We start from the raw sequence: 56,044 nt of genomic DNA, 5'->3' as shown, positions 1-56,044 counted from the left end.
CGGTGTGTGGAGCGCGCTACGCGTGGCCCGCGCATTGGGCTGCGACGAATCCAGTGCCCTGCCAGGGCCTCTCTCGCCGGCAACCGCAGTGCCTGAAGGGGTTCCGGCATGAGCGCCCTCTTGCATAGCCGAGTAGCCCGGGGCGAGCTGCGCCATCGGCGATTCACGCCGCGCGCGCATCACTTCACCTACCGCGTGTGGATGGCCTGGATCGACCTGGACGAGCTGCCCGAGCTCTTCGATCGGCTGCCAGGCTTCAGTGCACGACGTGCTGCGCTGGCGCGTTTTCGCCGCGAGGATTATCTGGGACCCACGCATCTGCCGCTCAAGACGGCGGTCCATCAGCGTTTGCGCCATGAGCTTGGCGAGGCGGCACCCACGGGGCCCGTTCGCATGCTGACCCAGTTGCGCCTATGTGGCGTGCTCTTCAATCCCATCACGCTGTATTACGCCTACGACCACGACGAACGCCTGTGCGCCATCCTCGGCGAGGTCACCAACACGCCGTGGCAAGAGCGCCACGTCTATGCCTACCCGGTGACGCCGACGCGCCATGTCCACGCTGCTCATTTCGACAAGGCGCTGCATGTCTCACCGTTCAATCCCATGGACATGCGCTATCGCTGGCGCTTCAACACACCGGGCGAGTACTTGCTGATGCACATGGAGGTATGGCGCGAGGCCACGCGCCATTTCGACGCCACGCTGAGCCTGCGTTTTGCGCCAGCGGGACGGCGCGCATGGGTTGTCGCCCTGGCGCGCGCCCCTTGGATGAGTCTCAAGACGCTGGCCGGCATTCATTTCGAGGCATTGCGCCTATGGTTGAAGCGCGTGCCGCTCTTTTCACATTCCCGTGGCGAGGAGACACGCCCGTGACGACGACTCGTTCCGCCACCCAGACGCCTGCCAGCACGCTGGATGCACGCATGGCACGCTGGCTCAAGCCACGCCTGCTGCGCCAGTTGGCCACCCTCGAGGGCGGCGTGCTGATCGTCGAAGAAGCCGGATGCACGCATCGACTCGGCCGGGGCGGTCCACTGACGGTACACCTGCACGTACACAACGAGCGCCTATGGCGGCGCATCGCGCTGGGGGGCAGTGTCGCGGCCGGAGAAACGTACATGGACGGTGACTGGCACTGCGACGACCTGGTGGCGCTGATTCGCTTGCTGGCGCGCAACCTGGAACACGTCAACGAGCGCCTGGAGAAAGGCCCCGCACGACTCGCGCACGGCGTGCTCAGTACGCTTCATGCCCTGCAACGCAATACCACCGGGCGTGCCCGACGCCATGTCGCCGCGCATTACGACCTCGGCAATGCCCTCTTCGAGACATTCCTCGATCGCGAGCACTGGCTGTACTCCAGCGCCATCTTTCCACGCCCGGACGCCAGCCTGGAAGACGCCTCGACCTACAAGCTGGAGCTCATTCTCGACAAGCTGGATATCGGCCCCGGGCATCACCTGCTGGAGATCGGTACCGGTTGGGGCGGGCTGGCACTTTACGCGGCGCGCACCCGGGGCTGCCACGTCACCACCACGACCATTTCAGAGGAGCAGTATGCACACACCGCGCGTCGCATTCGCGAAGCCGGTCTCGAGGAGCGCATCACCCTGCTCAAGCGCGATTATCGCGATCTCGAGGGGCGTTACGATCGCCTGGTGTCGGTGGAAATGATCGAAGCGGTGGGGCATCAGTACCTGGCCACTTATCTGGCCACCGTCGACCGCCTGCTCAGCGACGACGGGCTGGCGCTGATTCAAGCCATCACCATCCGCGATCAGCGTTATGAGGCGGCCAAGCGCGAGGTCGACTTCATCAAGCGCTATATCTTTCCTGGCGGCTTCTTACCTTCTCATCAGGCGATGCTGGAAAGCATCGCGCGGCGCACGCAGCTCAATGTGCTCGCTCTAGACGAGATCGGGGCGCATTACGCGCGCACGCTTCACGAGTGGCGCCAGCGCTTCGAGGCCAGCCTCGAGCATGTTCGTTCACTCGGCTACGACGAGCGTTTCATTCGCATGTGGCGTTATTATCTTTGCTACTGCGAAGGCGGCTTCCGCGAGCGCACCATTGGTACCTCGCAGTGGTTACTGGCCAAGCCAGGCAACCGCCGTGCACCACTCACCGGCGCGACCTGAGCCATGCTAGGCAAGATCGTCAACGCGCTCGCGTTTCAAGCCGGCTGGTTGGCCTGTGTGCTGGGTGGCACGCCTTGGGCGTTGCCCACGGTGACGGTCATCGTGACGTGTCACCTACTGTGGCTGGGCATACCCGGGGAGTGGCGTTGGCTGACAGGGTTCGCGTTGCTCGGCGCCCTCGTGGATGGCACGCTGACGCTACTCGGCGGTTTACGCTTTGCCGATAGTGCGGGACTGCCGCTATGGCTGTGGCTGCTCTGGCCGCTGTTCGCGACCACCATTCAACACTCACTCACCTGGTTATGGTCGCATCCTCGATTGGCGATGCTGGGCGGGGCACTCGGCGGGCCGAGCTCCTATCTGGGTGGTGCGCGCCTGGCCGATGTCGAACTGGCCCCCTGGGCCGTAGTGGTACAGGCCGTGGTATGGGGTGGTCTATGCGGATGGCTGGCGCTCAGGGCAGCGCCATCTCGACGTCACCCTTGAGCCGCTTCTCGACATCGGTGACCCGTTCGGGACGGGCATAGAGAAAGCCTTGCACCATGGCGCAGCCCTGATCACGCAAGTAATCCCGCTGCGCCTCGGTTTCCACCCCCTCGGCGATCACGTCCAACCCCAGGCCGCGCGCCATGGCAAGCACTGCCGACGTGATAGCGGCATCGGCACTATCGTCGGGCAGGGCACGCACGAAGGCACGATCGAGCTTGAGCTTATCCACCGGCAGTTCCTTGAGATAGGCCATCGACGAATAGCCAGTGCCGAAATCGTCGATGGCGATCGGGTGCCCCTTGTCACGCAGCGCGACGAGACGCTTCGAGATATCTCCGGCGCGCTCGTCGAGCAGCACCGACTCGGTCAGTTCCAGCCCCAGCATAGCCGAAGGCACGTTGTGCTTGGACAGACTGGCAGACAGCCGCGACTCGAGATCGCCCTGAATTAGCTGCACCGCCGAAATGTTGATCCACACCGGTACGAACGATAAGCCTTGCTGGCGCCAGGTCGACAACTGCGCGCAGGCGCTATCGATCACCCAATCGCCTAGCGACGCCATCAAACCGTGGCGTTCGGCCAGGGGGATGAACGTCCCCGGCGAGATCATGCCATGCGTGGGATGATACCAGCGCAGCAGGGCTTCCATGCCGGCCAGTCGTCCATCGTCAAGATAGTATTGTGTTTGATAGAAGAGTTCGAGTTGCGTGCCGTGTGCCAGGGCTTGGCGGAGTTCGTTGAGCAGCTCGAGCTGAGGATCCCCCTCGACTTCCAGTGAGGGGCGAAAACGTTGACTGTGGTTACGCCCATGGCGCTTGGCGGTGTAGAGCGCCGATTCCAGACGCTGGAACAAGACACCAGAATCGCGTCCATCGTCGGGGGCGCGACAGCTGCCGATGGTCAGCCCCAGGCGCAGGGGTTTATCGCCGATCTCGAACGGCTCGCTCAGATGCCCACGTAGCCCTTCCACCCATTGTTCGTGATCGTCATAGGTCGTGGTGCGAATGACCATGAACTCGTCACCGCCCAAGCGACCCACCACGCCACCGGCAACGAATGCCGCGAGTCGCTGCCCAAAACGCGATAGCAGACGATCTCCCTTGTCGACGCCCATGGCATCGTTGACCGCCTTGAAGCCATCGATGTCGATCAGCGCGATGTCCAGCCCCTCGCCGGCCCGCAGGTGCTGCAAGCGCGAAGCCAAAAGGTCATGCAAACGCCGACGGTTGGGCAAACCGGTCAACGGATCCTCGAAGCCGATGCGCTGCAGATCTTGCTCGCGTGCCTTGTGACGCGTGATATCGGTGAACAGCCCCACATAGTGGGTGACACGCCCCTTATCATCGGTGATCACCCGCACGCGCAGCCACTCGGGAAACTCATCGCCGTGCTTACGCTGATTCCAGACCTCCCCTTCCCACTGGCCGGTGGCGTTGAGGCTTTGCCAATAATGCTCATAGAAGGTCTTGTCGTGACGCCCGGAGGAGAGAACCGATGGATCGAGGCCGCGGATCTCCTCGTCGCTGTAGCCAGTGATCTGCGTAAAGGCCGGATTGACCGCCTCGATGCGATTGCGGGCGTTGGAAATCAGCACACCATCGGGAGAAAGCATGAGAGCGGCTTCGGTGAGTTGACGTCGCGTCGATTCCAAGCGAATTTGCCGCCAGGCATCCACGCCGCCAATGAGCACTATCACCAAGGCCGCCAGTCGCAACGTCAGCGTCGGCAAAAGGCTCATGGAGGCCATGGCAGCGATGCCCGCCCATACCAGGGGACGGTTAAGGGTAAAGACGGACCACATAGAGAATTAGCAGCTCAATCAATAGAGGTTCGTGAAAGTGGAGGCATCATGCCCCTTCTCTTGCGACGGGCGCAACCCGCACCCATCTGCGGATTGCACCCATAACGCGCGCCCGGTAGGCTGGCCCCGCGTGCATTCATTCGGCACTGCCAGTAAACTAGGGCGTCCGTGCTCTGCGACGCACCACAATTTCGACTCTCGGAAAGACTCAGTGACCAAGCAACATTCTTTCAGCTACGAAGAACTGCTGGCATGCAGCCAAGGCGAGCTGTTCGGCCCGGGCAACGCCCAACTGCCGGCCCCCAACATGCTGATGCTCGACCGCATCACGCAGATCCAGGAGGGCGGAGGCGAGTACGACAAGGGCGAACTGATCGCTGAACTGGATATCCATCCCGACCTGTGGTTCTTCGACTGCCACTTCCCCGGCGATCCGGTCATGCCCGGCTGTCTAGGTCTGGATGCCATGTGGCAACTGGTCGGCTTCTACCTCGGCTGGCTGGGCCATCCAGGCCGCGGACGCGCCTTGGGCTGCGGCGAGGTCAAGTTCTCGGGTCAGATCATGCCGAACGCCGACAAGGTCACCTACCGGATCAACCTCAAGCGGATCATTACCCGACGTTTGATACTGGGGATTGCCGACGGCACCGTTTCGGTCGACGGTCGCGATATCTATCAGGCCAACGATTTACGCGTTGGTTTGTTTACCTCCACCGCGAATTTCTGATCAGGAGGCTTCCATGCGACGAGTGGTAGTCACCGGCCAAGGCATCGTGTCTTGCCTCGGCAATGACCAGCACCAGGTACTAGACGCGCTACGCAGCGGACGCTCGGGTATTCGTTACAAGGACGAATACGCCGAACGTGGCTTCCGCAGCCACCTGGCGGGTGTCATCGATATCGATCTCGATACTTTAATCGACCGTAAGCTGCGTCGCTTCATGGGCGATGCAGCGGCATTCGCCTATGTCTCGATGGAACAAGCGATCCGCGATGCGGGCCTCGATGACAGCGATGTCTCCAACGAGCGTACCGGCTTGATCGCCGGCTCCGGCGGCGCGTCCAGCGCCAACCAGGTCGAAGCCGCCGATGTGCTGCGCGAGAAAGGCCTGCGTCGTGTCGGCCCCTACCGGGTCACGCGGACCATGGGCAGCACGGTCTCCGCCTGTCTCGCCACGCCGTTCAAGATCAAGGGCGTTAACTACTCCATCTCCTCGGCTTGCGCGACCTCGGCCCACTGCATCGGCAGTGCCGTCGAGCAGATCCAGCTCGGCAAGCAGGACGTGGTCTTTGCCGGTGGCGGCGAAGAGGAGCATTGGACGCTGTCCTGCCTGTTCGATGCCATGGGTGCGCTCTCGACTAGCTATAACGACGCGCCCGAAACCGCCTCGCGTCCCTATGACGCCTCGCGCGATGGTTTCATCATCGCCGGTGGGGGCGGCATGCTGGTGCTCGAAGAGCTGGAACACGCCAAGGCGCGTGGCGCCAAGATCTATGCCGAAATCGTCGGCTATGGCGCCACCTCCGATGGCTACGACATGGTCGCCCCCTCCGGCGAGGGCGCTGCACGCTGCATGCGGCAAGCCATGGCGACCGTGGACGGCCCGATCGACTATATCAATACCCACGGCACCTCCACTCCGGTGGGCGACATCGCCGAGCTGAAGGCGGTTCGCGAGGTCTTCGGCGATACCACACCGGCGATGAGCTCCACCAAGTCGCTGACCGGGCATTCGCTGGGCGCCACCGGCGTGCAGGAAACCATCTACTCGCTGTTGATGATGGAGCACTCCTTCATCGCCGCGTCGGCCAACATCGACGAGCTAGATGACGCCGCCCAGGGCTTCGATATCGTCAACCAACGGCGCGACAATGCGGCCATCGAGCGCGTGCTGTCCAATAGCTTCGGGTTCGGCGGCACCAACGCCTGCTTGGTGCTACAGCGCTACCGGGACTGATCGCACGATCTAGCGTCATGCGATCCCTGGTAATAAGTGGCCAGTAACACGAAAAGGGCGTCTCTCACGAGACGCCCTTTTTGCATGCTGACAACACCCACCGTCGACAGAGACTCAGGCCGGCACCTTGGCAGGCTCGCCCTCGACCTCAGGACGCGGCACGGCGGAGATCTCGCGAAGCTGCGCCTCTATCCACTCCTCGACCTCGGCCAAGACCTCGTTGGTGGAACGCCCCTGCGTAGCGATCGGCTTACCGACCACCACGTACAAATCTCCTGGCTTCTTGACCCAATGCCTCCCTGGCCAGTGTTCACCCGCATTGTGGGCCACGGGCAATACCGGGACGCCAGAACGACAGGCAATCACTACCCCGCTCTTGTTGTAGCGACGCCGCTGCCCCGGCGCCACCCGTGTACCCTCGGGAAAGATCAGCACCGATAGCCCCTCGGACAAGCGCTGTATGCCCTGATCAAGCACCATGCGAATGGCCCGCGACGGACGCGAGCGATCCAGCGCAATGGGCTTGATCAAGCGCAGCCCCCAGCCGAAGACCGGCAGATTGAGCAGTTCTCGCTTGAGTACGGTACACACCGGCACCTTGATCAGTTGCAGGAACAGGGTTTCCCACTCGCTCTGATGATTGGCGAGCACCACACATGGCCCTTCAGGCACGTTCTCGCGTCCGCTGACGTGATAACGTACCCCACAGGACACGGCGAACCAGCCCAAGATAAAGCGGTTATAAAGATTGAGTAGCCGAAAACGCGAAAACAAAGGTACAAACGGCGCCAGTGGTAGCAACACCAGACCGCTAATCAATAGCGCCAGAAAGTAGCCGGCATAAAATACGAGACTACGAAACACCTTCACGTCGCCGACTCCTTGCCATACAACAGGCACCAGTCATCCAACATGCGACTCAGCTCGAGTCGCCAGGGCTTCTGGTGGATACCGAAAACATCCAACACACGACGACAGTTAAGAACACGCCGTAGAGGATGGTCATGATGATGATGTAAGGCGTGCAACGTTCCCAGGGTCACGTCACTCTCCTGCCGCTCGAGATGCGTGGCAAGATAGGTGCGCACGACGGAGGCGAACGTATATGGGCTGATCGGCTCGGTACCCGCCAAATGGTAGGCGCCCCAAGCATCGGCGCCACAACCTTGTTGTTGCATCATGCCGATCAACGCCATGGCCACCGCATCCACCGAGGTTGGACACAAGACGACGTCTTGCGCGGCGCGCACTTCGTTACCTGCCAGCAACGTATCGAGCACTTCAGGTAACCAAGAATGCGCCCCGCCGAGCGCGAACAGCGGCCCCAGCCGCACAATGAGATGCTTAGGCAGACGCTCACGCACCCGGTCACCGGTGGCGATCAAGCGCTTCAGGCTGTCATCGCGTGGCGACGGAATGACATGCTCGTCGAGCAGCTCGTCGCCACCGTCCTCATAGAGCTCGTCGGACACGCACCAGATCAATGGCACATCATATTCACGGCACAGCTCGAGATTGGCGTCGATCGCCTCGACATGGGCCATGACCTCGGCGGGCGCCAGACGTGATGGCGCCGATAACGGCGGCACCACCAGCGCATCAGGCCGGGCTTCGGCCAAGGCCTCCGCCGTGACCTGCGTCTCCTCAACGATGGTTAGTTGGGTATCGCGACGTCGATTGGCCTCGCGCGCCAGCGCCAGGCTCAAGCAATGTCCCGCATCCGCCAGCAGCAGCTTCACGGCTTCTCCTTTCGCATGCTCGTCTCCTCGATTCGTCGGCCACCTCATCGGCAGGGGCACATACTCGCCCATCGCCGTATTATCTATCATCCGCCACAGGCGGCGCACGGAGACGACCTGTCACCGTGGTCGCGTGCAAGGCTGACATTCTACGCCAAGCAGACGACGGACTCAGCCCGAAATCCCGGGGTCTCCCGTCACCAGACCGCCCAGCACGCGCTCCATTTCCACAGTGGGCATGGGGCGGAAGAAATAGAACCCCTGGACTAAGTCACAGCGCATCTCCCGGATCAGCGCGAGTTGCTCACGATTCTCGACCCCTTCGGCCACGACCTCTAGGCCCAGGCGGTGGCCGATGAAGATCGCAGCCTCCATGATCGCGCGGTCCTTGGGCTGATCCGGGGCGTCCCGCACGAAGGTACGGTCGATCTTGAGTGCCGTGACCGGAAAGTGCTTGAGGTAGCTCAGCGACGAATAGCCGGTGCCGAAATCATCGATGGCGATACGAAAGCCCAGGTCATGAAGACGGCGCAATCCCCTCAGGATACGATCGTCAGCCTCGATAAGCACATTCTCGGTGAGTTCCAGCCCTATATCCTGCGGGCCCAGACCATGGCGCGCCAAGCAATCTTCGAAGCGCTGGAAGACGTCCGGCCGACTCATCTGTCGACCGGAGAAGTTGATATCGATGCGTCCGATGGCCAACCCGGCATCCCGCCACAGCACGCGCTGCTGACAGGCGGTTTCCATGACCCAATCACCGAGACGATGGATCAGGTCGGAGCGTTCGGCGAGAGGAATGAACTCGGCCGGTGAGATCGGCGGGCCCTCCGCCGGCTGCCAACGCAGCAGCGCCTCGAGATTGTCGATACGCCCGCTCGCGGCAGACACCTGCGGCTGGTAGTGCAGCGAGAGCTCTCCACTGTCCAGGGCATTCGCCAGCCGATCGACCAGCCGGTGCTGATGGAGCAGTTGGTCATGCAGCTGCTGATCGTAGAACCATACGCTACCAGGACCATCGAGCTTGGCCCGGTTCTTGGCCACGTCAGCATTGCGGATTAGTTCGCGAGCCGTTTCGCCGTTTTCCGGATAAAAGCTGATCCCCAGACAGGCCGTCACTTGGTGCCTAGAACCATCCACCAGGAAAGGAGAGTGAAGGGCCTGCTCGATCTTATGGATCAGTTGCAGGAGCACCTCCTTGCGACGGGACATAGGGAAGGCGATCACGAATTCGTCGCCGGAGAGCCGCGACATGATGTCTGACGCCCTTGTCACCTTATGCAACCGCCGCGTCAGCTCGATCAGCAACCGGTCGCCCTGTTCATAGCCGAGGGCATCATTGACTGCCACGAAATCGTCGATATCCAGATAGACCAGCACTATCCCCGCATCCTGTCTGCGACAATGAGCAATAGCCTCGTCCAGCTGTGCTTCGAAGGTCTGGCGATTGGGCAAACGCGTCAAGGCATCGAAGCGCGTGGCAAAATCCAGCTCGCGATACGCCTGCTTCTGATCCGAAAGATCCACGTCGACACAGAACATCAGGGGATTCTCGGTGTGCTCGCCGAGCATCACGTGATGGGAGAAAACCGGCACCGGCCCTCCACTCTTGTGCTGAAGCTCGAGCTCTTCCGCCGGAATTTCAATCCCTTTTCTCACCCAGGCCTGATGCGCCTGAACCACCGACTCACGCATGGACGCCGGGATAATCAGCTTTTCCAACGGTTGGCCCTGCGCCTCCGCAGCGCTATAACCGTAGAGCCGAGCGCTGGCCTCGTTCCAGTAGATCACGCAGCGCTCGCGATCATAGCCCTGGACCGCCACTCTGGGCAGGCTCTCCAGCAGAGCTCGGAAGCGCTGCTCGCTCTCCAGATACTGACGCCGCACGAGCTCGATATCGTCCCGAACGTTCCCGCTGTGAGTATCTGGCCATCGCGCCCTGAGCTGTTGCCACCGACGCACCAGCCAGCGTCGGAAAACGAAATCGTGACCGCTCATCCACTTTCCCATCATCGAAAGATGTTGTTGCTCGCATCATGAGACCAGCTGGCACCTTCGCACCATCTCACCTTAACGGCATACGCAAGAGTGCCTCTACACGTCACACCGGCTCCGCCTGCGTTGTCATCTGGCGACACGAATCGTGATCAACGTCAAAATAATATGACAGGTTTTGTACATTTTTTGACATTTCGCAGCAGATATTCTCCTTTCCGGGGTGCCCAGGCAATTTCCTGGCAATCTCACTCCCTGTAATGGAGAAAATCGCATGACACTCGACACTCTCAAGTATGGCTTCAATCCCGCCACCCTACCCGCCGATCCGGCTGCCGACTACTGGCCGCCGGCGGTCACCCACGACTTGCAACAGCAGGACTGGGCTCAAACCGAGGTGCGCTCGCGGATTGATCTCGAGGCCTGGCAGGCATTCACCGCCGACTTGCCCCGAGACCCCTATGTCAATCGCCGCTGGAAACGCATGTCCTGGCTGACGCTGGATGAACGTGACGAGGTCGTCGATATGGGCCATTGCCCAATGGCTCAAGGCGGCGCCTTCAATGACGCCGAGAGCATGGCGGACCGGCTGCGCTACTATGAGCCACTGACGCCGGCATTCATGGCCCGTCCGGATGTAAAAGCCTTCGTGCGTGCCTGGTCGCGGCTCTGGGATCTGAAGCCTAACGAGCCCATCCTGATGCAGATAACCGGCGTGCGTGGTGAAGGCATGATAGATCCCCTGCAGGGTCAGGGGATTCATGCCGACGGCTGCAAGGCGCTGAGCATCCTGGTGTTGAGTCGTCACAATGTCGCCGGGGGCGATAACCATCTCTATGCCGACAAGGCGGGCACTTCGCTCCTGGCCGACACGACTCTCGCCCCCGGCGATATTCTACACCTACGTGACGACCGCCTCTTCCACAGCGTGGACGGCATTCACCAGGAAGATGCCGGAGCGCCCTTCGAGCGCTTCATCATCATCATCAACAGCCGCTTCGTGGATGCGTTTCAGAACCAGATTCTGCGTCGGCACTTTCCCGAGGCAGTGCTCAACGAGACTTGCTGATCCTACACCAATATTGATCGGGCAAGCGCCGGGGTCGTCCCGACGCTCTTCATCCTTCCTTGAAAGCGACGCCCGCCAGGCGCCATGCCTGACACATCACGCAAAACGCCACGCCGGATGGCGTGGCGTTTTGCGTTTAGAACATCAGCCCCATGCCTCAGGCGATATCCGCCAACGGCTCGGCCGGCCCGAAGAACTCATGATGACGCCGTGCAGCCCAAGCTGTTGCGCGTGCTACAGGAAGGCAAGATTCAGCAACTGGGCCGCCACCGCACGCACGCTGCGGACGGATAGCGGCAACCTGCATCGCCTGGGCAAACGCCTGGGACTCAAGCCTTGAGCGGTACACTCAGCCTCTAACTATCGTTCGCCATTCTCACGATGCGGTGTCGATCTCATCTCGATATCGATGATATGACCCTCGGCATCATGATATAGCGTCGCCACACGCCCCTGCTGAAGCCGTGCCACCTGCGCCTCGTCCACCCCGAAGGAAGTCGCCAGGCGTTCAGTCGTCAGCGGGGATGGCGGGCGGCGGCGATCGGCATTCCGAAAGCGGCGATAATTATAGAAAGCCCATATCAGCAACGCCGCTCCCGCCAGCACGACGGTCACAGCATAGATCATCAGCGATGACCAACTGTGCTCGTGGCCGTCGATCACATAGGCCTGAAAACGTTCGCTACCGAAGGCCCATCCCAACAGAGTCGACAAGGGGAGGAACAAGTAGAGCCATATCAGCCAGCCCACGCCTGCCAACAATGCAAACAGGCCACGCTGACGACGCGACTGCAGGTCGGGACGATAAATGATGTTGGGCAGTTTTAACGCGCTATGCGTATCGGCGTTATCGTCCATCGATCATTCCTCCCTGCCGGCTTGGATGCCGCGATCCGGACTGCGCCACCGAGCACGCTGGCATCGCGCGCCACACAGCCCCTTGGGCACGGCGACCACCGCAGTGAGCGTCGATAGCGTCCAATACAGCAAGGGATACCAGATCACCCAGAAATAATGGCGCAGGAATCCCGTCCGCTCATAGCGTTGATCGATCACCAGGCTGACCAGGAACTGGAGCAGACACGTCGCGCCGAGCAGCAGACCATTCCACTGTGGCAGCAGCGTATGCACTTGCCACTCCTGCGGCAGAGATACGAATGGGCCCAAGCAAAACAACACGGCGATCGCCAGCATCACATAGGCCCAGATCAAGCTGGTGAAGTACTCGATCGCCACGCCCCAGAAACGCCGTTGCCGCCAGGCGAATAGGCTTCGGCCATAACGCATCATCACTTCGACACCGCCCTGGGCCCAACGCAGGCGTTGCTGCCAGAGCCCCTTGAGTGTTTCCGGCATATAGATGTAACAGAGCGCCTCGGGTTCGAAGCGAATATCCCAATGATCCATCTGCAAGCGCCACGAGATATCGATATCCTCCGTCACCATGTCAGCGTGCCAATAGCCCACACTATCCAACGCGGCGCGGTTGAATCCCGTCACCACCCCGGAGACGGTAAAAATACGGCCATAGGTGCGCTGGGCACGCTTTATCAGGCCGATGATAGAGGAAAATTCGCCGACCTGGATCTTGCCCAGCAGCGTCGAGCGATTGAGGATGCGGGGATTGCCGGTCACCGCGCCCACGCGAGGCCCACCGGTCAGATGGCGCATCATCCAGTAGACGGCATAGGGGTGCAACAAGGCATCGCCATCGATGGTCACCAGATAATCGCTGCGGGCCGCAAGCGTGCCGGCGCGCAATGCCACGGCCTTGCCTTGGTTGGCCGCGAAATGGATGACCCGCAGGCGTTCGTTGTCTGCCGCCAATCGATCGAGAATGGCACCCGTATCGTCTTGACTACCGTCATTGACGGCGATGACATCGAAGTGCGGATAACGCGTCGCCAACGCATAGGCAATCGTCTGTTCGACCTGGGCCGCTTCGTCGTGACAGGGAATAACGATGCTGACCGGTGGTGCATTCGCTCCCAACTCCTCGAGGCGCGGCGTCGTATCCTTCCCGCGTTCACGCCGCAGGTAGAACCAGAGTCCGCCGATGATCCACATCCAGGCCATGAAGATCGGGTAATAGAACGCAAAACCGAACATCGTGTCGCGCCAGTCGATGGTCAGTATCCAGGCAACGAGTGCATCGATCATGGCTGGCTCCGGCGGTGGGGAAACTCGTTGAGGCTCATGCCTTCGAACGTGGGCTGAAACGCCGGCTTGCCAGTGATGAAGTCATCCGGATAATACGCCAGATTGAGCGCACCACGACGCACGAGCTGATGCATCCAGTCACGCAGGCGCGTTGGCGCGATCCATTCATCGCGCTCCCAATCATAGGTCTGCAGCTCGAACACCGTTTTATCGAGACCGCGTGGGTAGCGCTGTACCCGGTCCACTAGCGTATCCAGCCACTCTTTCGCCGGCTTTTCGGTTCCATCCAGATAGGGCATCGCCATCAGAGCGACGTCGTCGTAATGCTCAAGAAAGGGCCCCAGCGCCTGGGAGAAACGCGCTTCCGCGCTTGGGTCGAGCACGACACGCGCATAGAGATTACGCGCCACGCGAAAGCGATTGCTCAGGTTGGCGTAGTGCCGCGCCCCGTCGAGCGCCTGCTCACCGAAGTCGATCAGCGCCTGGGTCTTGTCCCGCGCGCTCAGCTTGCAATCGGTAATCCGGCGACCACTATCCGGCCAACGAGCCTTGCGCCAGCAGGCCTGAGCGTCCTCGTCTGCGGCCAGATAGGCGTCGTCGTGGATCAAGATACCGTCGATACTCGGCGTGCTGCGGGCCAGATCCGCATAGATATCTTGTACAAGCGCCTGCGCCTCGGGACGAAACGGACTCAGGCGTCGATAGGCACGCTCGGCAACGCGACTTTCGCCATTGGCCTCGTGCACCCGAACCTGCAAGCGACGCTGCCGAGAGGCATCCGGCAGGTCGAAGGCCAGCAAGGGTAGCCAGGCATACACATCTACCCCGGCGCGCGTCTTGAGTTGCCAGGCGACGCGGTTGAACAGATCGGCGCGTACCGGCAGATGATCGTTGGGGAAATACAGCGATGAGGCGGTGCCATCGCCGTCCGGGTCGGCGAATGCCTGCAGATAGACCGTGCGCACCTGCATCGCCTTGATGCGATCGAGCAGCGCGCTCAGGTTGGCATGGACCTGGTCGGGATCGTCATCGTAGAGCATGTCGAGATCGACCTGCACGGCACGCTGGCTACGTGTCGGTGGGTCGAGCGTCTGCGCGACCTGTGCTTCGATATCCACCGGCGTGGGATTGTCCATGACCAGCATGCGCCCGAAGTCAGGCCCCGAGGCGGGGGTCGGCAGGCGCCGGTCACCTAGATTGAAGGTGAAATCAAAGCCGGCATCACGCGCGATCGCCTCGGTCTCGGCATTGGTAGCACCATACGGCCAGACCACGGTCCTCGGGCGCACGCCCGTGTTCGACGCGATCACATCGGCGCTCTGCACCAGGTCATCGTGAATGCGCTGGCGATACGCGGCCTCGTCTTCATACTCACCGCTCGCCGGATCGTAACGCCGCGCCAGCGCAGCCGGCTCGACGTTGCCCTGCGGGTTGGCGCGAATGCCACGGTGCAGATCATGGGTGTGAGTAGCAATCTCGACCAACCCCGAGGCCTGCATAGCACGCACCTGCTCCCAGGTGACGAAGCCTGCCTGGCCGCGCGTGGCACCGTTGTACTGGATTTCATCTCTGGCGGTACCGTCACGCGCGTCGCTCGCCGCGTTACCCAGATTTTCCGCCAGTTGAGCGGTATCGCGCGATGCCACGCTTTCGCCCTTGCGGACCCGCTCGAGCCATCCGGTCTCGACAGCGAAGAGCGCCGGATAGTCGTAGGCTTGTAGTAGCGGATACACGCGACGATAGAAGCTTTCCAGGCCATCGTCGAAACTCAGCAGGACGGCGTTCGAGGGCAGCGGCCGCTTGCCTTGGCGTGCCGCCTGAATGTCGTCTAACGACACCGGATGCCAGTCATGCGCCAGCATCCAATCGAACCACGCCGCCAGCCGCTGATGACTGATCGCATAGGGATCGCGCCCCACCGCTGGCTGAGCAGCCTCACGCACATCATGAAACCCGAGCGTCACGAAATGACCCTCGGGTATCTGCACATTGGCCGAGGCAGCGGGCTCGCTCGGGGACGGCGCAGTCGGCGTCTCGGCCACACTGGGGCAGGCTATCAGCAACCCCACGCCGAGCAGCAATATTGATACCAGCGACGGCATTACAGCACCCCCTCGAAACCGAACTGTCCATACCAGCGCTTCTCGCGCTCGCCTTCATAGGCATGGCTTTCCCAGCCGATGCCGTAATTGATCGACCAGGTCCGCGTTAATTGCCAGGTATGGCCATAGGAGGCCTCGTAACCCGGCGCACCGCCATAGCCGCTTTCCCATTCCGACGCCGCGCCCAGCGCGAGATTCTGGGTCAAGGAGCGCTCGTAGCGACGCCAGGTCAGCCAGTCGTGCTCAAGCGTAATACCTGCCGTGCGCTGGTTTTCGGGATTGTAATAATCGGCGTCGACATCGCGGTTGTGTTCAGCCGACAGCGAACCAATCAGCCGGGTCTGATGATGGGCACTGGCCTGAATGCGCTGGGTCAGGTCGGCCGAGATATCGCTGCGCAGGTTGCCATCGCTGATATCCAGTGCGCCCAACGTGAGCGTGGCTTCGCGGGATTCATTCTGGCGCCAGGTGACTTGCGTCTGATAGAGACGCCCGTCCAGATCGTCACGCTCGGCACGCAGCGGCGTTTCGGGCGATTGCGTCTGGGTGCGTAACTGGTATTGCCAATGATCGCCAAGCCATTGCGACCAGCCGAGATCGAGGCCAAGGTCATCATTGAGACGCTCACCGCTCAACGCCGCCCACCAGTGTCGACGCAGCCACTGGCGTTCTACCCCCAGACCCTGGCGACCATGGCGTTCGGCGCCCTCATCGTATTCGCCCCATTGATAGGACTGCTCGACATAGGCCCGATAGCCTCCCTCGCTCCAGGGTGAGTTCAGGCGCAGTTGGTAATCGCCATCCTGGCTCCCGTTAACGGCATCACCACCGTGAGAGCTGCCGACATTGCCCTGCCCCTCGACGGAGAAGTGCTGACGATCCAGCCATTCGAGCCGATTACGGCGTACCGCCGAATCGCTCGGAAACTGCTCAGCCAAGGCCTCGCTGGTCGCCCGCCAACGCGGAAACGCTTCGAGATCCTGGGCGTTCTCGGCGATATTCAGACGCGTGGCCTTATCGTTCGGGGCGTACCCCTTGGCCAGGGCGATCGTTGTCTGCGCTTGTTGGTACCAACCACGGGCACGCTCGGCGGTGGCCAGGGCATTGATGACATCGGTGTTGCGAGGTGCCGCTCGATACAGCGTAGTGGCCCTATCAAGCGCAACATCTTCATGATTTCGATACGCCGCGTCGCGGACCTGGAGGCGATCGATTTCACTGCGTTCCCAGTTGGGAACCGGCGCCGCTGTCTCGTTCTCACGATAGCGCCACGTCGGGGTCCGATCATTCAGGCGCGCCAGTTGTTGCTCGGCGCCCTCGTAGTCTTCGCTTTCGATCAACGCGTAGTAGTAACCGGTACGCACCGATAGCGGTGCCTGGGGATTGGCGTCAATAACTTCACGATAGAGCCGCGCCGCAGTTTGGGGTTGATGACGCGCCAGATAGGCATCAGCGACCGGGCCCTTGGCATAGGTCGGCACATTGGCCGATTCACGCTGTAAGGCCTGGTAGTCATCGATCACCGCCTCGAAGCGGTTCAATTGACGCAATACCACCAGCCTGTCGAAGCGCGTCCGCAGACTGGCTTCGCTACCCGGCGGGAAGCGCTCGAGATTGGCATTCAGTGAGTCGAGCGACTTTTCCAACTCGGTATTGCTCGTCGCATAGTGATGCCGACGCTCGAGACGAGCCTGCTCCTGTGTGCCATCGCGGATCGCCACCGTCGCCACATCGGCATCGAAGCGATGCTGTGTAGCCTGTGGCCAATTCGGTTGGTATTCCTCTCGCAGCTGCTCGGCGCGGCGATGAGCTCCCAGATTGGAGAGACTCGATATCTGGGTCTTGAGCGCCTGGTCATTGTCCGGGGCATACGTCAAGACACGCTCAGCGAGCTGCAGGGCAACCCCAGGATGGCCTTGCTGGCGCTGGCGCTCGGCGATTCCCGCCAAGTCGTCGGCGTTGGGATGCCCGTCAGGCCCCGTACGCACATCGTCACCATAGGCCGACGCCGACGCATCAACGGCCGGCAGTCGACCATCGGGAAAACGCGTGTCCGCCGGAACGACACTTGTCGACGCCAAAAGCAGACTCAGCGCGACAAGCCCAGTAAAAGGCACACGCGAGCGTAGAAAACGATGACAGCCGGTACGTACGCGCGTACACGCGCAATGGCCTGCATGGCCATCCTTCCACCGGCCGCCGAAGCGGGGGGATTGCATTATGCGATGACACCACCGTTAGTTCCGTTAACGAGACGAAGGCTCAAATCCGTTGAGCAGGCGCTGTAGCGATATGGAGGCTAGTAGGGAATCCCCCTATATGCAAACGGTTGTGATGTTATGTGTCTTTGCGTATCCATAAAAAAGCCCCGATATACGGGGCTTCACAGTTGACTATCGCTTCATCACCGGGCCGACGCTAGAACGGGATTTCGTCGTCGAAGTCATCGAAGTTGCCGGGATTGGGAGCCCCGTAATTGCCTTGCTGGCCACCCTGCTGGGGTGGCTGTTGCTGGGGTACCTGCTGCTGCGGGGGCGGGCCGCCCTGTGGCTGGCCATAGCCACCGCCCTGCTGCGCCGCAGCGCCTTGCCCCATGCCTTGCTGAGGCGCATTTTGCGAGGGCTGAGCGTAGTCGCCGCCGCCTTGGCCGCTACGCGAGTCGAGCATCTGCATGTCGTTGGCGACGATCTCGGTGGAATACCGATCCTGTCCGTCCTGACCCTGCCACTTGCGCGTCTGCAGACGGCCCTCGATATAGATACGCGAGCCTTTCTTCACGTACTGCTGAGCGATTTCCGCCAGCTTGTTGAACATCACCACCGTGTGCCATTCGGTACGTTCCTGGCGCTGACCGCTCTGGCGGTCGGTCCAGGTGTCGGTGGTCGCGATGCGTAGATTGCACACCGGATTGCCGGAAGGTAAAAAGCGGACTTCCGGATCCTGACCGAGGTTGCCGATCAGGATGACCTTGTTCACGCCGCGCGCCATGTGAGTCTCCTTGAAATAGTCCCGCGCCCATTATCAGGCGCTGTTGTGATCTCGCTCGGATCCGAGCACGCGTTCCAGCGCCTCGGTGTCCAGCCGCTGACGGTCGACCTTGAGGTAGGCGACACGCTCGTCGGGCACCACCATGACATCCTCGACGCCGGCCACGGCGGCGAATCGCTCCATCAGTGTATCCATCGCGCCCATCGAGCGCTCGTCCAGCGCGACGATCTCGCTCGAGAGATGGCGGGGGGCCGGCATCTTCCAGACAATCGCCAACCATACCGCACCCAGCAAGGTGGCGCCCAGAAAGACCGCATCCAGGCCGAAATGCTGGGAGAGAAAGCCCCCGGCCGTTCCGCCCAGGAAAGCGCCCAGAAACTGGCTGGTGGAATACACGCCCATCGCCGTGCCCTTGGCACCCGCCGGGGCCAGCTTGCTGATCATCGACGGCAGCGTGGCTTCCAACAAGTTGAAGGCCACGAAGAATCCCCAGAGCAGCGAGAACAACGCCCAGCGCCCATCGGAAAACTCCACCAGCCCGGCCAGGCACAGCGTCAGCCACGCCACGGCACCGATGAAGATCGGTTTCATCTTGCGGTACTTCTCGGCCACGATCACCAGCGGCACCATGGCCACGAAAGCCAGCGCCATGATCGGCAGGTATACCCAACCGTGATGCGCCGGCGCAATGCCCAAGGCTTCCAGGCGAAAGGGCACGACCACGAAGCAGGCGGTCAGGATGGCGTGCAGGGCGAAGATCGAGAAATCCAGGCGCAACAGATCACGCCGCGCCAGCATTCCGCGCAGCTGGGTGCGGTCGAGCCCTACGTCGCGATGCGACACCAGGCGTGGTGCCCGCGGCACCAACCGCCATAGTACCAAGAGCCCCACCGCGGCGAGTACGGCAGTGAACCAGAATACACCGGCCAGACCGAAAGGATCGGCGACCAAGGGCCCCACGACCATGGCCACGCCGAATGCGATGCCGATCGACAGCCCGATGGTCGCCATCGCTGCGGTGCGAACTTCTTCGCGGGTCTGATCGGCCAACAGCGCCATGATCGCCCCGGCAACTGCGCCACTGCCTTGCAGACAGCGTCCGGCAATCACCCAACCGATCGAGGTCGCCTGGGCGGCCACCACACTGCCCAGCAGAAACAACAAGAGCCCAATGCTGATGATGAGCTTGCGGCCGAAGCGATCCGATAGCAGCCCGAAGGGAATTTGTAGAATCGCCTGTGTCAGGCCGTAGCCGCCCAGCGCCATCCCTACCAGCAAGGGGGTGGCGCCCTCCAGGCCATCGGCGTAGATCGCCAAGACCGGCAATACCATGAAAAGCCCGAGCATACGCGTCGCATACAAGCTGGCGAGGCCGAAAATGGCGCGCCGCTCGGTGTGAAGCAATGATGAAGACATGATTGAGTCGCGTCGTTGAAGAGAAGAAACGTTCGATACCGAAACCGGCCCACGAGGCCTTGCCATAGGGGCCGTGACGAACCAACACCTCGGCGTCTCGCATGCGCGCAGACGCCGACCAAGCGCATTTTACCGACTGCCTGCCTGCCAAGGAAAGGACGCGCTTTGCCCGGACTCCACTGCAGCCTCTATAATCGATCCTTTGACCGCGCCACCGCCACGGCGCAACCGGCACGAGGTGGGCATGGACAGAATTCTGGTCAGGGGTGCGCGCACCCACAATTTGCAGAACATCGACGTCGAAATACCGCGTAACAAGTTGATCGTCATCACCGGCTTGTCCGGTTCCGGCAAGTCATCGTTGGCCTTCGACACCCTTTACGCCGAGGGACAGCGGCGCTATGTGGAGTCCCTTTCCACCTACGCCCGCCAATTCCTATCGATGATGGAAAAGCCCGATGTCGACCACATCGAAGGGCTCTCGCCGGCGATTTCCATCGAGCAGAAATCGACGTCCCACAACCCGCGCTCGACGGTCGGCACGATTACCGAGATCCACGACTATCTGCGCCTGCTCTATGCCCGCGCGGGGACGCCACGCTGTCCCGAGCACGATATCGACCTCGAGGCCCAGACCGTCTCGCAGATGGTCGATCAGGTTCTGGCACTGTCCGAAGGCAGCAAGTTGATGCTGCTGGCGCCGGTCATCAGCGGCCGCAAGGGCGAGCACCAGCAACTGCTGGCCGAGCTACGCGCCCAGGGTTACGTCCGTGCCATGGTCGACGGTCAAGCCGTGGAACTCGACGAGCTGGGACCGCTCGACAAGAACAAGAAACACGATATCAGCGTGGTAGTAGACCGCATCAAGGTACGCGATGGGCTCGCCCTGCGCCTGGCCGAGTCGTTCGAAACCGCGCTCGGCCTGTCCGATGGCATCGCCATCATTCACGACATGGATGGCGCGCGCGACGACATCGTCTTTTCGGCACGCTTCGCCTGTCCGGTGTGCGGCTACTCCATCGCGGAACTCGAGCCGCGCATGTTTTCGTTCAACAACCCCGCTGGGGCCTGCCCCACCTGCGACGGCCTCGGGGTACGCCAGTATTTCGATCCGCACAAGCTGATCAGTCATCCCGAGCTATCGCTGGCCGAAGGCGCCATCAAGGGCTGGGACCGGCGCAGTGTGTATTACTTCAACCAGCTCCAGTCGGTCGCCGAACACTATCGTTTCGCGCTGGAAACGCCCTGGCAGGATCTCGCTCGGCACGAGCGTGACGTCGTATTGCACGGCAGTGGGCAGGATCAGATCGCCTTCAGCTACGTCAACGATCGGGGCCGCAAGGTCACGCGCGAACATGCCTTCGAGGGCGTCCTCCCCAACATGGAGCGACGTTACCGCGAAACCGAGTCGAGCATGGTGCGCGAAGACCTCGCCAAACACCTGGCGGTACGGCCCTGCCCGTCCTGCCAAGGAACACGACTGCGCAAGGAAGCCCGCCATGTCTACGTCGACGGACGTCCGCTCCCCGAGATCTCACAACTGCCCATCGGTGAGGCTTGGCATTATTTCGCGGCACTGGAACTGCCCGGACGCAAGGGTGAAATCGCCGTCAAGATCGTCCATGAGATCCACTCGCGCCTGGAGTTTCTGGTCAATGTGGGGCTCGACTATCTGACTCTGGAACGTAGCGCCGACACGCTCTCCGGCGGCGAAGCTCAGCGCATTCGCCTGGCCAGCCAGATCGGCGCGGGCTTGGTCGGCGTCATGTACATTCTCGATGAACCCTCGATCGGCCTGCATCAACGCGACAACGACCGGCTACTTCAGACGCTCGAGCGCCTGCGCGATCTCGGCAATACGGTCATCGTCGTCGAGCACGACGAGGAAGCGATACGCGCGGCGGACCATGTCCTCGACATCGGCCCCGGCGCCGGTGTACATGGCGGCCGTATCGTCGCCCAGGGGACACCCGAGCAGATCACCCAATGCGATGCCTCGCTGACGGGCCAGTACCTATCGGATAAACGCCGCATCGAGATGCCGGCGTACCGCATCCCCGGCAATCCGGAGAAAATGCTGCGCCTCACCGGGGCCAATGGCAACAACCTGCAGAACGTCACGCTCGAGTTGCCTCTCGGCCTTTTCGTCTGCGTGACGGGAGTGTCCGGCTCGGGCAAGTCAACGCTGATCAATTCGACGCTGATGCCTGTCGCCACGCGCGAGCTCAACCGCGCCACGAGCCTCACCCCCGCGCCTTACCAGCGCATCGAAGGACTGGAGTTGCTCGACAAGGTCATCGACATCGATCAGAGCCCGATCGGGCGGACGCCGCGCTCCAACCCGGCCACCTATACTGGCATTTTCACACCGATTCGAGAGCTCTTCGCGGGCACCCAGGAGGCGCGCTCGCGTGGCTACAAGCCCGGACGATTCAGCTTCAACGTCAAGGGCGGGCGCTGCGAAGCCTGCCAGGGCGAGGGGCTGATCAAGGTCGAGATGCACTTCCTGCCCGATATCTACGTGCCTTGCGACGTCTGCCAGGGCAAGCGTTATAACCGCGAGACACTGGAGATCCAGTACAAGGGCAAGAACATCCATGAAGTGCTGGAGATGACGATCGAGGAGGCACTGGAATTCTTCTCGCCGGTCCCTGCCCTCGCGCGGCGCTTGCAGACACTGATGGACGTCGGCCTGTCCTACGTGCGCCTGGGACAAAGCGCCACGACCCTCTCCGGCGGGGAAGCGCAGCGCGTCAAGCTTGCCCGCGAGTTGGCCAAGCGCGATACCGGCAAGACCCTTTACATACTCGACGAGCCCACCACCGGACTGCACTTCGAGGACATCCGCCAATTGCTCGGTGTGTTGCACCGCCTGCGCGACCATGGCAATACCATCGTGGTCATCGAGCATAACCTCGACGTGATCAAGACCGCCGACTGGCTTATCGACCTCGGTCCCGAGGGCGGCTCCGGCGGAGGGCGCATCATCGCCGAGGGTACTCCAGAGCAAGTCGCCAAGATGGAGGTCTCGCACACCGGGCGCTTTCTCGAGCCAATCCTGGCCAAGCGCACAACCGCCAAAGCGACGCGCGAAACGAGTACTGCCGCAACCTGACCGGGGTGCCGGCTATCAACAACGCATAAAAAAGCCGGCCCCGAGGGGCCGGCTTTATTGTGCCGAGATGGCAAAGCCTGGCGAAGATTACTCTTCGGCAGCTTCCTCCACGACCGGACGGTCGACCAGCTCGACATAAGCCATCGGTGCATTGTCTCCAGCACGGAAACCGCACTTGAGAATACGCACATAGCCACCCGGACGCTCGACATAACGCGGGCCCAGCTCGTTGAAGAGCTTGCCGACCGTTTCTTTGGAACGGGTGCGATTGAAGGCCAAACGGCGGTTGGCGACACTGTCCTGCTTGGACAAGGTAATCAGCGGCTCGACGTGACGACGCAGTTCCTTGGCCTTGGGCAGGGTAGTCTTGATGACTTCGTGCTCGACTAGCGACACACACATGTTCTTGAACATGGCATGGCGATGCGAGCTCGTACGATTGAGGTGACGACCACTCTTACGATGACGCATGGTTGAAATTCCTTACCAAACTGGGACTCGAGTCGGCACTCACGCAGAGGCCTTGTCGTCCTTCAGGCTCGCCGGCGGCCAGTTTTCCAGCCGCATGCCGAGGGAAAGACCGCGCGCTGCCAGAACGTCCTTGATTTCATTCAAGGATTTCTTGCCGAGATTCGGGGTCTTCAACAGCTCCACTTCGGTACGCTGAATCAGATCACCGATATAATAAATATTCTCGGCTTTCAAGCAGTTGGCGCTGCGAACGGTCAACTCGAGATCGTCTACGGGGCGCAGTAGAATCGGATCGATCTGATCCTCTTCTTCTTCGACTTCCTGTTCCTTGTCGGCTTCGAGGTCGACGAACGCGCCCAGCTGCTCTTGCAGGATGGTCGCGCTGCGGCGAATCGCCTCTTCCGGATCCAAGGTGCCGTCGGTTTCCAAGTCGATAATCAACTTATCGAGATCGGTACGCTGTTCGACACGCGCGGCTTCCACGGAGTAGGACACACGACGCACCGGGCTGAAGGTCGCATCCAGCTGGAGGCGACCGATCGCACGCGATTCGTCTTCCTCGGAAGCACGGGTATCCGCTGGCTCATAGCCACGACCGCGAACCACCTTGAGCTCCATTTTCAGCTCGCCGCTGTCGTTGAGGTGCGCGATAACGTGATCCGGGTTGATGACGTCGACATTGTGATCGACGGCGATATCGCCCGCGGTCACCACACTCGGACCCTGCTTGCTCAGCGTCAGAACCACTTCGTCACGGCCATGCATCTTGATGGCGACGTCCTTGAGGTTCAGGAGAATTTCGATGACGTCTTCTTGGACGCCCTCGATGGCGCTGTACTCGTGTAGAACGCCTTCAATCTCCGCTTCCACAATGGCGCAACCGGGCATGGAAGACAGCAGGATGCGACGCAGAGCATTCCCCAGGGTATGGCCGAAACCACGCTCGAACGGTTCGAGCACGATCTTCGCATGATTCGCGTTGATCTCTTCGACCTTGATGTCGCGAGGACGGAGAAACTCTGTCACTGAACGCTGCATAAGAACACCTTTCAGGCTGCCAAACGGATACTCAGTACTCGAAACCAGGCCCTGGCATGGGGCCTGGCGGCATCACGCAGTGGCTGCATGATTACTTCGAGTACAGCTCGACGATCAGGTTTTCGTTGATGTCGGCAGACAGGTCGCCGCGTTCCGGGACAGCCTTGAAAGTGCCTTCCATCTTTTTGGAGTCGACGTCGATCCAAGTCACATCGCCACGGTTAGCGGCAATTCCCAAGGCGTTTTGAATACGCGCCTGGTTTTTGGACTTTTCACGAACGGACACCACGTCACCCGGCTTGACCTGATAGGAAGCCACGTTGACGCTACGGCCATTCACGGCGATTGCCTTGTGGCTGACCAACTGACGCGCTTCTGAGCGCGTGGAGCCGAAGCCCATACGGTAGACGACATTGTCCAGTCGGGATTCGAGAAGCTGCAACAACAACTCGCCGGTCGCGCCCTTGAGACGGGCCGCTTCCTTGTAGTAGTTGCGGAACTGCTTCTCGAGTACGCCATACATGCGACGTACTTTCTGCTTCTCACGAAGCTGCAAGCCGTAGTCGGAAAGACGCTGACGGCGCTGGCCGTGGACACCCGGGATCTGCTCGGATTTGCACTTTTTCTCGAAGGGAGTAACACCGCTCTTCAAGAAGAGGTCGGTGCCTTCACGACGAGACAGTTTGCACTTCGGTCCAATATAACGTGCCATGAATCTGTCTCCTTAAACGCGGCGTTTCTTCGGCGGACGGCAGCCGTTATGGGGAACGGGCGTCGCGTCGGTAATGCTCTGCACGCGGAAACCCGCGCCATTGAGCGCACGCACGGCGGATTCACGGCCGGGACCGGGTCCCTTGACCAGCACGTCGACGTTTTTCACACCATACTCGGCTGCAGCAGTCGCTGCACGTTCGCTTGCTACTTGAGCAGCGAACGGGGTGCTCTTACGAGAACCACGAAAACCCGAACCACCGGCAGTCGCCCAAGAAAGAGCGTTGCCCTGGCGGTCTGTGATCGTCACGATCGTGTTGTTAAAAGAGGCATGGATGTGGGCAACCGCATCCACTACCTGCTTTTTCACCTTTTTACGGTTACTACGCGGGTTAGCCATGTTGATGTCTATTCCTGTCTTAACGCACGAACATGCGTTTTATTTGCGAATCGGCTTACGCGGTCCCTTACGGGTACGCGCGTTGGTCTTGGTACGCTGACCACGCAGCGGAAGACCACGACGATGACGCAGACCACGATAGCAACCCAGGTCCATGAGACGCTTGATGTTAAGCGTCGTATCACGGCGAAGGTCGCCTTCAACGGTATACTTGCCGACTTCGTTGCGCAGGGTGTCCACTTCGTCTGCGGACAGCTCCTGAACTTTCGTCGTCGGCGCGATGCCGGTCGCGACGCAGATTTCCTGCGCACGTGTACGGCCAATCCCGAAGATATAGGTCAGCGAGATCGCCGCATGCTTATTGTCCGGGATATTGACGCCAGCAATACGGGCCATCAGCTTACTCCGAATGTTGAGCGGCTTGCTCGTTTAGTCGTCTATAAGGGCGCAATAGCATACCCCTTTGTCTCTGATGAGACAAGGGGTATGCCTACACCCGCTTTTAAGTCAGCGCAGGATCAACCCTGGCGCTGCTTATGCCGCGGTTCGCTACAGATGACACGAATCGCGCCATTGCGCCGAATGATCTTGCAGTTACGGCACATTTTCTTGACGGAAGCTCGAACTTTCATCGTTCTCTCCAAAAAACCTAGCGGGGCTCGTTTAACGCAGGATACCGCCGCTGCCATAGCCTTTCAGGTTGGACTTCTTCATCACCGATTCATATTGATTCGACATCAGATGCGACTGCACCTGGGCCATGAAGTCCATGACCACCACCACCACGATGAGCAAGGAAGTGCCGCCAAAGTAGAAAGGCACATCCCACGCCACCACGAGGAACTGAGGCATCAGGGAAACTGCGGTGATGTACAAGGCGCCGAAAAGCGTCAGACGCGTCATGACCTTATCGACATAGCGGGACGTTTGCTCGCCCGGACGAATCCCCGGCAAAAACGCTCCCGACTTCTTCAGGTTGTCGGCGACATCCTTGGGATTGAAGACCAACGCCGTGTAAAAGAAGCAGAAGAATAGCACCGCCGCCGCGAAAAGCAAGATGTACAACGGCTGTCCCGGCCCAAGCGCCTGCGATACCGTCTGCAACCAGGCCATGTTCTGCCCGTCACCGATCCACTGGCCAATCGAGGCTGGGAACAACAAAATACTGGAGGCAAAGATCGGCGGTATGACACCGGCCATATTGACCTTCAGCGGCAGATAGCTGCTCTGCCCGGCATACATCTTGTTGCCTACCTGACGACGCGGATAATTCACCTTGATCCGCCGCTGGCCACGTTCGATAAAGACCACGAATGCAACGGTCGCAATCCCCAGAACTGCCAACGACAGCAACGGCAAGATATTCCAGGCCCCATCGTTTCGCGCCAGCTCGAAAGACTGACCGATAGCGCTCGGAAGACCCGCCACGATACCCGCGAAGATGATAAGGGAAATGCCGTTACCAATACCTTTTTCGGTGATCTGCTCGCCCAGCCACATCAGGAACACGGCACCCGCGACAAACGTCACGATCGCTGTGAAGTAGAAGCTGAGATCGCCGCTGTAGGCGACGCCCTGTCCGACCAGACCGACTGCCATGCCGGTCGCCTGGATCAATGCCAGCAGCACCGTACCGTAGCGCGTGTACTGGTTGATCTTGCGCCGGCCAGCCTCACCTTCCTTCTTCAGCTGTTCCAGCTGAGGCGAGACCGCCGTCAGGAGCTGCATGATAATCGACGCGGAGATATACGGCATGATCCCCAGCGCAAAAATACTCATGCGCGACAACGCACCACCCGAAAACATGTTGAACATGCCCAGGATGGTGCCTTGATTTTCCCTGAACAAGGCAGCGAGCTGGTCAGGATTGATGCCAGGCACCGGGATATGGGCACCGATACGGTACACCACGATGGCGATGAACACGAAACGCAAACGCGCCCAAAGTTCACTCAGACCACTTCCACTGGCCGGCATGTTTCCTGACTTAGCCATTTAGTCCTCTACCTTGCCACCGGCAGCTTCGATCGCGCCACGGGCACCCTTGGTGACCTTGAGACCACGAACCGTGACTGCTTTGTTCAGTTCACCGGAGAGAATCACCTTCGCGTACTTGGTATTATCCTTAAGTACGTTGGCTTTCTTAAGGCTATCCAGATCGACGATATCACCATCGATCTTGGCCAACTCCGCCACGCGCACCTCTTCAGATGCCAGCGACTTGATGGACGTGAAACCGTATTTCGGCAGACGACGCTGCAAAGGCATCTGACCGCCTTCGAAACCCGGCTTCACGGACCCACCGGAGCGTGACTTCTGGCCTTTGTGGCCACGGCCACCGGTCTTGCCCAGACCGGAGCCAATGCCACGACCGACGCGCTTCTCGGCGTGCTTCGAGCCCAGTGCTGGGCTCAGACTATTGAGTTTCATGGATTACTCTCCCTCAACACGCACAAGGTAATTAACCTTGTTGACCATACCGCGTACGGCGGGGGTGTCTTCCAGTTCAACCGTGTGACCGATGCGGCGCAGGCCCAAGCCACGAATAGTGGCCTTGTGCTTTTCCAGAATGCCGATGGTACTACGAGTCTGGGTAACCTTGATCGTTGCTGATGCCATGATGCCTTACCCCGCGAGCTCTTCGACGGACATACCACGTTTAGCGGCAATGTCCTCCGGAGACTGCATGGCAGCGAGACCTTTGATAGTCGCGCGCACCACGTTCACCGGGTTAGTGGAACCGTAACACTTGGCGAGAACGTCATGGACGCCTGCCAGTTCGAGTACGGAGCGCATGGCACCGCCAGCAATGATGCCGGTACCTTCAGACGCTGGCTGCATGAACACCTTGGAGGCGCCATGACGGGCCTTCGTCGGGTACTGCAGCGTAGAGCCACTGAGACTTACCTTCACCATGTTGCGGCGAGCTTGATCCATCGCCTTCTGAATCGCGACAGGCACTTCACGTGCTTTGCCGCGACCGAAGCCGACTCGACCATTGCCGTCGCCAACGACGGTCAGTGCGGTGAAGCCGAAAATACGACCACCTTTCACTACCTTGGCGACGCGGTTTACCTGCACGAGTTTCTCTTGCAGATCGCCGCCCTTCTGTTCGTTATTCGCCATCGTAAAACCCTTTAGAATTCCAGGCCGCCTTCACGAGCGGCATCTGCAAGGGCCTTGATACGACCGTGGTATTTAAACCCGGCACGATCAAAGGCCACCTCGGTGATGCCCGCTTCCTTCGCGCGTTCGGCAATCAGGGCGCCGACCTTGGAGGCGGCGTCAGAATTGCCCGTGGATCCTTCACGCAGGCTCTTATCGAGCGTGGATGCGCTGGCCAGTACTTGGCCACCATCCGGCGAAATGATCTGCGCGTAGATGTGGCGCGGCGTGCGATTGACGCACAAGCGAGACACGCCAAGCTCGCGGATCTTGGCGCGAGCACGGCGGGCACGACGGAGACGAGATTCTTTCTTCGCGTTCATAACCCTGCCTTACTTCTTCTTGGCTTCTTTGCGGCGGACTTCTTCGTCGCCATACCGAATTCCCTTGCCCTTGTAGGGCTCGGGCGGACGGAAGGCACGAATTTCCGCTGCGACCTGGCCGAGCTTCTGCTTGTCCGCGCTTTTCAGCACGATCGTGGTGTTCTTCGGCGTTTCAGCCGTCACACCTTCAGGCAGCGTATACTCGACGGGGTGCGAGAAGCCTAGTGTCAGGTTGAGTGTGTTGCCGCTTGCTTGCGCGCGGTAACCGACACCGTTGATCTCGAGAGACCTGCTAAAGCCTTCCGAGACGCCGGTAACAAGGTTCTGCACCAGCGCACGGGTGGTTCCGACCATCGCCCAGCTTTTGGCGGACTCGCTCGGATTAAATGTCAGTTGGCCTTCTTCCTGGCCCACGGTGACATCGGAATGCACGTTCATGGAGAGCGTGCCCTGACCGCCCTTGACGGTCAGCTTGTCGGCTTCGAGTTTCACCTCGACGCCATTCGGCAATTTCACCGGATATTTGGCTACGCGGGACATTCCAAACTCCTAGAATACGGTGCAGATGACTTCACCACCGACACCGGCCTGACGCGCCGCACGATCCGTCATCACGCCCTGAGAGGTGGTGACGATCGCGATGCCCAGACCATCCGCGACTTTCGGTAGCGCATCCTTGCCCTTGTAAGAGCGCAGGGACGGCTTTGAAAAGCGCTGGATGTGCTCGATGACCGGCTTACCCTCGAAGTACTTGAGAGTAACGGCCAGCTGGGGCTTGGCGCCTTCCGTGACGGTGAAGTCGTGGATATAGCCCTCTTGCTTCAATACGCGAGCCACCTCGACCTTGAGGTTGGAAGACGGCATGGAAACCGTCTCCTTGGTGGCCATCTGCGCATTGCGGATACGGGTAAACATATCCGCCAGAGTATCTTGCATGCTCATTACGTTGCGCTCCTGATTCTCGCGTGGCTTACCAGCTGGACTTCTTGAGCCCAGGTACGTCGCCACGCATGGCGGCTTCACGCAGTTTGTTGCGGCCCAAGCCGAACTTGTTGTAGAAGCCGTGCGGACGACCGGTCACGCGGCAGCGATTACGCTTACGCACCGGACTGGAATCGCGCGGCAACTCCTGAAGTTTCAGTTGGGCGTCGAAGCGCTCTTCATCAGAAGCGTTGACGTCATAGATGACGGCCTTGAGCTCGGCACGCTTGGCCGCGTACTTGTCTACCAGCTTCGCGCGCTTGAGCTCACGCTCAATCATGCTTTTCTTTGCCATGATCCCACCCTTATTTCTTGAACGGGAAGTTCAGCGCGCTCAGCAGCGCACGGCCTTCTTCATCGGTGTTGGCAGTAGTGGTGATTGTGACATCCAACCCGCGAATACGATCAATCTTATCATATTCGAGCTCGGGGAAGATGATCTGTTCACGCACGCCCATAGAGTAGTTGCCACGACCATCGAAGGACTTGGGGTTCAGACCACGAAAGTCACGAACGCGCGGAATCGCGACGTTCACGAGACGATCGAGGAAATCCCACATCCGTTCGCGACGTAAAGTCACCTTGATGCCGATCGGCCAGCCTTCGCGGACCTTGAAGCCTGCGATAGACTTGCGCGCCTTGGTCACTATCGGCTTCTGACCGGAGAGCTTCTCCAGGTCGCCGATGGCGTTGTCGATCAGCTTTTTATCGCTGGTCGCATCGCCGATGCCCATATTAAGGGTCACCTTGGTGATCCGCGGTATCTGCATCACGTTGGCGTAGCTGAACTGCTCTTGGAGCTGAGCTGCCACCTCGTTCTGATAACGTTCTTTCAAGTTCGCCATTTTGCTACCCGACTCGCGTTAGGCGTCGATCTGCTTTTGCGTCGACTTGTAGATACGTACCTTGGTACCGTCTTCCTGAATCTGGAAGCCGACGCGATCCGCCTTACCGGTCTCCTGATTGAAGATGGCCACGTTGGATCCGTGAATCGGGGCCTCACGCTCGACGATACCCCCCTGCTTGCCTTGCATGGGGTTAGGCTTGGTGTGACGTTTAATCATGTTCACACCGGACACAACATAGGTTCCGTTTAGGACCCGTTTAATCGTGCCGCGCTTGCCCTTGTCCTTGCCGGCAATGACGATCACTTCGTCGTCACGTTTAATCTTTCGCATATCCGCCTCGCTCCTCACAGCACTTCAGGCGCTAGGGAAATGATCTTCATGAACTTCTCATTGCGAAGCTCACGCGTAACCGGCCCGAAGATACGGGTACCGATCGGCTGCTCGTTAGCGTTTTGCAACAGAACGGCCGCATTTCCATCGAAGCGGATCAGTGAACCGTCTGTACGACGGACACCACTCTTGGTACGTACAACGACAGCCTTGAGAACCTGGCCTTTTTTGACCTTGCCTCGCGGAATCGCTTCCTTGACCGTCACTTTGATGACGTCACCAACACGGGCGTAACGGCGGTGTGACCCGCCCAGCACCTTGATGCATTGCACCCGGCGCGCGCCGCTGTTGTCGGCGACATCCAGCATTGTCTGCGTCTGAATCATCGGTTTTCTCCAAACCTAAACTGACTGCACTGGTGAAAGGCTCTGGCCTGCTCAGCCCTTGGCCTGCTCGACCACCTCGACCAGCGTCCAGGCTTTCAACTTGGAGATCGGACGGCACTCTTCGATAGAGATCGTGTCGCCAATCTTCGCCTGGTTCGCCTCGTCATGGGCGTGCAGTTTGGTGGAGCGCTTCACGTACTTGTCGTAAATCGGATGCCGTACACGGCGCTCGACCTGAACGACGACGGACTTGTCCATCTTGTCGCTCACGACCTTGCCAGTCAGTGTACGGGCATTATTTTCTTCAGCCATCTCAGTCACCTGCCTTCTCATTGAGCACAGTCTTAACGCGAGCAATATCGCGACGCACCTGCTTGAGCAGATGGGTCTGGCTCAGCTGGCCGGTGGCCTTCTGCATGCGCAGGTTGAACTGCTCCCGGAGGAGCTCGAGCAGCTGCTGCTGAAGCGCTTCGACTGATTTTTCACGAATTTCCTGGGCTTTCATCACATCACCGTCCGTTTCACAAAGGTGGTGGAGACCGGGAACTTCTGGGCGGCCAGGTCAAAAGCCTCACGCGCCAGCTCCTCGGAAACGCCTTCGATCTCGTAGAGCACCTTTCCGGGCTGGATTTGGGCGACCCAGTATTCAACGGAGCCCTTACCCTTACCCATACGGACTTCCAGCGGCTTCTCGGTAATCGGCTTATCCGGGAAAACGCGGATCCAGATCTTACCGCCACGCTTGACGTGACGTGTAATGGCACGGCGGCCGGCTTCGATCTGGCGAGCGGTGATACGTCCGCGACCGGTGGCTTTCAGGCCGTACTCGCCGAAGCTCACCTTGCTTCCGCGATGCGCGAGACCGCGGTTACGGCCTTTTTGCACCTTGCGAAATTTCGTACGCTTGGGTTGTAACATCGATCACTCTCCCCTTACTTGGAACCTTTTTTCTTGGGCCCCGGCGCCTGAGCTTGTTTCTGCTTGGCACGCACTTCCTCGATACCGCCGAGGATCTCACCCTTGAAGACCCACACTTTGACGCCGATAACGCCGTAAGTGGTGTGCGCTTCGTAAGTGGCGTAATCGATGTCGGCGCGCAGCGTGTGCAGCGGCACGCGACCTTCGCGGTACCATTCGGTACGCGCGATTTCCGCACCACCAAGACGCCCTGACAGCTGAATCTTGATGCCACCGGCGCCAAGGCGCATGGCATTCTGTACGGCGCGCTTCATGGCACGGCGGAACATTACGCGGCGCTCGAGCTGTCCGCACACGTTCTGTGCGACGAGCTGGGCGTCGAGTTCCGGCTTGCGAACCTCTTCAATGTTGACGTGCACAGGCACGCCCATCATCTCGGAGACGTCGCGACGCAGGCGATCGACATCCTCGCCCTTCTTACCAATCACGATACCCGGGCGGGCAGTGTGAATGGTGATGCGTGCGTTATTTGCTGGACGCTCGATGGTGATATCGCTCACGGAGGCGTTTTTCAAACGCTGCTCCAGGAAGCTACGCACTTCGAGATCATTATTCAGCTTATCGGCATAAGCACCACGCTCTGCATACCAGACGGAGCGGTGATCCTTAACGATGCCTAGCCGAATACCTGTCGGATTTACTTTCTGACCCATCTGGTCGACTCCTACTTCTCGGCTACCTTGACGGTGATGTGGCAGGTGCGCTTCAAGATGCGATCCGCACGGCCCTTGGCGCGAGGCTGGATGCGCTTAAGCGTCATGCCCTCATCGACGCAGATGGTCGAGACACGCAGCTCGTCGATGTCCATGCCATTGTTTTCTTCCGCATTCGCGATGGCGGACTGAAGCACTTTCTTGACGATCTTCGCCGCTTTCTTCGGCGAGTACGTCAATGAATCCAGTGCTTCGGCGACCGGCTTACCGCGCACCAGGTCAGCCACCAAACGGGCCTTCTGGGCGGATAAACGAGCGCCACGCAGCTTTGCTGTGACTTCCATCTCTCTAACCTCTCTGGCTTACCGTTTGGCTTTCTTGTCCGCCGCATGACCGCGATAAGTGCGGGTCGCAGCGAATTCGCCCAGCTTGTGGCCAACCATTTCCTCGGAGACATGCACCGGGACGTGTTGGCGACCGTTATGGACTGCAATGGTGAGCCCGACCATATTGGGCAGGATCATGGAGCGACGCGACCAGGTCTTGATCGGTTTGCGATCGCTCTTCTCCACTGCAGTCTCAACCTTCTTCAACAGATGAAGGTCAATAAAGGGACCTTTCTTCAGTGAACGTGGCACAGCCGTTACCTCTTGATGTCTTGGCGTTAGATCTTATTTCCGGGCCTTGCGGCGACGGACGATCAGCTTTTCGGTGCGCTTGTTCTTGCGGGTCTTGTGGCCCTTGGTGGGAATACCCCACGGGCTGACCGGATGACGGCCACCGCTGGAGCGGCCTTCACCACCACCATGCGGATGGTCCACCGGGTTCATCGCAACACCGCGAACCGTCGGGCGCACGCCTCTCCAGCGCTTCGCACCGGCTTTGCCAAGTTGACGGAGGCTGTGCTCGGAATTGCCCACTTCACCCAGGGTTGCACGACATTCCGCCAGAATCTTGCGCATCTCGCCGGAGCGTAGACGCACCGTGGCGTAGTTGCCTTCACGTGCTACCAATTGGGCACTGGCCCCGGCACTCCGCGCGATCTGAGCACCCTTGCCAGGCTTCATCTCGATGCAGTGCACGGTAGACCCTACCGGAATGTTACGCAGCGGCAGCGCGTTACCACGCTTGATCGCTGCATTGACGCCGGACTCCAAGCGGTCGCCCGCTTTCACGCCACGCGGAGCGATGATGTAGCGACGCTCGCCATCCAGGTACTTGAGCAGCGCAATGTTGGCGCTACGATTGGGATCGTATTCGAGGCGCTCAACGACGGCGGCAACGCCATCCTTGGCACGTTTGAAATCGATCACACGATAGTGCTGACGGTGACCACCCCCGACATGACGGGTAGTGATACGACCGTTATTGTTACGACCGCCGCTCTTGGATTGCTTCTCCAATAGGCCGGCATAAGGGCGGCCCTTGTAGAGCTCGTCGTTGACGACTTTGACGACGTGACGACGACCGGCGGACGTGGGTTTGGTCTTAACAACTGCCATGATCCGTACTCCTGCCTTACTCGGCGCCAGAGAAGTCTTCGAGAGTCTCGCCGGCCGCCAGAGTGACGTATGCCTTGCGATATCCCTTGCGCAGACCAACACCGTGTTGCGTGCGCTTGGTCTTACCCTTGACGTTCAAGACCTGCACACCGGCGACCTTCTTTTCGAAGAGCGCTTCGACGGCTTTCTTGATCTCGGGCTTGGTCGCGTCCTGGGCCACCTTGAACACGTACTGGTTGTTTTCGGCGGCGAATGCGGCCTTCTCGGTCATGTGAGGCCCGAGCAGAACCTTGAATACGCGTTCCTGGTTCATCCCAGCTTCTCCTCGAATTTACGCAGAGCGGAAACGGTGACCAGCACCTTGTCAAAGGCAACCAGGCTCACCGGATCGGCAGCCGCGACATCCACCACATCGACGTAGGGAATGTTACGCGCGGCGAGAAACAGCTTTTCGTCGATATCTTCGGTGACGATCAGCGCTTTCTCGAGATCCAGGTCCTTCAGCTTGGCAATCAGCTGCTTGGTCTTGGGGGCATCCACCGCAATGCTGTCAACGACGACCAGACGTTCCTGACGCACCAGCTCGGAGAGAATCGAGCGCATGGCCGCGCGGTACATCTTACGATTGACTTTCTGGGTGTAGTCTTGCGGGCGTGCCGCAAAGGTCACACCACCACTGCGCCACAGCGGCGAGCGGATAGTGCCGGCACGCGCACGGCCGGTTCCTTTTTGACGCCACGGCTTCTTGCCGCCGCCACGTACTTCGGCGCGAGTCTTCTGTGCACGAGTCCCCTGGCGACCGGCTGCGAAGTACGCAGTCACGACCTGGTGGACCAGCGACTCGTTAAACTCTTTACCGAAGGTAGCGTCGGACACTTCGACAGTGCCGGTTTCGGCACCTGCGAGATTCAAATTCATCGGTCTCATACCCCTCAGCGAGCTTTAACGGCACTGCGTACGATGACTTCGCAGTCGGTCGCACCCGGCACGGCGCCTTTGACCAACAGCAAATTACGCTCGGCATCGACGCGCACGATTTCCAGGCTCTGGACAGTGACACGCTCATTGCCCATCTGACCGGCCATCTTCTTGCCCTTGAAGACGCGACCTGGCGTCTGGCACATACCGATGGAGCCCGGTGCGCGGTGCGCAAGCGAGTTACCGTGACCATTGTCTTGGGTGCGGAAATTCCAGCGCTTGACGGCGCCCTGGAAGCCCTTGCCTTTAGAGGTACCAGTCACATCGATTTTCTGACCGGCTTCAAAGAGGGATACGGTGATGTTGCCGCCCACCTTAGGAGTGTCTTCGCCTTCTGCCAGACGAAACTCCATCAATGCACGACCGGCCTCGACACCTGACTTGGCATATTGCCCTGCGGCAGCCTTGGTCAAGTGCTTGGCCTTGCGGGATCCCGAAGTCACCTGAATCGCGCTATAGCCGTCACTTTCGACGGTTTTGACGCGAGTCACGCGGTTCGGTTCGACCTCGATAACGGTTACGGGCACGGAGGCGCCATTTTCGGTAAAGATGCGGGTCATACCGCTCTTCTTACCGACCAAACCGATAGTCATGTTCAGTCTCCTTTAGTGTACGGGGCTATCACCCGCTATGGCTGCCCTTTCCAGAGCATTCCACTAGCACATTGTGTGACGCCATCCCGGCGTGGCGACCTTTTGGAAAAGCCGCTAGTGACTAGTGTGGTCAGTCGAGCTTGATTTGCACATCCACGCCAGCGGCGAGGTCGAGCTTCATCAGCGCGTCTACAGTTTTTTCCGTGGGTTCGACAATGTCGAGCACACGCTTGTGAGTGCGAATCTCGTACTGATCGCGCGCGTCCTTGTTGACGTGCGGAGAGATCAATACGGTATAGCGCTCGCGATTAGTCGGTAGTGGGATCGGACCACGGACCTGAGCACCCGTACGCTTCGCGGTATCCACGATTTCTTGCGCGGACTGGTCAATCAGGCGATGGTCAAAGGCCTTCAACCGAATGCGAATCTTTTGGTTCTGCATTAGCCTTAAACTCCAATGGATGTCGACGGCGCGAGCCGTCTACCCACGCATTCAAAGGATGCGCATTATAGGCAGGCTGACAGTGAGTGTCAAACATGCACAGAAAGGGGGCTCCCCAAAGGAGCCCCCTTCGATCATCGAAGGGCGAAACCCTTACTTGACAATCTTGGCGACAACACCGGCACCCACGGTACGTCCACCTTCGCGAACCGCGAAGCGAAGGCCGTCTTCCATGGCGATCGGTGCGATCAGCGTCACAGTCATCTGGACGTTGTCGCCCGGCATGACCATTTCGACGCCTTCCGGCAGCTCACAAGTACCGGTCACGTCAGTGGTCCGGAAGTAGAACTGCGGACGATAGCCCTTGAAGAACGGCGTATGACGACCACCTTCTTCCTTGGACAGCACATAGACTTCGGCTTCGAAGGTAGTGTGCGGATTGATCGTGCCCGGCTTGGCCAGGACCTGACCACGCTCGACGTCATCACGCTTGGTGCCACGCAGCAGCGCACCGATGTTCTCGCCAGCACGACCTTCGTCGAGCAGCTTGCGGAACATCTCGACACCGGTGACGGTCGTTTTCGCAGTGTCCTTGAGACCCACGATCTCGACTTCTTCACCGCTCTTGACGATGCCGCGCTCGACACGACCGGTTACGACAGTACCGCGACCGGAAATCGAGAACACGTCTTCGATCGGCATCAGGAACGGCTGATCGATGGCACGTTCCGGCTCCGGAATATACGCGTCCAGAGCTTTGATCAGGTTGGCAACGGCAGTGGTACCCATGCCGTTGTCGTCCTTGCCTTCCAGCGCCATCAGCGCGGAACCGATAACGATCGGCGTGTCATCACCCGGGAAGTCGTACTCGTTGAGAAGCTCACGAACTTCCATCTCGACCAGCTCGAGCAGTTCTTCGTCATCGACCATGTCAGCCTTGTTCAGGAACACGACGATGTACGGAACGCCAACCTGACGAGACAGCAGGATGTGCTCGCGTGTCTGCGGCATGGGGCCGTCAGCAGCGGAGCAGACCAAGATCGCGCCGTCCATCTGGGCGGCACCGGTGATCATGTTCTTGACGTAGTCAGCGTGACCCGGGCAGTCGACGTGCGCGTAATGGCGAACTTCGGACTGGTATTCGACGTGAGCAGTCGCGATGGTGATACCGCGCTCACGCTCTTCAGGCGCATTGTCGATAGTATCGAATTCGCGCCAATCGCCGCCGAAAACTTCCGCGGAAACGCGAGTCAGAGCCGCAGTCAGCGTGGTCTTGCCATGGTCGACGTGACCGATGGTGCCGACGTTGATATGCGCTTTGGAACGTTCAAATTTTTCCTTAGCCACTGCTATAACCTCTTTACGTTAGCTAACGGTTAACCATTCTGGTTGATGACGGCTTCAACGACGCTGGAGGGCGCCTCTTCGTAATCCGCAAACTCCATGGTGTAGCTTGCGCGGCCCTGGGTCTGAGAGCGCAGGTCGGTCGCATAACCGAACATCTCAGCCAGCGGCACCGTGGCGCGAATGACTTTCCCCATAGAGGAGTCATCCATGCCCTGTACGAGACCACGGCGACGGTTAAGGTCACCCATGACATCACCCATGAACTCCTCGGGGGTCACGACTTCGACCTTCATCACCGGCTCCAGCAGCACGGCCTTGGCCTTCGGTGCGCCTTCCTTGATCGCCATGGAAGAGGCAACCTTGAACGCAGTCTCGTTCGAGTCCACGTCATGGTAGGAACCATCGAACAGCGTGACCTTGACGTCAATCATCGGATAGCCCGCGATGACACCGTTCTGCAGCTGCTCATAGGCCCCTTTCTCGACGGCCGGCACGTATTCCTTGGGAACCACACCACCGACGATTTCGGAGGCGAACTTGAAGTTCATTTCTTCGTCTTCGCCTTTGTCTTCGGCCGTCAGCGGCTCAATGCGCAGCAGCACGTGACCGTACTGACCACGACCGCCCGACTGACGAACGAACTTGCCTTCCTGCTCGACACTGGCGCGAATCGTCTCGCGGTAGGCAACCTGCGGCTTACCGATATTGGCGTCGACTTTGAATTCACGACGCAGACGGTCAACGATGATATCGAGGTGAAGCTCCCCCATACCAGAAATGATCGTCTGACCGGTTTCCTCGTCGGTCTTGACGCGGAAAGAGGGGTCTTCCTGAGCCAATTTGCCCAGCGCGGTCCCCATCTTCTCCTGGTCGGGCTTGGATTTCGGCTCCACAGCGACCGAGATCACCGGATCCGGAAATTCCATGCGCTCGAGGATGATCTTGTCATGCAGATCACACAGAGTGTCACCGGTAGTGACATCCTTGAGCCCGATGCACGCGGCGATATCGCCCGCGTAGACTTCCTTGATCTCCTCGCGTGAATTGGAGTGCATCTGGACGATACGGCCCACGCGCTCCTTCTTGCTCTTCACGGAATTGAAGATACTGTCACCGGACTTGAGCACACCCGAGTAGACACGGATAAAGGTCAACGTACCGACGAACGGATCAGTGGCGATCTTGAAGGCCAGCGCGGCGAAGGGGGCCTTATCGTCAGCTTCACGCGTGGCGACAGTGCCATCCTTGTCGTCAAGCTCACCTTCGATAGCCTTGACTTCGGTCGGCGACGGCATGTATTCGATCACGCCATCGAGTACCGCCTGGACGCCCTTGTTCTTGAACGCGCTACCGCACGTTACCAGAACGATCTCGTTATCCAGGGTACGGCGACGCAAGCCAGCCTTGATGTCCGCCTCGGAGAGGGCACCCTCTTCGAGGTATTTATCCATCAACTCTTCAGACGCCTCGGCGGCGGCCTCAACCATTGCTTCACGATACTTTTCGGCGGTTTCCTTGAGCTCGTCGGGAATGTCGACCAGCTCATAGTTCATGCCATGGTTGGCCTCGTCCCAGAGAACGCCTTTCATCTGAATCAGGTCGATAACCCCTTTGAAGTTATCTTCCGCGCCCCAGTTGATCTGGATGGGAACGGTATTGGCGCCCAGCTTCTGCTTGAGCTGGTCGAGCACCATGAAGTAATCGGCCCCGGCACGGTCCATCTTGTTGACGAACACCATGCGCGGAACTTCATACTTGTTGGCCTGACGCCAGACTGTTTCGGTCTGGGGCTGCACACCGGAGGAGCCACACAGCACAACGACGGCACCGTCGAGGACACGCAAGGAGCGTTCGACTTCGATCGTGAAGTCAACGTGCCCCGGTGTATCGATGATATTGATGCGATGCTCATCGAACTGCTTGCTCATCCCCTGCCAGAAACAGGTAGTCGCAGCGGAGGTAATGGTAATACCACGCTCCTGCTCCTGCTCCATCCAGTCCATGGTGGCAGCACCATCATGAACCTCCCCGACCTTGTGCGACAGGCCGGTATAGAACAGAACACGCTCGGTAGTGGTAGTTTTCCCGGCGTCGACGTGAGCCACGATACCGATATTACGGTAGCGATTAAGCGGAGTCTTGCGTGCCACGATGGAATACCCCGTTGGTTAGAAGCGGTAGTGAGAGAAGGCCTTGTTGGCATCTGCCATGCGATGCACGTCTTCACGCTTCTTCACAGCAGCACCCTTGCCTTCGGCGGCGTCCAGCATTTCACCGGCGAGGCGCTGCACCATGGTCTTCTCACCACGACTGCGCGCCGCATCCACCAGCCAACGCATGGCCAGGGCCTGACGGCGAGAGGGACGGACTTCCACGGGCACCTGATAGGTCGCACCGCCAACGCGGCGAGACTTGACCTCGACCATCGGCTGGATCGTTTCCAGCGCCTTGTCGAAGATTTCCAGCGGCTCATCCTTGCTACGTTCGGCAACCCTGTCCAGCGCACCGTAAACGATGCGCTCAGCTACAGATTTTTTGCCGCTGATCATCAGGTGGTTCATGAACTTGGCCAGACGCTCACTTCCGAACTTCGGATCCGGAAGGATTTCGCGTTTGGCTACAACTTTTCTTCTAGGCATGATAAGCCCTCGTTTCGAAGGGTCCTTCAGGTAAACTCGAGACGACGCCGCGCGCGCTCGACCTTACTCTTATCTGACCGACAACAGTTGAAGTCTTGATCGCCTCGCGATCAAGACTTGGGACGTTTGGTACCGTACTTGGAACGGCCCTGACGGCGATTCTGAACACCGGAAGTATCCAGCGCGCCGCGAACGGTGTGATAACGCACACCCGGCAAGTCTTTTACACGACCGCCGCGAATCAGGACCACGGAGTGTTCCTGCAGGTTGTGACCTTCACCGCCGATATAGGAAGCGACTTCGTAGCCATTCGTCAGGCGCACACGGCAGACCTTACGCAGCGCCGAGTTCGGCTTCTTCGGGGTGGTGGTGTATACACGGGTGCAAACCCCGCGCTTTTGCGGGCAAGACTGCAGCGCCGGCACGTCGCTCTTGGCGGCCGGGCGCTTGCGCGGCTTGCGCACGAGCTGATTGATCGTTGCCATATCTGTAGCTGACTCCAATGGTTGCCAAACCTTTCAACATTGGGACAGGACGTACCCACCCCACTGTTAAAGGCTGCGCATTCTAATGTCTGGCGACGAGCCACGTCAAGTCCGCCGCCACGTGGACGCCGGACTTGACGGCATACGTCTAGAGGTCTTCGTCGTCGGCGTCCAGCGCAGTGAGCTGCGCGCCCAATTCCTGCTCGACATCGGAGGCGGACGGGTTGACCGTGTGCTCATCATCCTCGCGCTTGCGACGCCGCTCGGTATGGTGCGCCAATCCGGTCCCGGCGGGCACCAGGCGACCCACCACGACGTTTTCCTTGAGGCCGCGCAGGTAGTCGCGCTTGCCGGACACTGCCGCCTCGGTCAATACACGCGTGGTTTCCTGGAACGACGCTGCCGAGATGAACGACTCGGTTGCCAGGCTCGCCTTGGTGATACCCAGCAGCAAACGTTCGCATTTGGCCGGGAATTTACCTTCCTGTTCCAGGCGTGCGTTTTCCTCGAGGACGCGGACGTACTCCGCCTGATCGCCGGTGATGAAGGAAGAATCTCCGGCATCGGTGATTTCCACCTTGCGCAGCATCTGGCGCACGATCACCTCGATGTGCTTGTCATCGATGACCACGCCTTGCAGGCGATAGACGTCTTGGATCTCGACCGTGATGTACTTGGCCAGTTCCGCGATCCCGAGCAAGCGCAGGATGTCGTGGGGATTGCTGGGGCCATCAGAGATGACCTCGCCTTTTTCCACCGTCTCGCCTTCGAAAACACCAATCTGACGCCACTTGGGAATCAGCATTTCGACTGGATCGCCCTCTTCAGGCGTGACCGTCAGGCGACGCTTGCCCTTGGTTTCCTTGCCAAAGCTGATGGTCCCGGTGACCTCGGCCAGAATCGCCGGCTCTTTGGGCTTACGTGCCTCGAACAAATCGGCGACACGCGGCAGACCACCGGTGATGTCCTTATTGCCGGACGCTTCGACCGGGATACGCGCAATGACCTCACCGACCCCGACCTGGTCACCGTTTTCGCCCGCGATAATGGCTTTGCCGGGCAGCATGTACTGCACAGGGGTATTGGAGCCCGGCAGCGTGACATGCTCACCATTGTCATCGACCAACATGATCATCGGGCGCTTTTCACGACCAGAGGTCGGACGCGCGGCGGTCTCGATTACCTCGATGTTCGAAAGGCCGGTCATCTCATCCACGCTGCGGTGGATCGTGATGCCATCTTCCATATCGCTGAACTGGGCCTTGCCCTCAACCTCGGCCACGACCGGGTGAGTGTGCGGATCCCACTTGGCGACCGGCGTCCCACCTTCAACCACGTCGCCGTCGCGCACCGACAACTCGGCACCATACGGCAACTTGTAGTACTCGCGCTCGCGACCATGGTCGTCGGCGACGGCTAAGGCGCTCGAGCGGGAAACCACGATGAGTTTGCCGTCAGTGCGCTCGACATGCTTGATGTTATGCAGGCGTACCGTGCCGCCATGCTTGACCTGAACGCTATCGACGGCCGAGGCACGCGATGCGGCCCCCCCGATGTGGAAGGTACGCATGGTGAGCTGGGTACCCGGCTCGCCGATCGACTGCGCCGCAATGACGCCGACAGCTTCGCCGATGTTAACCTGATGGCCACGCGCCAAGTCACGGCCATAGCACGATGCGCACACACCATGCGACGTTTCGCAAGAAATCGCGCTACGTACGATGATCTCGTCCACGCCCATGGTATCGAGCTCGGCGCACCACGCCTCATCCAGCAAGGTGCCGCGCGGAATCAATATCTCGTCGTTGGCAGGGTCGACGACATCCTGCGCCACGACACGGCCTAGCACGCGCTGTGCCAGCGATACGATGACGTCGCCGCCTTCGATCACCGGGTGTACCGTCAACCCTTCATGCGTGTCGCAATCCTCTTCGGTCACCACCAAGTCCTGAGACACGTCCACCAGACGACGCGTCAAGTAACCGGAGTTAGCGGTCTTGAGTGCCGTATCCGCCAGACCCTTACGAGCGCCGTGCGTCGAGATGAAGTACTGCAGGACGTTCAGGCCTTCACGGAAGTTGGCGGTGATCGGCGTCTCGATGATCGAGCCATCCGGCTTCGCCATCAGCCCGCGCATACCCGCCAACTGACGGATCTGTGCGGCGCTACCACGTGCCCCGGAGTCGGCCATGATGAAGACACTGTTGAAAGAGTCCTGTTCGACCTGCTCGCCGTGACGGTCGGTGACGGTCTCCTTGGAGATCCCTGCCATCATCGCCTTGGCGACCTTGTCGTTGGCCTTGGACCAGATATCGATGACCTTGTTGTACTTCTCGCCCGCAGTCACTAGACCGGAGGAGAACTGATCCTCGATTTCCTTGACCTCGTCCTCGGCCCCGTCGACGATTTCCTTCTTCGAATCGGGAATGACGAAGTCGTTGACCCCGATCGACGCGCCCGACCAGGTCGCCAAACGGAAGCCGGTATACATCAGTTGGTCGGCGAAAATGACCGTGTCCTTGAGACCGGCACGACGATAGACGGCGTTGATCAGCGTCGAGATCGCCTTTTTCTTCATCGGCTGATCGACCAGCTCGTAAGGCATCCCCTTCGGCAGGATACGGAACAACAAGGCACGTCCTACGGTGGTGTCGTGCAGCGAGGTCGTGCCGATCAGTTCGCCGCTTGCCTCGTCCCGATCGTACTCGGTGAGACGCACCTTGACCCGCGCATGCATCGAGACACTTTCGGTGCCGAAGGCACGCTCGACTTCTTTAAGGTTGGCGAAGACCATGCCTTCGCCCTTGGCATTGATCTTCTCGCGGGTCATGTAATACAGACCCAACACTACGTCCTGGGACGGCACGATGATGGGCTCGCCGTTGGCTGGCGAGAGCACATTGTTGGTGGCCATCATCAGTGTCCGCGCCTCGAGCTGCGCTTCCAGCGTCAGCGGGACGTGCACGGCCATCTGGTCACCGTCGAAGTCGGCGTTATACGCCGCGCACACCAACGGATGCAGTTGAATCGCCTTGCCTTCGATCAACAGCGGCTCGAAGGCCTGGATACCCAGGCGGTGCAGCGTCGGGGCACGGTTGAGCATCACCGGGTGCTCGCGGATGACATCGGCGAGGATGTCCCACACTTCCGGCAACTCGCGCTCGACCATCTTCTTGGCGGCCTTGATGGTAGACGCTTGGCCGCTCGCTTGTAGCTTGGAGTAGATGAAGGGCTTGAACAGCTCGAGCGCCATCTTCTTGGGCAAGCCGCACTGGTGCAGACGCAACGTCGGACCCACGGTGATCACCGAGCGGCCTGAATAGTCGACACGCTTGCCCAGCAGGTTCTGGCGGAAACGTCCCTGCTTACCCTTGATCATGTCGGCCAGCGACTTCAAAGGACGCTTGTTGGAGCCGGTGATGGCACGGCCGCGACGGCCGTTGTCGAGCAACGCATCGACCGATTCCTGCAGCATGCGCTTCTCGTTGCGCACGATGATATCCGGCGCATTGAGGTCGAGCAGCCGCTTCAGGCGGTTGTTGCGGTTGATCACGCGGCGATACAGATCGTTGAGATCCGAGGTCGCGAAACGGCCACCGTCGAGCGGCACCAACGGACGCAGATCCGGCGGAAGTACCGGTAGCACTTCCATGATCATCCACGCCGGATCGTTACCGGACTTGTAGAAGGCCTCCAACAGCTTCAAGCGCTTGGAGAGCTTCTTGATCTTGGTTTCGGAGTTGGTCTGCGGCACTTCTTCGCGCAGACGCTCGATCTCTTCCCCAAGGTCGACATCGTTAAGCAACGCCTGTACGGCTTCGGCGCCCATGCGGGCATCGAAGTCGTCGCCGAATTCTTCCAGCGCTTCGAAGTACTGCTCATCGTTGAGCAATTGACCACGCTCGAGCGTGGTCATGCCTGGATCGATGACCATGAAGCTTTCGAAATAGAGCACACGCTCGATATCGCGCAGGGTCATGTCCAGGAACAAGCCGATGCGTGACGGCAGCGACTTGAGGAACCAGATATGCGCCACCGGCGCAGCCAGTTCGATATGTCCCATACGCTCGCGGCGCACGGCGGCCTTAGTAACCTCGACGCCGCACTTTTCGCAAATGATGCCACGATGCTTCATGCGCTTGTACTTACCGCACAAGCACTCGTAATCCTTTACCGGGCCGAAAATCTTGGCACAGAACAGGCCATCACGCTCGGGCTTGAACGTACGGTAGTTGATGGTCTCAGGCTTTTTGACTTCGCCGTAGGACCAGGAGCGGATCAGGTCCGGCGACGCGAGCGTAATCTTGATCGCATCGAATTCTTCGGACTGTGCCTGCGATTTGAGGACTTTCACCAAATCTTTCATGGGGTCGGCTCCGTAGCGGAGTTGTCATGAGCGGGGCCTGTAGGGCCCCGCGGACCGTCATTCGTCAGCGTGAAACGCTCAGCCTTCCAGCTCGATATCAATACCCAGCGAGCGGATTTCCTTCACCAATACGTTGAAGGATTCCGGCATGCCTGCTTGCATCGAGTGGTCGCCGTCGACGATGTTCTTGTACATCTTGGTGCGGCCTTCAACGTCGTCGGACTTGACGGTCAGCATTTCCTGCAAGGTATAGGCCGCGCCATAGGCTTCCAGCGCCCAGACCTCCATCTCGCCGAAGCGTTGTCCGCCGAACTGCGCCTTGCCGCCCAGCGGTTGCTGGGTCACCAGCGAGTACGAACCGGTGGAACGGGCGTGCATCTTGTCATCGACCAGGTGGTTGAGCTTGAGCATATACATGTAGCCCACCGTCACGGGGCGATCAAAAGTTTCACCCGTACGCCCATCGTAGAGCGTCATCTGACCGGAATCCGGTAGGTTGGCCAGACTCAAGAGATGCTTGATCTCATGCTCCTTGGCACCATCGAAGACCGGCGTCGCCACCGGCACGCCTGTGCGCAGATTCTTCGCCAGGGTGATGATTTCGTCATCGCTGAGCGAGTCGATATCCTCCTGGCGCGTCTCGGCGGTGTTATACACTTGCCCCAAGAAGTCGCGAATCTCTGTCAGCTGCTGCTGGCGTGCCTCGCGCAACATCTCGTTGATCCTCACCCCGAGCCCCCAGGCTGCCATGCCCAGGTGCGTCTCGAGGACCTGACCGACGTTCATGCGCGAGGGCACACCCAGCGGGTTGAGCACCACATCGACCGGTTCGCCATTGTCATCGAACGGCATGTCCTCGACGGGCATGATCGATGAAATGACACCCTTGTTACCATGGCGACCCGCCATCTTGTCGCCGGACTGGATGCGGCGCTTCACGGCGAGGTAGACCTTGACGATCTTGAGCACGCCCGGTGCCAGGTCGTCGCCCTGAGTCAACTTACGCTTCTTGTCTTCGAAACGCTCGTCCATCTCTTTGCGACGTTTTTCCAGCTGCTCATCGGCCTGGGCCAAGAGCTCGTTGAGCGCCTCGTCCTGCATACGCAGCTTGAACCACTGACTGCGCGGCAGCTCGTCAAGATAGGCCTCATCGAGGATGTCGCCCTTCTTGAGCTTGGGACCGCCGTTGACCGGCTGACCGAGCAAGGTGCGCTTGAGGCGCTCGAAGGTCGCTTCTTCGGCGATGCGATAAGTTTCCTGAAGATCCTTGCGCACCTCATCGAGCTGACTTTGCTCAATGGATAGGGCGCGCGAATCCTTATCGACGCCATCGCGGGTGAAGACCTGCACGTCGATGATCGTGCCTTTCATCCCCGTCGGCGCACGCAGCGAGGTGTCCTTCACATCGGACGCCTTCTCGCCAAAGATCGCACGTAGCAGCTTCTCTTCAGGCGTCAGCTGGGTTTCACCCTTGGGTGTGACCTTACCGACCAGGATATCGCCGGGGCCGACCTCGGCACCGATATAAACGATACCTGCCTCGTCGAGCTTACCGAGCGCCGCTTCACCGACATTGGGAATGTCCGATGAGATTTCCTCGGCGCCCAGCTTGGTGTCGCGAGACACGCAAGTCAGCTCCTGGATGTGGATGCTGGTGAAGCGGTCCTCTGCGACCACACGCTCCGAGATGAGGATGGAATCCTCGAAGTTGTAGCCGTTCCACGGCATGAACGCCATGCGCATGTTCTGACCCAGTGCCAGATCACCCATGTCGACGGAAGGTCCGTCGGCCAGGATATCGCCGCTTGCCACGGTGTCGCCAGGGCGCACGATCGGGCGCTGGTTCATGCACGTGTTCTGGTTGGAACGCAGGTACTTGGTGAGATTGTAGATATCGACGCCCGCTTCACCGCCGATGATCTCATCTTCGTTGATGCGTACCACGATGCGTTTGGCATCGACCGAGTCGATCACCCCGCCGCGCCGTGCAATCGCACAGACGCCAGAGTCACGCGCCACGAAACGCTCCATGCCCGTACCGACCAGCGGCTTCTCGGCACGCAGGGTCGGCACGGCCTGACGCTGCATGTTCGAACCCATCAAGGCACGGTTGGCGTCATCATGCTCGAGGAACGGAATCAGGGCCGCGGCCACGGAAACCACCTGACGCGGCGACACGTCCATCAACGTGACCTTATCCGGCGCCATGAAGGTCGTCTCGCCGCGGTGGCGGACCTGAACCAGGTCGTCAACCAGTTTACCGTCTTCGTCCACCGTGGCCGACGCCTGGGCGATGACGAAGTCACCTTCCTCAATGGCCGACAGGTGCACGACATCGTCGGTAACCTGACGGTCATTCACCTTGCGATACGGTGTTTCCAGGAAGCCGTAGCTATTGGTATGACTGTAGGTCGCCAACGAGTTGATCAGACCGATGTTCGGGCCTTCCGGCGTCTCGATCGGGCACAGACGCCCGTAGTGCGTGGCGTGAACGTCGCGCACTTCGAAGCCGGCACGCTCGCGGGTCAGACCACCCGGCCCCAGCGCGGAAACACGGCGCTTGTGCGTGACCTCGGAGAGCGGGTTGTTCTGGTCCATGAACTGGGACAGCTGCGAAGAACCGAAGAACTCCTTCACCGCGGCTGCCACCGGCTTGGCATTGATCAGGTCCTGCGGCATCAGGCCTTCGCTCTCCGCCATGGAGAGACGCTCCTTGACCGCGCGCTCGACGCGTACCAGCCCCACACGGAACTGATTTTCCGCCATTTCACCGACGCAACGAATACGGCGGTTGCCCAGGTGGTCGATATCATCGACGTCACCGAAGCCATTGCGGATATTGATCATCTCCCGAAGGACGTCGAGGATATCCTGATTGTCGAGGATCCCCGAGCCGGTATCTCCCTCGCGCCGCAGACGGCGGTTGAACTTCATCCGACCGACACCCGATAGATCGTAGCGATCCTCGGTGAAGAACAAATTGTGGAACAGCGTCTCGGCCGCTTCCTTGGTCGGCGGTTCCCCGGGGCGCATCATGCGATAGATCTCGACCAGCGCCTCGAGTTGAGAACGTGTCGTGTCGATCTTCAGCGTATCGGAGACGAACGAGCCCGCGTCGAGATCGTTGGTGTACAACGTCTCGAGCGTGGTGATGCCCGCCTGGCCAAGCGTTTCAAGCAGCTCGGGGGTAATTTCCGTATTGCACTCGCACACCAGCTCACCGGTATTCGGATCGACCTGATCCTTGGCCAGCGTCTTGCCGAACAGATATTCCATCGGCACATCGAGGCGCTCGAGGCCGGCTTTTTCCATCTGGCGAATATGCTTCTGGGTAATGCGGCGACCTTCCTCGACGATGAGGTTGCCCTCGCCGTCCTGAATATCGAAGGTCGCCGTTTCACCGCGCAGCCGTGACGGCACCAGCTCGACGCTGAAACCCTTCTTCTCGACATGGAAGGTACTGGTATCGAAGAACGTCTCGAGGATCTCCTCGGCACTCATGCCCAACGCGCGCAGCAATACCGTGGCCGGCAGCTTGCGGCGACGGTCGATGCGCACGTAGACGTTGTCCTTGGGATCGAACTCGAAATCCAACCAGGAGCCGCGATACGGAATGATACGCGCGGAGTACAGCAGCTTACCGGACGAGTGACTCTTGCCCTTGTCGTGATCGAAGAACACCCCCGGCGAGCGGTGGAGCTGGGAGACGATGACACGTTCGGTACCATTGACAACGAAGGTACCGTTTTCAGTCATCAGGGGGATTTCCCCCATGTAGACTTCCTGCTCTTTAATGTCCTTGATCGCCTTGTTGGACGAGTCCTTATCGTAGATGATCAAGCGCACCTTGACCCGCAGCGGCGCCGAATAGGTCACGCCACGCAGCTGGCATTCCTTGACGTCGAACGCCGACGTGCCAAAGCGGTAGCTGACATACTCGAGAGCGGCATTGCCGGAAAAGCTCTCGATAGGGAACACGGACTTGAAAGCAGCATGCAAGCCGACGTCGAGGCGTTCTTCAAGCGCCCGGTCCTGCTGGAGGAAGTCGTAGTAGGAATCAAGCTGAATGGCCAGCAGGTAAGGCACATCCATTACTTGTGGCAGTTTGCCGAAATCCTTGCGGATGCGTTTTTTCTCAGTGTATGAGTAAGCCATCTGTATTCCCCAGCTTGTTCACCTTGGGTGACCGGTGCGTGGTCGGCGCCGCCTGAAGGGACTTCCCGTCAGGCGCTGACGGCAAGCCCTTACGAGAGCTCGCCGTCGGAATTCGTCTAGTCAGACATGTGACATTCTGGCTAGTAGCAACAGAAAAAGGCCGGCAGCGGGAAAGCCCGCCGCCAGCCATGAAGCTTACGCAGCGCGTAAAGCCATGGTCACCGGAATTACTTGAGTTCCACGGATGCGCCAGCTTCTTCCAACTTGGTCTTGGCTTCTTCGCCATCGTCCTTGGACATGCCTTCTTTGAGGGTCGCCGGGGCGCCGTCGACGGCTGCCTTGGCTTCCTTGAGACCCAGACCAGTAATCTCACGAACCACCTTGATGACGTTAACCTTCTTCTCACCAGCGCCGGTCAGCACCAGGTCGAACTCGGTCTGCTCTTCAGCTTCTTCGCTTTCGCCGCCACCCGGGCCAGCCACAACAGCGGCAGCCGCAGAAACACCGAACTTCTCTTCCATCGCGGAAATCAGCTCAGCCACTTCCATGACGGACATTTCGGCGACGGCGTTGATGATATCTTCTTGAGTCAGTGCCATTGTCAAATTCCTAACTTTGCGGGAGCCTCATAGCATGAGGACTCATTGATACAATATTGGTGCCAGCGCGGTTCAGCCTGCCCTTAGGCGGCCTCTTCCTGCTTCTGGTCACGCAACGCAGCGAGTGTACGAACCAGCTTGCCAGCCGATGCTTCCTTCATGACGGACATCAGCTTGGCGATGGCTTCATCATGTGTCGGCAGCGTCGCCAGGCGATCAAGATCGGAAGCCGGGATGAACTCGCCTTCGTATGCCAGCGCCTTGATCTCGAAATCTTTCTCATTCTTGGCAAACTCCTTGAACAGGCGAGCGGCAGCGCCCGGATGCTCATAGGAAAAGGCCAACATGGTCGGACCCGAGAACGTCTCGTTGAGGCACTCCCAAGGAGTACCTTCGAGGGCGCGGCGTGCCAGCGTGTTGCGCACAACACGAATCTGCACACCATTCTCGCGGGCCTGCTTACGCAGTTCGGTCATGGCGCTTACCGCCACACCGCGAGAATCGGCAACGACGACGGAGAGCGCATCTTGTGCGGCTTCACTGACCTCGGCAACGATCGCTTTCTTGCCTTCGAGTGCTAATGGCACAGTGATCACTCCTTCGTACCGGACGCCTGTGAAGGCGTTCCAGTGGTTACCATCTCCCCCATCTTCGCTTGTCGCGAGAGGAGGCCTGGGTGATGGTGCTCACCAGAAGACTGGCGGCTACACCATCTGCGCAGGCGGCTTTTGAGGCCCATTAAGCCGCGCTCATCGAAGAAGCCCGGCACCTGCGGTCTTTGACGGTGCCCCGCCGCCACGTCTAGACGCCGTGTACGGGGACCGCAAAGTTACTGCCTTTTCCCGCGACTCACACGAACGGCGTGTGATCCACGGTCAACCCTGGCCCCATGGTAGTGGACAGGGTGATTTTCTTGAAGTAGATGCCCTTGGACGTACTCGGCTTGAGACGCTTGAGGTCACCGATCAATGCATCGAGGTTGCCCTTGATAGCATTGGCGTCGAAATCCACCTTACCGATGGCGGCATGAATGATGCCGTTCTTGTCGGTACGGAAACGAACCTGGCCTGCTTTCGCGTTCTTCACGGCAGTGGCGACGTCCGGCGTTACGGTGCCGACCTTGGGGTTAGGCATCAGTCCACGCGGACCGAGGATCTGGCCCAATTGCCCAACGACACGCATGGCGTCCGGTGCGGCGACTACCACATCGAAATCCATGTTGCCTTTCTTGACGTCGGCTGCCAGCTCGTCCATCCCCACGATATCGGCACCGGCCTCTTTTGCGGCATCGGCAGCAGCGCCTTGCGCAAAGACAGCAACACGAGCGGTTTTGCCCGTACCGTTAGGCATGACGGTAGCGCCACGCACTACTTGGTCGGATTTACGCGGGTCGACGCCGAGATTGATCGAAACTTCGACGGATTCCTTGAACTTGACCGCAGACACTTCGGACAACAGGGCGACAGCATCTTCCAAAGTGTAGACCTTGGAATTATCGACCTTTTCCTGGAGCATCTGAGCGCGCTTGGTAAGCTTGGCCATGATCAGAGACCCTCCACGTTGAGGCCCATGCTACGGGCACTGCCTGCGATGGTGCGCACAGCCGCATCAAGGTCGGAAGCCGTCAAATCGGGCTCCTTGGTCTTGGCAATTTCTTCCAACTGCTCACGCGTCACGGTGCCGACCTTGGTCTTGTTCGGCACGCCAGAGCCTGACTTGATTCCCGCTGCTTTCTTCAACAACACTGCGGCGGGCGGCGTCTTGGTGATGAACGTGAAGCTGCGGTCAGAATAGACCGTGATTACGACCGGCGTCGGAAGGCCCGGCTCAATATCCTGAGTCTCAGCGTTAAACGTCTTGCAGAACTCCATGATATTGACGCCGTGCTGACCCAGCGCGGGGCCCACGGGGGGACTCGGATTGGCCTTACCCGCTGCGACCTGCAGCTTGATATAGGCCTGTACTTTTTTCGCCATATTGGACTCCAGTTGGGTGCTAGCGCCTTGCGGCTCCCCGTTTCAGCAAGACCCGAAGGTCTCTACGACATGCACCGGCCACTAACGAGCCGGCACCTTGTATTCAGTCTTTTTCGACCTGGGCGAACTCGAGTTCGACCGGCGTTGAGCGCCCGAAGATCAGCACGCTGACATGCAAGCGGCTCTTCTCGTAGTTGACCTCTTCCACTACGCCGTTGAAATCGGCAAAAGGGCCATCCACGACACGCACGGTTTCGCCCGGGTCGAAGAGCGTTTTGGGACGCGGCTTATCTGTACCGTCCTGCACGCGACGCAAGATGCCATCAGCTTCTTTTTGCGTAATTGGCGCTGGCTTTTCCGGTGTACCGCCAATGAACCCCATGACACGTGGCGTCTCATTCACCAAATGCCAGGTGGCGTCGGTCATTTCCATCTCGACCAGCACGTAGCCGGGATAGAACTTGCGCTCACTCTTGCGACGCTTGCCGTCACGCATCTCGACGACTTCTTCGGTCGGCACCAGAATTTCGCCAAACTGGTCTTCCATGCCATACATCTTGACGCGCTCATGGAGAGAGCGCATCACATGCTTTTCGAAACCGGAATAGGCGTGGACGACGTACCAACGCTTGGACATGAAAACTCCTAACCTATGATGCCGGACATGGCCCAGCCGAGAAGCGTATCGATCAGCCACAGCAGGATGCCGACCAATACCACGGCTACCAAGACGATCGCAGTGGTCTGAATTGTCTCGGGGCGCGTCGGCCACACCACCCGCTGAATTTCTTTACGCGATCCGCGAGCCAGCTCAGCCAACTCACGCCCCTTGGTCGTGGTCAAGGCCACCGCCGCAGCGGCGACGCCAAGCACGACGACGCCCAGAGCGCGATACAGCAGCGCTTGATCGGCAAAATAAGCATTGCCTGCCACCGCCAGAACGACAAGAACGACGACGACCGCCCATCTGGCGGCATCGAAACGCGACCCTTGCACCTCGGCGCTTTGTTTCATGGAAAAGGAACTCCTAAAGGCGCGGCAAGCGTAACAAGAAAAATAAAGGAAGAACCAGCACTGAGGAAGGCTGGCAGGCCAGGAGGGAATCGAACCCCCAACCTGCGGTTTTGGAGACCGCTGCTCTGCCAATTGAGCTACTGGCCTATACTCTGCAACCTGACGCTTTACTGGTAGGCTTTTGCCACAGCGCGCGCCATGTTAGCTAACTACAACCAGGAAGGCAACCCAATTGTATCGCACACAAGGCGAGGAGCGTGCCTCGCCCAATAATGGAGCTCATGGACGGATTTGAACCGTCGACCTCACCCTTACCAAGGGTGTGCTCTACCCCTGAGCTACATGAGCTTAACTTGGAGCGGGCAGCGGGGATCGAACCCGCATCATCAGCTTGGAAGGCTGAGGTTCTACCATTGAACTATGCCCGCTTACCCACTTGTCGCTTACACCCTACGGGCTTGCGGTCAAGCATCTAATCTGGTGGAGGGGGAAGGATTCGAACCTTCGAAGCTTTCGCGGCAGATTTACAGTCTGCTCCCTTTGGCCACTCGGGAACCCCTCCAACGTGGCGACGAATTCTACGGCTTTTGAGAAGTGTGTCAAGCACTTAATTTACAATGCTTTTCTCTCGCCATGAGCCCGTCGACTCGAAACGCGCCGCATTGTGTCAAAGCAGCATTGAGAATGCAAGTCCGGCCCGGACTTTTTCCAGGGGAGGAACAGGGGGTGGCAACGGCGCCCCCGCTAGTCGCCCGGCGCGCTCCGCCGCCGTCAACGGATAGCATGTTTCAAGCCCGGCATAAACCATATCGGGCCATACTGCATGCGGGATACGCAGTCCTCGTGATACTACACGGGCATCACCTCCCGTCAGGAGCAGAGGTAGCGCAATGCCTTCCCGATCGCACACTTCGCTATAGATACGATTAACAGCGCTCACCGCCGACATGTAGATGCCGTGATTGACTGCCTCGACCGTATTGCGTCCCGGCGCCAGTAGCTCATCTGCTTCACTGTCAGGGTCAATGGCCACATTACGCGTCCCCAGCTTGAGGCTTTCCTTCATCAAGCGCAGCCCAGGAATGATATACCCTCCAAGATGGCGTCCACCGGGCAGCACAAAATCCATGGTGATGGCGCTGCCACAATCGACACTGCAGCAGCCCCCGGTCAACTGATAGCCCGCAAGCACCCCCATCCAGCGATCAACGCCAAGACGCCCGGGCTCATCGTAACCACAGCTGACACCAAGCGCTTCGGGCGTAGAACGCGCCACATGCACCACACCGACCTGGCGTCGCAGTAGCGTCACGGTATCGTGCAATACGGATTCTCGCGCGACGCTCGAGATACGCACAGCCTCTACAACATCGAGATCTGGTATGTCGGCGCCTGGGCGCCACTCTTCTCGTGTCCAGACAGCCCCGCGAGAGCGAATCTCACTGCTCGCAACATCTTTCAGGCGCCACTTCGACAAGGTATTGCCGATATCGAGATCCAAAATCATGAGCGCGCGCGCAAGCTGATTTCACCACCGGCCAACAGCCGGACTTCCCCATTCACATCGACTTGCAAGTTCCCAGCGGCATCCACGCCCTTGGCAACAGCCGCATAGGTACGCTCACCCTGCGCGACATCTACCTTGAGCCCGGCATAGGCATTGCGCCGATTCCAGGCGTCACGCCATGGCTCGAAGCCATGCTGTTCGAAACGGGGCAGCATTCCCAGCAAAGCTTCCACCAATGATGCAGACAGTGCATTACGCGTGATATCAGATCTCACGTCATTCAGGGCAGCCACGGGTTGATCCACATCATCTCGTGCGGCGGCGGGCAAGGCGACATTGAGACCAATCCCAATGACGACCTCACAGGGTCCAGCGACATCACCACTCATCTCCAGAAGGATGCCGGCCAACTTTGCCGTGCCGCTTTCTCGCTGCAACAACACGTCATTGGGCCATTTAAGCACCACAGGCACGGAGAGATGCTCCAGCACTTCGGCTAGCACCACGCCCACGGCCAGACTCAAGCCTTCCAGCGCCGACGCGCCTTCATCGAAACGCCATCCCAGCGAGAACAGCAGGCCACTTCCCCAGGGGCAGATCCAATGACGACCACGCCGGCCACGCCCGGCACCCTGACTCTCCGCCAAGCATACCTCAGCATGCCCAGCGCCCTGCTGAAAGCGCTCACGCAAAAAAGTATTGGTCGAAGGCAGCGCGTCTTCAACGAAAAGGCGGGTCAAATGATGACGTGGCTCCGCTGGCAGACGCTCGATGATAGCCGGCCCGGACAGCAGATCCAGCGGTGCGGCCAAGCGATACCCTTGACCCTTTACCGCTTCCAGCTGCAACCCCATTTTCTCCAGCTTTTTGAGCTGCTTCCAGACCGCCGTGCGCGAAACGCCCAGTTGCTCGCCCAATTGTTCGCCAGAGTGATACTCACCGTCGCTCAGCAAACGGATCAGATCACCAATCGTCATTCAGATCATCCCCGTCGGGAAAAAAAGCCATTCTATCGAAATGCGCTCCGTCGGGGGAGCATAGCCGACCAAAGCGCAATAAATTACTTTGTCAGGAAACAAGTTTAGCCACCGAGTGCGCCGGAGGCCTTCTAACTTGCTGCTTTTTAAGGCTGTATAAACGACAAAACCCCCGCTTCATTCGAAGCGGGGGTTCTGAAATAAATG

60 protein-coding genes and 4 tRNA genes (1 of these 64 cut by a window edge) are annotated in these 56,044 nt (G+C 59.6%); 8 read left to right on the top strand and 56 right to left on the bottom strand.

Annotation, left to right across the window (positions count from 1 at the left end; all coding sequences use genetic code 11):
* The 4 genes in view from L1071_RS14300 to L1071_RS14285 are tightly spaced (at most 3 nt apart) and all read left to right on the top strand, a layout consistent with a single transcriptional unit that may run on beyond the window.
* Positions 1 to 112 carry the 3' portion of an NAD(P)/FAD-dependent oxidoreductase gene (locus L1071_RS14300; protein ID WP_246976107.1) on the top strand. The gene continues 1,217 nt to the left of window position 1, outside the view, so the window shows 112 of its 1,329 coding nt (coding positions 1,218-1,329); its start codon lies off the left edge, out of view; it ends in the stop codon at positions 110 to 112.
* Positions 109 to 876: a DUF1365 domain-containing protein gene (locus tag L1071_RS14295; RefSeq protein WP_246976104.1), complete on the top strand. Its 768-nt coding sequence runs from the start codon at positions 109 to 111 to the stop codon at positions 874 to 876. Before L1071_RS14300 ends, L1071_RS14295 begins: the two co-directional genes overlap by 4 nt.
* Complete coding sequence (locus tag L1071_RS14290) at positions 873 to 2,141, top strand: class I SAM-dependent methyltransferase (protein WP_378109826.1); 1,269 nt, start codon at positions 873 to 875, stop codon at positions 2,139 to 2,141. The genes L1071_RS14295 and L1071_RS14290 overlap by 4 nt, the downstream gene beginning before the upstream one ends.
* Positions 2,142 to 2,144: 3 nt before the next feature.
* Complete coding sequence (locus tag L1071_RS14285) at positions 2,145 to 2,627, top strand: DUF2878 domain-containing protein (protein ID WP_246976101.1); 483 nt, start codon at positions 2,145 to 2,147, stop codon at positions 2,625 to 2,627.
* On the opposite strand, the gene L1071_RS14280 is transcribed toward L1071_RS14285, so the two are convergent.
* Positions 2,596 to 4,431, bottom strand: coding sequence for a putative bifunctional diguanylate cyclase/phosphodiesterase (locus L1071_RS14280; RefSeq protein WP_246976099.1), 1,836 nt, complete (start codon positions 4,429 to 4,431; stop codon positions 2,596 to 2,598). The two genes, L1071_RS14285 and L1071_RS14280, sit on opposite strands and share 32 nt — an antisense overlap.
* A 211-nt stretch (positions 4,432 to 4,642) precedes the next feature.
* On the opposite strand from L1071_RS14280, the gene fabA reads away from it, so the two are divergent.
* Together fabA and fabB are read left to right on the top strand one after the other, a co-directional pair.
* Positions 4,643 to 5,158 carry a 3-hydroxyacyl-[acyl-carrier-protein] dehydratase FabA gene (gene fabA / locus L1071_RS14275; protein WP_246976096.1) on the top strand — a complete coding sequence of 172 codons (516 nt, stop codon included), beginning with the start codon at positions 4,643 to 4,645 and terminating at the stop codon, positions 5,156 to 5,158.
* Between the two features lie 13 nt (positions 5,159 to 5,171).
* A complete protein-coding gene (gene fabB, locus L1071_RS14270) occupies positions 5,172 to 6,389 on the top strand; it encodes a beta-ketoacyl-ACP synthase I (protein ID WP_246976093.1) in 1,218 nt (405 codons plus the stop codon).
* Between the two features lie 114 nt (positions 6,390 to 6,503).
* Here fabB and L1071_RS14265 read toward each other — a convergent pair whose 3' ends face one another.
* From L1071_RS14265 to L1071_RS14255, 3 genes are all read right to left on the bottom strand, one after another.
* Positions 6,504 to 7,259 carry a lysophospholipid acyltransferase family protein gene (locus L1071_RS14265; protein WP_246976090.1) on the bottom strand — a complete coding sequence of 252 codons (756 nt, stop codon included), beginning with the start codon at positions 7,257 to 7,259 and terminating at the stop codon, positions 6,504 to 6,506.
* Positions 7,256 to 8,128, bottom strand: a complete 873-nt coding sequence (locus tag L1071_RS14260) for a sugar nucleotide-binding protein (RefSeq protein WP_246976087.1) — start codon at positions 8,126 to 8,128, stop codon at positions 7,256 to 7,258. The genes L1071_RS14265 and L1071_RS14260 overlap by 4 nt, the downstream gene beginning before the upstream one ends.
* A gap of 171 nt (positions 8,129 to 8,299) precedes the next feature.
* Positions 8,300 to 10,126, bottom strand: coding sequence for a putative bifunctional diguanylate cyclase/phosphodiesterase (locus tag L1071_RS14255; RefSeq protein ID WP_246976084.1), 1,827 nt, complete (start codon positions 10,124 to 10,126; stop codon positions 8,300 to 8,302).
* Positions 10,127 to 10,397: 271 nt separating this feature from the next.
* Here L1071_RS14255 and L1071_RS14250 point away from each other — a divergent pair, with 271 nt between their 5' ends.
* Positions 10,398 to 11,192, top strand: coding sequence for a 2OG-Fe dioxygenase family protein (locus tag L1071_RS14250; protein ID WP_246976081.1), 795 nt, complete (start codon positions 10,398 to 10,400; stop codon positions 11,190 to 11,192).
* A 360-nt stretch (positions 11,193 to 11,552) separates the two neighbouring features.
* On the opposite strand, the gene pgaD is transcribed toward L1071_RS14250, so the two are convergent.
* The 6 genes from pgaD to L1071_RS14220 all read right to left on the bottom strand — a co-directional run bounded on the left by pgaD (position 11,553) and on the right by L1071_RS14220 (position 19,858).
* On the bottom strand, positions 11,553 to 12,050 hold the full coding sequence (pgaD, locus tag L1071_RS14245; RefSeq protein ID WP_246976078.1) for a poly-beta-1,6-N-acetyl-D-glucosamine biosynthesis protein PgaD: 498 nt from the start codon (positions 12,048 to 12,050) through the stop codon (positions 11,553 to 11,555).
* A 3-nt stretch (positions 12,051 to 12,053) separates the two neighbouring features.
* Positions 12,054 to 13,352, bottom strand: a complete 1,299-nt coding sequence (pgaC, locus tag L1071_RS14240) for a poly-beta-1,6-N-acetyl-D-glucosamine synthase (protein WP_246976075.1) — start codon at positions 13,350 to 13,352, stop codon at positions 12,054 to 12,056.
* Positions 13,349 to 15,454, bottom strand: coding sequence for a poly-beta-1,6-N-acetyl-D-glucosamine N-deacetylase PgaB (gene pgaB / locus L1071_RS14235; RefSeq protein ID WP_246976071.1), 2,106 nt, complete (start codon positions 15,452 to 15,454; stop codon positions 13,349 to 13,351). Before pgaB ends, pgaC begins: the two co-directional genes overlap by 4 nt.
* Positions 15,454 to 17,535 (bottom strand): poly-beta-1,6 N-acetyl-D-glucosamine export porin PgaA, encoded by a 2,082-nt coding sequence (gene pgaA, locus L1071_RS14230; protein WP_246976066.1) that lies wholly within the window; start codon positions 17,533 to 17,535, stop codon positions 15,454 to 15,456. The genes pgaB and pgaA overlap by 1 nt, the downstream gene beginning before the upstream one ends.
* 337 nt (positions 17,536 to 17,872) lie before the next feature.
* Positions 17,873 to 18,442 carry a single-stranded DNA-binding protein gene (locus L1071_RS14225; protein WP_246976063.1) on the bottom strand — a complete coding sequence of 190 codons (570 nt, stop codon included), beginning with the start codon at positions 18,440 to 18,442 and terminating at the stop codon, positions 17,873 to 17,875.
* Positions 18,443 to 18,475: 33 nt separating this feature from the next.
* Positions 18,476 to 19,858, bottom strand: coding sequence for an MFS transporter (locus tag L1071_RS14220; RefSeq protein ID WP_246976060.1), 1,383 nt, complete (start codon positions 19,856 to 19,858; stop codon positions 18,476 to 18,478).
* A gap of 244 nt (positions 19,859 to 20,102) precedes the next feature.
* Here L1071_RS14220 and uvrA point away from each other — a divergent pair, with 244 nt between their 5' ends.
* On the top strand, positions 20,103 to 22,973 hold the full coding sequence (gene uvrA, locus L1071_RS14215; protein ID WP_246976057.1) for an excinuclease ABC subunit UvrA: 2,871 nt from the start codon (positions 20,103 to 20,105) through the stop codon (positions 22,971 to 22,973).
* 87 nt (positions 22,974 to 23,060) lie between these two features.
* On the opposite strand, the gene rplQ is transcribed toward uvrA, so the two are convergent.
* The 46 genes from rplQ to L1071_RS13985 form a co-directional block, all read right to left on the bottom strand.
* Positions 23,061 to 23,444 (bottom strand): 50S ribosomal protein L17, encoded by a 384-nt coding sequence (gene rplQ / locus L1071_RS14210; protein WP_246901062.1) that lies wholly within the window; start codon positions 23,442 to 23,444, stop codon positions 23,061 to 23,063.
* 39 nt (positions 23,445 to 23,483) lie between these two features.
* Positions 23,484 to 24,482 (bottom strand): DNA-directed RNA polymerase subunit alpha, encoded by a 999-nt coding sequence (locus L1071_RS14205; protein ID WP_246976053.1) that lies wholly within the window; start codon positions 24,480 to 24,482, stop codon positions 23,484 to 23,486.
* Positions 24,483 to 24,573: 91 nt separating this feature from the next.
* Positions 24,574 to 25,194, bottom strand: a complete 621-nt coding sequence (rpsD, locus tag L1071_RS14200; protein WP_040239375.1) for a 30S ribosomal protein S4 — start codon at positions 25,192 to 25,194, stop codon at positions 24,574 to 24,576.
* Positions 25,195 to 25,206: 12 nt separating this feature from the next.
* Complete coding sequence (rpsK, locus tag L1071_RS14195; protein ID WP_246901049.1) at positions 25,207 to 25,593, bottom strand: 30S ribosomal protein S11; 387 nt, start codon at positions 25,591 to 25,593, stop codon at positions 25,207 to 25,209.
* 39 nt (positions 25,594 to 25,632) lie between these two features.
* Positions 25,633 to 25,989, bottom strand: a complete 357-nt coding sequence (rpsM, locus tag L1071_RS14190) for a 30S ribosomal protein S13 (protein ID WP_246976050.1) — start codon at positions 25,987 to 25,989, stop codon at positions 25,633 to 25,635.
* Between the two features lie 122 nt (positions 25,990 to 26,111).
* A complete protein-coding gene (gene rpmJ / locus L1071_RS14185; protein ID WP_075369409.1) occupies positions 26,112 to 26,225 on the bottom strand; it encodes a 50S ribosomal protein L36 in 114 nt (37 codons plus the stop codon).
* A gap of 31 nt (positions 26,226 to 26,256) precedes the next feature.
* A complete protein-coding gene (gene secY / locus L1071_RS14180) occupies positions 26,257 to 27,588 on the bottom strand; it encodes a preprotein translocase subunit SecY (RefSeq protein WP_246901045.1) in 1,332 nt (443 codons plus the stop codon).
* Entirely contained in the window at positions 27,589 to 28,023 is a 435-nt protein-coding gene (rplO, locus tag L1071_RS14175; protein ID WP_075369411.1) for a 50S ribosomal protein L15, read from the bottom strand.
* 3 nt (positions 28,024 to 28,026) lie between these two features.
* On the bottom strand, positions 28,027 to 28,212 hold the full coding sequence (gene rpmD, locus L1071_RS14170; RefSeq protein ID WP_246976047.1) for a 50S ribosomal protein L30: 186 nt from the start codon (positions 28,210 to 28,212) through the stop codon (positions 28,027 to 28,029).
* A gap of 6 nt (positions 28,213 to 28,218) precedes the next feature.
* Positions 28,219 to 28,719 (bottom strand): 30S ribosomal protein S5, encoded by a 501-nt coding sequence (gene rpsE / locus L1071_RS14165; RefSeq protein ID WP_040239388.1) that lies wholly within the window; start codon positions 28,717 to 28,719, stop codon positions 28,219 to 28,221.
* Between the two features lie 11 nt (positions 28,720 to 28,730).
* Positions 28,731 to 29,081, bottom strand: coding sequence for a 50S ribosomal protein L18 (rplR, locus tag L1071_RS14160; protein WP_246901040.1), 351 nt, complete (start codon positions 29,079 to 29,081; stop codon positions 28,731 to 28,733).
* Positions 29,082 to 29,090: 9 nt separating this feature from the next.
* Positions 29,091 to 29,621 (bottom strand): 50S ribosomal protein L6, encoded by a 531-nt coding sequence (rplF, locus tag L1071_RS14155; protein WP_246976045.1) that lies wholly within the window; start codon positions 29,619 to 29,621, stop codon positions 29,091 to 29,093.
* Between the two features lie 9 nt (positions 29,622 to 29,630).
* Positions 29,631 to 30,023, bottom strand: coding sequence for a 30S ribosomal protein S8 (gene rpsH, locus L1071_RS14150; RefSeq protein WP_246976042.1), 393 nt, complete (start codon positions 30,021 to 30,023; stop codon positions 29,631 to 29,633).
* A gap of 28 nt (positions 30,024 to 30,051) precedes the next feature.
* Positions 30,052 to 30,357, bottom strand: coding sequence for a 30S ribosomal protein S14 (gene rpsN / locus L1071_RS14145; RefSeq protein WP_246924429.1), 306 nt, complete (start codon positions 30,355 to 30,357; stop codon positions 30,052 to 30,054).
* 10 nt (positions 30,358 to 30,367) lie between these two features.
* Positions 30,368 to 30,907 carry a 50S ribosomal protein L5 gene (gene rplE / locus L1071_RS14140; RefSeq protein WP_246901026.1) on the bottom strand — a complete coding sequence of 180 codons (540 nt, stop codon included), beginning with the start codon at positions 30,905 to 30,907 and terminating at the stop codon, positions 30,368 to 30,370.
* Positions 30,908 to 30,925: 18 nt separating this feature from the next.
* Positions 30,926 to 31,240 carry a 50S ribosomal protein L24 gene (gene rplX, locus L1071_RS14135; protein ID WP_246976039.1) on the bottom strand — a complete coding sequence of 105 codons (315 nt, stop codon included), beginning with the start codon at positions 31,238 to 31,240 and terminating at the stop codon, positions 30,926 to 30,928.
* A 14-nt stretch (positions 31,241 to 31,254) separates the two neighbouring features.
* The gene (gene rplN / locus L1071_RS14130; RefSeq protein ID WP_040239405.1) at positions 31,255 to 31,626 is read right to left on the bottom strand and encodes a 50S ribosomal protein L14; all 372 of its coding nucleotides are present in this window, start codon (positions 31,624 to 31,626) and stop codon (positions 31,255 to 31,257) included.
* A gap of 51 nt (positions 31,627 to 31,677) precedes the next feature.
* Positions 31,678 to 31,938, bottom strand: coding sequence for a 30S ribosomal protein S17 (rpsQ, locus tag L1071_RS14125; protein ID WP_246976036.1), 261 nt, complete (start codon positions 31,936 to 31,938; stop codon positions 31,678 to 31,680).
* Between the two features lies 1 nt (position 31,939).
* Positions 31,940 to 32,131 carry a 50S ribosomal protein L29 gene (rpmC, locus tag L1071_RS14120; protein WP_011505737.1) on the bottom strand — a complete coding sequence of 64 codons (192 nt, stop codon included), beginning with the start codon at positions 32,129 to 32,131 and terminating at the stop codon, positions 31,940 to 31,942.
* Positions 32,131 to 32,544: a 50S ribosomal protein L16 gene (gene rplP / locus L1071_RS14115; protein ID WP_011505736.1), complete on the bottom strand. Its 414-nt coding sequence runs from the start codon at positions 32,542 to 32,544 to the stop codon at positions 32,131 to 32,133. The genes rpmC and rplP overlap by 1 nt, the downstream gene beginning before the upstream one ends.
* A gap of 14 nt (positions 32,545 to 32,558) precedes the next feature.
* Positions 32,559 to 33,257, bottom strand: a complete 699-nt coding sequence (gene rpsC, locus L1071_RS14110; protein WP_246901019.1) for a 30S ribosomal protein S3 — start codon at positions 33,255 to 33,257, stop codon at positions 32,559 to 32,561.
* A gap of 11 nt (positions 33,258 to 33,268) precedes the next feature.
* Entirely contained in the window at positions 33,269 to 33,601 is a 333-nt protein-coding gene (gene rplV, locus L1071_RS14105) for a 50S ribosomal protein L22 (protein WP_246901017.1), read from the bottom strand.
* Between the two features lie 18 nt (positions 33,602 to 33,619).
* Positions 33,620 to 33,895, bottom strand: a complete 276-nt coding sequence (gene rpsS / locus L1071_RS14100; RefSeq protein WP_011505733.1) for a 30S ribosomal protein S19 — start codon at positions 33,893 to 33,895, stop codon at positions 33,620 to 33,622.
* Positions 33,896 to 33,928: 33 nt separating this feature from the next.
* The gene (rplB, locus tag L1071_RS14095) at positions 33,929 to 34,759 is read right to left on the bottom strand and encodes a 50S ribosomal protein L2 (RefSeq protein WP_246976033.1); all 831 of its coding nucleotides are present in this window, start codon (positions 34,757 to 34,759) and stop codon (positions 33,929 to 33,931) included.
* 16 nt (positions 34,760 to 34,775) lie between these two features.
* A complete protein-coding gene (rplW, locus tag L1071_RS14090) occupies positions 34,776 to 35,072 on the bottom strand; it encodes a 50S ribosomal protein L23 (RefSeq protein WP_040239417.1) in 297 nt (98 codons plus the stop codon).
* Positions 35,069 to 35,677 carry a 50S ribosomal protein L4 gene (gene rplD, locus L1071_RS14085; protein ID WP_246976030.1) on the bottom strand — a complete coding sequence of 203 codons (609 nt, stop codon included), beginning with the start codon at positions 35,675 to 35,677 and terminating at the stop codon, positions 35,069 to 35,071. Before rplD ends, rplW begins: the two co-directional genes overlap by 4 nt.
* Before the next feature lie 14 nt (positions 35,678 to 35,691).
* Positions 35,692 to 36,330, bottom strand: coding sequence for a 50S ribosomal protein L3 (rplC, locus tag L1071_RS14080; RefSeq protein WP_246976027.1), 639 nt, complete (start codon positions 36,328 to 36,330; stop codon positions 35,692 to 35,694).
* A gap of 130 nt (positions 36,331 to 36,460) precedes the next feature.
* Positions 36,461 to 36,772 (bottom strand): 30S ribosomal protein S10, encoded by a 312-nt coding sequence (gene rpsJ / locus L1071_RS14075; RefSeq protein ID WP_011505728.1) that lies wholly within the window; start codon positions 36,770 to 36,772, stop codon positions 36,461 to 36,463.
* 153 nt (positions 36,773 to 36,925) lie between these two features.
* Positions 36,926 to 38,119 carry an elongation factor Tu gene (tuf, locus tag L1071_RS14070; protein ID WP_246976025.1) on the bottom strand — a complete coding sequence of 398 codons (1,194 nt, stop codon included), beginning with the start codon at positions 38,117 to 38,119 and terminating at the stop codon, positions 36,926 to 36,928.
* A gap of 29 nt (positions 38,120 to 38,148) precedes the next feature.
* On the bottom strand, positions 38,149 to 40,269 hold the full coding sequence (fusA, locus tag L1071_RS14065; protein ID WP_246976022.1) for an elongation factor G: 2,121 nt from the start codon (positions 40,267 to 40,269) through the stop codon (positions 38,149 to 38,151).
* An 18-nt stretch (positions 40,270 to 40,287) separates the two neighbouring features.
* Positions 40,288 to 40,758, bottom strand: coding sequence for a 30S ribosomal protein S7 (gene rpsG / locus L1071_RS14060; protein WP_246976019.1), 471 nt, complete (start codon positions 40,756 to 40,758; stop codon positions 40,288 to 40,290).
* Positions 40,759 to 40,868: 110 nt separating this feature from the next.
* Positions 40,869 to 41,243, bottom strand: coding sequence for a 30S ribosomal protein S12 (gene rpsL / locus L1071_RS14055; RefSeq protein WP_040239433.1), 375 nt, complete (start codon positions 41,241 to 41,243; stop codon positions 40,869 to 40,871).
* Between the two features lie 148 nt (positions 41,244 to 41,391).
* Positions 41,392 to 45,609 carry a DNA-directed RNA polymerase subunit beta' gene (rpoC, locus tag L1071_RS14050; RefSeq protein WP_246976015.1) on the bottom strand — a complete coding sequence of 1,406 codons (4,218 nt, stop codon included), beginning with the start codon at positions 45,607 to 45,609 and terminating at the stop codon, positions 41,392 to 41,394.
* Positions 45,610 to 45,687: 78 nt separating this feature from the next.
* Entirely contained in the window at positions 45,688 to 49,764 is a 4,077-nt protein-coding gene (gene rpoB / locus L1071_RS14045) for a DNA-directed RNA polymerase subunit beta (RefSeq protein WP_246976012.1), read from the bottom strand.
* Positions 49,765 to 49,991: 227 nt separating this feature from the next.
* On the bottom strand, positions 49,992 to 50,363 hold the full coding sequence (rplL, locus tag L1071_RS14040) for a 50S ribosomal protein L7/L12 (protein WP_246976009.1): 372 nt from the start codon (positions 50,361 to 50,363) through the stop codon (positions 49,992 to 49,994).
* 83 nt (positions 50,364 to 50,446) lie between these two features.
* On the bottom strand, positions 50,447 to 50,950 hold the full coding sequence (gene rplJ, locus L1071_RS14035; RefSeq protein WP_246976007.1) for a 50S ribosomal protein L10: 504 nt from the start codon (positions 50,948 to 50,950) through the stop codon (positions 50,447 to 50,449).
* Between the two features lie 262 nt (positions 50,951 to 51,212).
* A complete protein-coding gene (gene rplA / locus L1071_RS14030; RefSeq protein WP_246976003.1) occupies positions 51,213 to 51,905 on the bottom strand; it encodes a 50S ribosomal protein L1 in 693 nt (230 codons plus the stop codon).
* Positions 51,906 to 51,907: 2 nt separating this feature from the next.
* Complete coding sequence (gene rplK / locus L1071_RS14025; protein ID WP_040239445.1) at positions 51,908 to 52,339, bottom strand: 50S ribosomal protein L11; 432 nt, start codon at positions 52,337 to 52,339, stop codon at positions 51,908 to 51,910.
* A gap of 103 nt (positions 52,340 to 52,442) precedes the next feature.
* Positions 52,443 to 52,976 (bottom strand): transcription termination/antitermination protein NusG, encoded by a 534-nt coding sequence (gene nusG, locus L1071_RS14020; protein ID WP_040239448.1) that lies wholly within the window; start codon positions 52,974 to 52,976, stop codon positions 52,443 to 52,445.
* Between the two features lie 8 nt (positions 52,977 to 52,984).
* A complete protein-coding gene (secE, locus tag L1071_RS14015) occupies positions 52,985 to 53,353 on the bottom strand; it encodes a preprotein translocase subunit SecE (protein WP_246976000.1) in 369 nt (122 codons plus the stop codon).
* A 71-nt stretch (positions 53,354 to 53,424) separates the two neighbouring features.
* Positions 53,425 to 53,500 (bottom strand) — tRNA-Trp (locus L1071_RS14010).
* A gap of 126 nt (positions 53,501 to 53,626) precedes the next feature.
* A tRNA-Thr gene (locus L1071_RS14005) sits at positions 53,627 to 53,701 on the bottom strand.
* Between the two features lie 6 nt (positions 53,702 to 53,707).
* Positions 53,708 to 53,781: transfer RNA gene (locus L1071_RS14000), tRNA-Gly, on the bottom strand.
* 50 nt (positions 53,782 to 53,831) lie between these two features.
* Positions 53,832 to 53,915, bottom strand: a tRNA-Tyr gene (locus L1071_RS13995).
* 105 nt (positions 53,916 to 54,020) lie between these two features.
* Positions 54,021 to 54,860 carry a type III pantothenate kinase gene (locus L1071_RS13990; RefSeq protein WP_246975998.1) on the bottom strand — a complete coding sequence of 280 codons (840 nt, stop codon included), beginning with the start codon at positions 54,858 to 54,860 and terminating at the stop codon, positions 54,021 to 54,023.
* A complete protein-coding gene (locus tag L1071_RS13985; protein WP_246975994.1) occupies positions 54,857 to 55,837 on the bottom strand; it encodes a biotin--[acetyl-CoA-carboxylase] ligase in 981 nt (326 codons plus the stop codon). The genes L1071_RS13990 and L1071_RS13985 overlap by 4 nt, the downstream gene beginning before the upstream one ends.
* Between the last annotated feature and the right edge of the window lie 207 nt (positions 55,838 to 56,044).

This window comes from Chromohalobacter sarecensis (genome assembly GCF_023061135.1).
Classification (GTDB): Bacteria; Pseudomonadota; Gammaproteobacteria; order Pseudomonadales; family Halomonadaceae; genus Chromohalobacter; species Chromohalobacter sarecensis.
The sequence above is the reverse complement of the archived record's forward strand: the minus strand, read 5'-3'. Positions and strand labels throughout refer to the sequence as shown.

What these genes read in the sequence shown, in the direction of transcription:
- rpmJ (WP_075369409.1), bottom strand. Translation starts at nt 26,225, where the DNA reads ATGAAAGTTCGAGCTTCCGTCAAGAAAATGTGCCGTAACTGCAAGATC.
- rpsG (WP_246976019.1), bottom strand. Translation starts at nt 40,758, where the DNA reads ATGCCTAGAAGAAAAGTTGTAGCCAAACGCGAAATCCTTCCGGATCCG.
- rplB (WP_246976033.1), bottom strand. Translation starts at nt 34,759, where the DNA reads ATGGCAGTTGTTAAGACCAAACCCACGTCCGCCGGTCGTCGTCACGTC.
- L1071_RS14220 (WP_246976060.1), bottom strand. Translation starts at nt 19,858, where the DNA reads ATGTCTTCATCATTGCTTCACACCGAGCGGCGCGCCATTTTCGGCCTC.
- L1071_RS14205 (WP_246976053.1), bottom strand. Translation starts at nt 24,482, where the DNA reads ATGCAGCGTTCAGTGACAGAGTTTCTCCGTCCTCGCGACATCAAGGTC.
- rpmD (WP_246976047.1), bottom strand. Translation starts at nt 28,212, where the DNA reads ATGGCATCAGCAACGATCAAGGTTACCCAGACTCGTAGTACCATCGGC.
- rplO (WP_075369411.1), bottom strand. Translation starts at nt 28,023, where the DNA reads ATGAAACTCAATAGTCTGAGCCCAGCACTGGGCTCGAAGCACGCCGAG.
- L1071_RS13990 (WP_246975998.1), bottom strand. Translation starts at nt 54,860, where the DNA reads ATGATTTTGGATCTCGATATCGGCAATACCTTGTCGAAGTGGCGCCTG.
- rplQ (WP_246901062.1), bottom strand. Translation starts at nt 23,444, where the DNA reads ATGCGTCATCGTAAGAGTGGTCGTCACCTCAATCGTACGAGCTCGCAT.
- L1071_RS14255 (WP_246976084.1), bottom strand. Translation starts at nt 10,126, where the DNA reads ATGAGCGGTCACGATTTCGTTTTCCGACGCTGGCTGGTGCGTCGGTGG.
- L1071_RS14250 (WP_246976081.1), top strand. Translation starts at nt 10,398, where the DNA reads ATGACACTCGACACTCTCAAGTATGGCTTCAATCCCGCCACCCTACCC.
- rpsC (WP_246901019.1), bottom strand. Translation starts at nt 33,257, where the DNA reads ATGGGTCAGAAAGTAAATCCGACAGGTATTCGGCTAGGCATCGTTAAG.
- rplW (WP_040239417.1), bottom strand. Translation starts at nt 35,072, where the DNA reads ATGAACCAGGAACGCGTATTCAAGGTTCTGCTCGGGCCTCACATGACC.
- L1071_RS14285 (WP_246976101.1), top strand. Translation starts at nt 2,145, where the DNA reads ATGCTAGGCAAGATCGTCAACGCGCTCGCGTTTCAAGCCGGCTGGTTG.
- pgaB (WP_246976071.1), bottom strand. Translation starts at nt 15,454, where the DNA reads ATGCCGTCGCTGGTATCAATATTGCTGCTCGGCGTGGGGTTGCTGATA.
- rpoB (WP_246976012.1), bottom strand. Translation starts at nt 49,764, where the DNA reads ATGGCTTACTCATACACTGAGAAAAAACGCATCCGCAAGGATTTCGGC.
- fabB (WP_246976093.1), top strand. Translation starts at nt 5,172, where the DNA reads ATGCGACGAGTGGTAGTCACCGGCCAAGGCATCGTGTCTTGCCTCGGC.
- secE (WP_246976000.1), bottom strand. Translation starts at nt 53,353, where the DNA reads ATGAAACAAAGCGCCGAGGTGCAAGGGTCGCGTTTCGATGCCGCCAGA.
- rplN (WP_040239405.1), bottom strand. Translation starts at nt 31,626, where the DNA reads ATGATTCAGACGCAGACAATGCTGGATGTCGCCGACAACAGCGGCGCG.
- secY (WP_246901045.1), bottom strand. Translation starts at nt 27,588, where the DNA reads ATGGCTAAGTCAGGAAACATGCCGGCCAGTGGAAGTGGTCTGAGTGAA.
- rplK (WP_040239445.1), bottom strand. Translation starts at nt 52,339, where the DNA reads ATGGCGAAAAAAGTACAGGCCTATATCAAGCTGCAGGTCGCAGCGGGT.
- rpsN (WP_246924429.1), bottom strand. Translation starts at nt 30,357, where the DNA reads ATGGCAAAGAAAAGCATGATTGAGCGTGAGCTCAAGCGCGCGAAGCTG.
- rplL (WP_246976009.1), bottom strand. Translation starts at nt 50,363, where the DNA reads ATGGCACTGACTCAAGAAGATATCATCAACGCCGTCGCCGAAATGTCC.
- L1071_RS13985 (WP_246975994.1), bottom strand. Translation starts at nt 55,837, where the DNA reads ATGACGATTGGTGATCTGATCCGTTTGCTGAGCGACGGTGAGTATCAC.
- rplE (WP_246901026.1), bottom strand. Translation starts at nt 30,907, where the DNA reads ATGGCGAACTTGAAAGAACGTTATCAGAACGAGGTGGCAGCTCAGCTC.
- pgaD (WP_246976078.1), bottom strand. Translation starts at nt 12,050, where the DNA reads ATGGACGATAACGCCGATACGCATAGCGCGTTAAAACTGCCCAACATC.
- nusG (WP_040239448.1), bottom strand. Translation starts at nt 52,976, where the DNA reads ATGTCCAAGCGTTGGTACGTCGTCCACGCCTATTCCGGTTTCGAAAAG.
- rpsL (WP_040239433.1), bottom strand. Translation starts at nt 41,243, where the DNA reads ATGGCAACGATCAATCAGCTCGTGCGCAAGCCGCGCAAGCGCCCGGCC.
- rplD (WP_246976030.1), bottom strand. Translation starts at nt 35,677, where the DNA reads ATGAATTTGAATCTCGCAGGTGCCGAAACCGGCACTGTCGAAGTGTCC.
- rpsK (WP_246901049.1), bottom strand. Translation starts at nt 25,593, where the DNA reads ATGGCTAACCCGCGTAGTAACCGTAAAAAGGTGAAAAAGCAGGTAGTG.
- L1071_RS14225 (WP_246976063.1), bottom strand. Translation starts at nt 18,442, where the DNA reads ATGGCGCGCGGCGTGAACAAGGTCATCCTGATCGGCAACCTCGGTCAG.
- rpsJ (WP_011505728.1), bottom strand. Translation starts at nt 36,772, where the DNA reads ATGCAGAACCAAAAGATTCGCATTCGGTTGAAGGCCTTTGACCATCGC.
- rplR (WP_246901040.1), bottom strand. Translation starts at nt 29,081, where the DNA reads ATGAACGCGAAGAAAGAATCTCGTCTCCGTCGTGCCCGCCGTGCTCGC.
- rpsH (WP_246976042.1), bottom strand. Translation starts at nt 30,023, where the DNA reads ATGAGCATGCAAGATACTCTGGCGGATATGTTTACCCGTATCCGCAAT.
- rplA (WP_246976003.1), bottom strand. Translation starts at nt 51,905, where the DNA reads ATGGCCAAGCTTACCAAGCGCGCTCAGATGCTCCAGGAAAAGGTCGAT.
- rplV (WP_246901017.1), bottom strand. Translation starts at nt 33,601, where the DNA reads ATGGAAGTCACAGCAAAGCTGCGTGGCGCTCGTTTATCCGCCCAGAAG.
- rpoC (WP_246976015.1), bottom strand. Translation starts at nt 45,609, where the DNA reads ATGAAAGATTTGGTGAAAGTCCTCAAATCGCAGGCACAGTCCGAAGAA.
- uvrA (WP_246976057.1), top strand. Translation starts at nt 20,103, where the DNA reads ATGGACAGAATTCTGGTCAGGGGTGCGCGCACCCACAATTTGCAGAAC.
- L1071_RS14295 (WP_246976104.1), top strand. Translation starts at nt 109, where the DNA reads ATGAGCGCCCTCTTGCATAGCCGAGTAGCCCGGGGCGAGCTGCGCCAT.
- rplX (WP_246976039.1), bottom strand. Translation starts at nt 31,240, where the DNA reads ATGCGAAAGATTAAACGTGACGACGAAGTGATCGTCATTGCCGGCAAG.
- rpmC (WP_011505737.1), bottom strand. Translation starts at nt 32,131, where the DNA reads ATGAAAGCCCAGGAAATTCGTGAAAAATCAGTCGAAGCGCTTCAGCAG.
- rplC (WP_246976027.1), bottom strand. Translation starts at nt 36,330, where the DNA reads ATGACTATCGGTTTGGTCGGTAAGAAGAGCGGTATGACCCGCATCTTT.
- rpsM (WP_246976050.1), bottom strand. Translation starts at nt 25,989, where the DNA reads ATGGCCCGTATTGCTGGCGTCAATATCCCGGACAATAAGCATGCGGCG.
- rpsE (WP_040239388.1), bottom strand. Translation starts at nt 28,719, where the DNA reads ATGGCGAATAACGAACAGAAGGGCGGCGATCTGCAAGAGAAACTCGTG.
- L1071_RS14280 (WP_246976099.1), bottom strand. Translation starts at nt 4,431, where the DNA reads ATGTGGTCCGTCTTTACCCTTAACCGTCCCCTGGTATGGGCGGGCATC.
- rpsQ (WP_246976036.1), bottom strand. Translation starts at nt 31,938, where the DNA reads ATGGCTGAAGAAAATAATGCCCGTACACTGACTGGCAAGGTCGTGAGC.
- pgaC (WP_246976075.1), bottom strand. Translation starts at nt 13,352, where the DNA reads ATGATCGATGCACTCGTTGCCTGGATACTGACCATCGACTGGCGCGAC.
- rplF (WP_246976045.1), bottom strand. Translation starts at nt 29,621, where the DNA reads ATGTCCCGCGTAGCCAAATATCCGGTGAAATTGCCGAATGGCGTCGAG.
- rplP (WP_011505736.1), bottom strand. Translation starts at nt 32,544, where the DNA reads ATGTTACAACCCAAGCGTACGAAATTTCGCAAGGTGCAAAAAGGCCGT.
- rpsD (WP_040239375.1), bottom strand. Translation starts at nt 25,194, where the DNA reads ATGGCACGTTATATTGGACCGAAGTGCAAACTGTCTCGTCGTGAAGGC.